The organism is Bradyrhizobium algeriense (assembly GCF_036924595.1).
GTDB classification, from domain to species: Bacteria; Pseudomonadota; Alphaproteobacteria; order Rhizobiales; family Xanthobacteraceae; genus Bradyrhizobium; species Bradyrhizobium algeriense.
This window is the reverse complement of sequence record NZ_JAZHRV010000001.1, coordinates 623,294-680,964: the sequence shown is the minus strand read 5'-3', so window position 1 is coordinate 680,964 and position 57,671 is coordinate 623,294. Positions and strand designations below refer to the sequence as shown.

54 protein-coding genes (2 of these 54 running past the window's edge) are annotated in these 57,671 nt (G+C 64.2%); 40 read left to right on the top strand and 14 right to left on the bottom strand.

Features of this window, described 5'->3' with window-relative positions:
* The 25 genes from V1286_RS03295 to V1286_RS03175 all read left to right on the top strand — a co-directional run.
* On the top strand, positions 1-786 hold the 3' portion of the coding sequence (locus tag V1286_RS03295; RefSeq protein WP_334477549.1) for an ABC transporter substrate-binding protein. The gene continues 465 nt to the left of window position 1, outside the view; the window shows 786 of its 1,251 coding nt (coding positions 466-1,251); its start codon lies beyond the left edge, outside the window; its stop codon occupies positions 784-786.
* Between the two features lie 131 nt (positions 787-917).
* Positions 918-1,745, top strand: a complete 828-nt coding sequence (locus V1286_RS03290; protein ID WP_334477548.1) for a helix-turn-helix domain-containing protein — start codon at positions 918-920, stop codon at positions 1,743-1,745.
* A gap of 130 nt (positions 1,746-1,875) precedes the next feature.
* Complete coding sequence (locus V1286_RS03285) at positions 1,876-2,886, top strand: branched-chain amino acid ABC transporter permease (protein WP_334477546.1); 1,011 nt, start codon at positions 1,876-1,878, stop codon at positions 2,884-2,886.
* A gap of 1 nt (position 2,887) precedes the next feature.
* Positions 2,888-3,970 carry a branched-chain amino acid ABC transporter permease gene (locus V1286_RS03280; RefSeq protein ID WP_334477544.1) on the top strand — a complete coding sequence of 361 codons (1,083 nt, stop codon included), beginning with the start codon at positions 2,888-2,890 and terminating at the stop codon, positions 3,968-3,970.
* Complete coding sequence (locus V1286_RS03275; RefSeq protein ID WP_334477542.1) at positions 3,963-4,745, top strand: ABC transporter ATP-binding protein; 783 nt, start codon at positions 3,963-3,965, stop codon at positions 4,743-4,745. Before V1286_RS03280 ends, V1286_RS03275 begins: the two co-directional genes overlap by 8 nt.
* Positions 4,738-6,975 (top strand): ABC transporter permease, encoded by a 2,238-nt coding sequence (locus tag V1286_RS03270; protein WP_334477540.1) that lies wholly within the window; start codon positions 4,738-4,740, stop codon positions 6,973-6,975. Before V1286_RS03275 ends, V1286_RS03270 begins: the two co-directional genes overlap by 8 nt.
* A 2-nt stretch (positions 6,976-6,977) precedes the next feature.
* Positions 6,978-7,811 carry a phosphoenolpyruvate hydrolase family protein gene (locus V1286_RS03265; protein WP_334477538.1) on the top strand — a complete coding sequence of 278 codons (834 nt, stop codon included), beginning with the start codon at positions 6,978-6,980 and terminating at the stop codon, positions 7,809-7,811.
* A 25-nt stretch (positions 7,812-7,836) separates the two neighbouring features.
* Positions 7,837-10,728, top strand: a complete 2,892-nt coding sequence (locus V1286_RS03260; protein ID WP_334477536.1) for a flotillin family protein — start codon at positions 7,837-7,839, stop codon at positions 10,726-10,728.
* 9 nt (positions 10,729-10,737) lie between these two features.
* The gene (locus V1286_RS03255) at positions 10,738-11,175 is read left to right on the top strand and encodes an SRPBCC family protein (protein ID WP_108517242.1); all 438 of its coding nucleotides are present in this window, start codon (positions 10,738-10,740) and stop codon (positions 11,173-11,175) included.
* A gap of 1 nt (position 11,176) precedes the next feature.
* On the top strand, positions 11,177-11,620 hold the full coding sequence (locus V1286_RS03250) for an SRPBCC family protein (RefSeq protein WP_334477535.1): 444 nt from the start codon (positions 11,177-11,179) through the stop codon (positions 11,618-11,620).
* 16 nt (positions 11,621-11,636) lie between these two features.
* On the top strand, positions 11,637-12,455 hold the full coding sequence (locus V1286_RS03245; protein WP_334477533.1) for an FAD binding domain-containing protein: 819 nt from the start codon (positions 11,637-11,639) through the stop codon (positions 12,453-12,455).
* A gap of 5 nt (positions 12,456-12,460) precedes the next feature.
* Positions 12,461-12,940, top strand: a complete 480-nt coding sequence (locus V1286_RS03240) for a (2Fe-2S)-binding protein (protein WP_334477532.1) — start codon at positions 12,461-12,463, stop codon at positions 12,938-12,940.
* Between the two features lie 11 nt (positions 12,941-12,951).
* A complete protein-coding gene (locus tag V1286_RS03235; protein ID WP_334477531.1) occupies positions 12,952-14,535 on the top strand; it encodes a xanthine dehydrogenase family protein molybdopterin-binding subunit in 1,584 nt (527 codons plus the stop codon).
* Positions 14,536-14,537: 2 nt separating this feature from the next.
* Positions 14,538-15,560, top strand: coding sequence for a xanthine dehydrogenase family protein molybdopterin-binding subunit (locus V1286_RS03230; RefSeq protein ID WP_334477529.1), 1,023 nt, complete (start codon positions 14,538-14,540; stop codon positions 15,558-15,560).
* Between the two features lie 8 nt (positions 15,561-15,568).
* A complete protein-coding gene (locus tag V1286_RS03225; protein WP_334477528.1) occupies positions 15,569-16,450 on the top strand; it encodes an AAA family ATPase in 882 nt (293 codons plus the stop codon).
* Complete coding sequence (locus V1286_RS03220) at positions 16,447-17,565, top strand: vWA domain-containing protein (protein ID WP_334477526.1); 1,119 nt, start codon at positions 16,447-16,449, stop codon at positions 17,563-17,565. The genes V1286_RS03225 and V1286_RS03220 overlap by 4 nt, the downstream gene beginning before the upstream one ends.
* Positions 17,562-18,452, top strand: a complete 891-nt coding sequence (locus V1286_RS03215) for an amidohydrolase family protein (protein ID WP_334477525.1) — start codon at positions 17,562-17,564, stop codon at positions 18,450-18,452. Before V1286_RS03220 ends, V1286_RS03215 begins: the two co-directional genes overlap by 4 nt.
* Before the next feature lie 30 nt (positions 18,453-18,482).
* The gene (locus tag V1286_RS03210) at positions 18,483-19,331 is read left to right on the top strand and encodes an MBL fold metallo-hydrolase (RefSeq protein ID WP_334477524.1); all 849 of its coding nucleotides are present in this window, start codon (positions 18,483-18,485) and stop codon (positions 19,329-19,331) included.
* 19 nt (positions 19,332-19,350) lie between these two features.
* Positions 19,351-20,928, top strand: coding sequence for an isochorismatase family protein (locus V1286_RS03205; RefSeq protein WP_334477522.1), 1,578 nt, complete (start codon positions 19,351-19,353; stop codon positions 20,926-20,928).
* Positions 20,929-20,941: 13 nt separating this feature from the next.
* Positions 20,942-21,568, top strand: coding sequence for an FMN-dependent NADH-azoreductase (locus V1286_RS03200; protein WP_334477520.1), 627 nt, complete (start codon positions 20,942-20,944; stop codon positions 21,566-21,568).
* 73 nt (positions 21,569-21,641) lie between these two features.
* Entirely contained in the window at positions 21,642-22,655 is a 1,014-nt protein-coding gene (locus tag V1286_RS03195) for a zinc-dependent alcohol dehydrogenase family protein (RefSeq protein WP_334477519.1), read from the top strand.
* Between the two features lie 409 nt (positions 22,656-23,064).
* Positions 23,065-24,126, top strand: a complete 1,062-nt coding sequence (locus tag V1286_RS03190; protein ID WP_334477518.1) for an efflux RND transporter periplasmic adaptor subunit — start codon at positions 23,065-23,067, stop codon at positions 24,124-24,126.
* 49 nt (positions 24,127-24,175) lie between these two features.
* Positions 24,176-24,856 carry an ABC transporter ATP-binding protein gene (locus V1286_RS03185; RefSeq protein WP_334489516.1) on the top strand — a complete coding sequence of 227 codons (681 nt, stop codon included), beginning with the start codon at positions 24,176-24,178 and terminating at the stop codon, positions 24,854-24,856.
* The gene (locus V1286_RS03180; protein ID WP_334477517.1) at positions 24,853-26,013 is read left to right on the top strand and encodes an ABC transporter permease; all 1,161 of its coding nucleotides are present in this window, start codon (positions 24,853-24,855) and stop codon (positions 26,011-26,013) included. The genes V1286_RS03185 and V1286_RS03180 overlap by 4 nt, the downstream gene beginning before the upstream one ends.
* 2 nt (positions 26,014-26,015) lie before the next feature.
* Positions 26,016-27,206 (top strand): ABC transporter permease, encoded by a 1,191-nt coding sequence (locus V1286_RS03175; protein ID WP_334477515.1) that lies wholly within the window; start codon positions 26,016-26,018, stop codon positions 27,204-27,206.
* A gap of 3 nt (positions 27,207-27,209) precedes the next feature.
* On the opposite strand, the gene V1286_RS03170 is transcribed toward V1286_RS03175, so the two are convergent.
* A complete protein-coding gene (locus tag V1286_RS03170; protein ID WP_334477514.1) occupies positions 27,210-28,187 on the bottom strand; it encodes a Bug family tripartite tricarboxylate transporter substrate binding protein in 978 nt (325 codons plus the stop codon).
* 217 nt (positions 28,188-28,404) lie between these two features.
* On the opposite strand from V1286_RS03170, the gene V1286_RS03165 reads away from it, so the two are divergent.
* Positions 28,405-29,349 (top strand): LysR family transcriptional regulator, encoded by a 945-nt coding sequence (locus V1286_RS03165; protein WP_334477512.1) that lies wholly within the window; start codon positions 28,405-28,407, stop codon positions 29,347-29,349.
* 291 nt (positions 29,350-29,640) lie between these two features.
* Complete coding sequence (locus V1286_RS03160; protein WP_334477511.1) at positions 29,641-32,319, top strand: flavin-containing monooxygenase; 2,679 nt, start codon at positions 29,641-29,643, stop codon at positions 32,317-32,319.
* A 55-nt stretch (positions 32,320-32,374) separates the two neighbouring features.
* On the opposite strand, the gene V1286_RS03155 is transcribed toward V1286_RS03160, so the two are convergent.
* Positions 32,375-32,761, bottom strand: a complete 387-nt coding sequence (locus V1286_RS03155) for a TfoX/Sxy family protein (protein WP_334477510.1) — start codon at positions 32,759-32,761, stop codon at positions 32,375-32,377.
* A gap of 183 nt (positions 32,762-32,944) precedes the next feature.
* Between V1286_RS03155 and V1286_RS03150 the strand changes: the two genes are divergently transcribed.
* The 3 genes from V1286_RS03150 (at position 32,945) to V1286_RS03140 (ending at position 34,803) form a co-directional block, all read left to right on the top strand.
* Positions 32,945-33,328 carry a nuclear transport factor 2 family protein gene (locus V1286_RS03150; RefSeq protein ID WP_334477509.1) on the top strand — a complete coding sequence of 128 codons (384 nt, stop codon included), beginning with the start codon at positions 32,945-32,947 and terminating at the stop codon, positions 33,326-33,328.
* Between the two features lie 40 nt (positions 33,329-33,368).
* Positions 33,369-33,869, top strand: a complete 501-nt coding sequence (locus V1286_RS03145; RefSeq protein ID WP_334477508.1) for an L-2-amino-thiazoline-4-carboxylic acid hydrolase — start codon at positions 33,369-33,371, stop codon at positions 33,867-33,869.
* An 82-nt stretch (positions 33,870-33,951) separates the two neighbouring features.
* Positions 33,952-34,803, top strand: coding sequence for a phytanoyl-CoA dioxygenase family protein (locus tag V1286_RS03140; protein ID WP_334477507.1), 852 nt, complete (start codon positions 33,952-33,954; stop codon positions 34,801-34,803).
* Between the two features lie 34 nt (positions 34,804-34,837).
* Here the strand turns inward: V1286_RS03140 and V1286_RS03135 are convergent, their stop codons facing one another.
* Positions 34,838-36,502, bottom strand: coding sequence for a flavin-containing monooxygenase (locus V1286_RS03135; RefSeq protein ID WP_334477504.1), 1,665 nt, complete (start codon positions 36,500-36,502; stop codon positions 34,838-34,840).
* A 160-nt stretch (positions 36,503-36,662) separates the two neighbouring features.
* Positions 36,663-37,394 carry a gamma-glutamylcyclotransferase gene (locus V1286_RS03130; protein WP_334477502.1) on the bottom strand — a complete coding sequence of 244 codons (732 nt, stop codon included), beginning with the start codon at positions 37,392-37,394 and terminating at the stop codon, positions 36,663-36,665.
* 199 nt (positions 37,395-37,593) lie between these two features.
* Between V1286_RS03130 and V1286_RS03125 the strand changes: the two genes are divergently transcribed.
* Positions 37,594-39,186: a gamma-glutamyltransferase family protein gene (locus V1286_RS03125; RefSeq protein WP_334489514.1), complete on the top strand. Its 1,593-nt coding sequence runs from the start codon at positions 37,594-37,596 to the stop codon at positions 39,184-39,186.
* Positions 39,187-39,270: 84 nt separating this feature from the next.
* On the opposite strand, the gene V1286_RS03120 is transcribed toward V1286_RS03125, so the two are convergent.
* From V1286_RS03120 to V1286_RS03100, 5 genes are all read right to left on the bottom strand, one after another.
* Entirely contained in the window at positions 39,271-40,467 is a 1,197-nt protein-coding gene (locus V1286_RS03120; RefSeq protein WP_334477500.1) for a DUF1236 domain-containing protein, read from the bottom strand.
* A gap of 116 nt (positions 40,468-40,583) precedes the next feature.
* Positions 40,584-41,876, bottom strand: coding sequence for an NAD(P)/FAD-dependent oxidoreductase (locus V1286_RS03115; protein WP_334477499.1), 1,293 nt, complete (start codon positions 41,874-41,876; stop codon positions 40,584-40,586).
* Positions 41,877-41,893: 17 nt separating this feature from the next.
* Positions 41,894-42,625, bottom strand: coding sequence for an amino acid ABC transporter ATP-binding protein (locus V1286_RS03110; protein ID WP_334477497.1), 732 nt, complete (start codon positions 42,623-42,625; stop codon positions 41,894-41,896).
* Complete coding sequence (locus tag V1286_RS03105; RefSeq protein ID WP_334477496.1) at positions 42,622-43,275, bottom strand: amino acid ABC transporter permease; 654 nt, start codon at positions 43,273-43,275, stop codon at positions 42,622-42,624. The genes V1286_RS03110 and V1286_RS03105 overlap by 4 nt, the downstream gene beginning before the upstream one ends.
* Positions 43,275-44,042: an ABC transporter substrate-binding protein gene (locus V1286_RS03100; RefSeq protein ID WP_334477495.1), complete on the bottom strand. Its 768-nt coding sequence runs from the start codon at positions 44,040-44,042 to the stop codon at positions 43,275-43,277. Before V1286_RS03100 ends, V1286_RS03105 begins: the two co-directional genes overlap by 1 nt.
* 153 nt (positions 44,043-44,195) lie before the next feature.
* Here V1286_RS03100 and V1286_RS03095 point away from each other — a divergent pair, with 153 nt between their 5' ends.
* The 3 genes from V1286_RS03095 (at position 44,196) to V1286_RS03085 (ending at position 47,722) form a co-directional block, all read left to right on the top strand.
* Complete coding sequence (locus tag V1286_RS03095; protein WP_334477493.1) at positions 44,196-44,879, top strand: cupin domain-containing protein; 684 nt, start codon at positions 44,196-44,198, stop codon at positions 44,877-44,879.
* Between the two features lie 20 nt (positions 44,880-44,899).
* Positions 44,900-47,197, top strand: coding sequence for a molybdopterin guanine dinucleotide-containing S/N-oxide reductase (locus V1286_RS03090; RefSeq protein ID WP_334477491.1), 2,298 nt, complete (start codon positions 44,900-44,902; stop codon positions 47,195-47,197).
* 243 nt (positions 47,198-47,440) lie between these two features.
* Positions 47,441-47,722 (top strand): hypothetical protein, encoded by a 282-nt coding sequence (locus V1286_RS03085; protein WP_334477489.1) that lies wholly within the window; start codon positions 47,441-47,443, stop codon positions 47,720-47,722.
* Positions 47,723-47,772: 50 nt separating this feature from the next.
* Here V1286_RS03085 and V1286_RS03080 read toward each other — a convergent pair whose 3' ends face one another.
* On the bottom strand, positions 47,773-49,038 hold the full coding sequence (locus V1286_RS03080) for a D-amino acid dehydrogenase (RefSeq protein ID WP_334477488.1): 1,266 nt from the start codon (positions 49,036-49,038) through the stop codon (positions 47,773-47,775).
* A gap of 164 nt (positions 49,039-49,202) precedes the next feature.
* Positions 49,203-50,531 (bottom strand): omega-aminotransferase AptA, encoded by a 1,329-nt coding sequence (aptA, locus tag V1286_RS03075; protein ID WP_334477486.1) that lies wholly within the window; start codon positions 50,529-50,531, stop codon positions 49,203-49,205.
* A gap of 153 nt (positions 50,532-50,684) precedes the next feature.
* Here aptA and V1286_RS03070 point away from each other — a divergent pair, with 153 nt between their 5' ends.
* Together V1286_RS03070 and V1286_RS03065 are read left to right on the top strand one after the other, a co-directional pair.
* Positions 50,685-51,233: a cupin domain-containing protein gene (locus V1286_RS03070; RefSeq protein ID WP_275186755.1), complete on the top strand. Its 549-nt coding sequence runs from the start codon at positions 50,685-50,687 to the stop codon at positions 51,231-51,233.
* A 163-nt stretch (positions 51,234-51,396) separates the two neighbouring features.
* Positions 51,397-52,992 carry an ATP-binding protein gene (locus tag V1286_RS03065; RefSeq protein WP_334477485.1) on the top strand — a complete coding sequence of 532 codons (1,596 nt, stop codon included), beginning with the start codon at positions 51,397-51,399 and terminating at the stop codon, positions 52,990-52,992.
* A 64-nt stretch (positions 52,993-53,056) separates the two neighbouring features.
* Here V1286_RS03065 and V1286_RS03060 read toward each other — a convergent pair whose 3' ends face one another.
* Positions 53,057-53,668, bottom strand: coding sequence for a TetR/AcrR family transcriptional regulator (locus tag V1286_RS03060; RefSeq protein ID WP_334477483.1), 612 nt, complete (start codon positions 53,666-53,668; stop codon positions 53,057-53,059).
* Positions 53,669-53,773: 105 nt separating this feature from the next.
* Between V1286_RS03060 and V1286_RS03055 the strand changes: the two genes are divergently transcribed.
* The 4 genes from V1286_RS03055 to V1286_RS03040 all read left to right on the top strand — a co-directional run bounded on the left by V1286_RS03055 (position 53,774) and on the right by V1286_RS03040 (position 56,500).
* Positions 53,774-54,262 carry a tautomerase family protein gene (locus V1286_RS03055; protein ID WP_334477482.1) on the top strand — a complete coding sequence of 163 codons (489 nt, stop codon included), beginning with the start codon at positions 53,774-53,776 and terminating at the stop codon, positions 54,260-54,262.
* Positions 54,263-54,307: 45 nt separating this feature from the next.
* Positions 54,308-55,087: a crotonase/enoyl-CoA hydratase family protein gene (locus V1286_RS03050; protein WP_334477481.1), complete on the top strand. Its 780-nt coding sequence runs from the start codon at positions 54,308-54,310 to the stop codon at positions 55,085-55,087.
* 7 nt (positions 55,088-55,094) lie between these two features.
* Positions 55,095-55,880, top strand: coding sequence for a 2-keto-4-pentenoate hydratase (locus tag V1286_RS03045; RefSeq protein ID WP_334477480.1), 786 nt, complete (start codon positions 55,095-55,097; stop codon positions 55,878-55,880).
* A gap of 215 nt (positions 55,881-56,095) precedes the next feature.
* Positions 56,096-56,500 (top strand): DUF4864 domain-containing protein, encoded by a 405-nt coding sequence (locus tag V1286_RS03040; protein ID WP_334477479.1) that lies wholly within the window; start codon positions 56,096-56,098, stop codon positions 56,498-56,500.
* 11 nt (positions 56,501-56,511) lie between these two features.
* Here V1286_RS03040 and V1286_RS03035 read toward each other — a convergent pair whose 3' ends face one another.
* A complete protein-coding gene (locus V1286_RS03035) occupies positions 56,512-56,922 on the bottom strand; it encodes a hypothetical protein (protein ID WP_334477478.1) in 411 nt (136 codons plus the stop codon).
* Positions 56,923-56,952: 30 nt separating this feature from the next.
* Positions 56,953-57,671: the 3' portion of an MFS transporter gene (locus V1286_RS03030; protein WP_334477477.1), read on the bottom strand. 517 nt of this gene lie beyond the right edge of the window; 719 of the gene's 1,236 nt are visible here — the last part of the coding sequence; the start codon falls outside the window, past its right edge; its stop codon occupies positions 56,953-56,955.

The following is a 57,671-nucleotide window of genomic DNA, read 5'->3' as shown; positions in this document are numbered from 1 at the left end:
GCCTACGACACCAAGCGTTACCGAAAGATCGCAACCGTCGGCGAAGACTATTCGTTCATCTACACCCAGGTGTTCGGACTGGTGCTGGAGTTCTGCGGCGCCGGCGGACAGGTCACCAATCGGCAATGGGTGCCGCTCGGTACCAAGGACTTTGCGTCCGTCATTGCCGCGCTGCCCGACGATGTCGATGCGATCTATCTCGGGCTTGGCGGCGCCGATGCCGTCAACTTCCTGAATCAGTATCAACAGGCCGGCGGCAAGGCGCATCTGATGGGCGGCTCGATCATGGTCGACCAGACCATCCTCTCCGCCAAGGGCAACGCCAAGAATGCGCTGCTCGGCACCATCGCGGCGAGCGGCCAGGCCGATACCTGGGAGGATCCAGGCTGGCAGAAGTTCGTGAAGGCCTATCAGGATGCTTTCCCGCCGAACAAGCGGTTCCCGAGCCCCTCGCTGCTCGCCACCAACTACTACAACTCGACGATGGCGCTGATCCTTGGGCTGCGTCAGGTCAATGGCGATCTCAGCAACAACCAGGCAAAACTCAAGGAAGCCCTCGCCAAGATCGAGCTCGACGCGCCCAACGGCAAGATCAAGCTCGACTCCAACCGCCAGGCGATCGGAACCAACTTCGTCACCGAGGTGGTGGACGACGGCAAGGGCGCATTGTTCAGCAAGGTCGTGAAAGTCATTCCCAACGTGAACCAGACCCTGGGCTACGATCCGGCGGTTTTCTCCAAGATCGGCCTGCCGAGCCGAACGGTTCCGGAGTGCAAGAAGTACTGAGTTCTTCGCATTTGCGAACGGGCCCCGGTCGCGCCCCGGGGCCCGGACGGAATGTGATCTACCCTTGCATTCTCGCGGCGGATGTTGAACGCTGATTGAAAAGACAAGAACATCCCCGCGGGAGGGAAGGCATGAGCAAGGCTCTGGCCGTCTTCCACGGCCGGTTCGGTCGCGCGACGGTCTATCAGTTGAACCGCCCCTTCAACATGCACGCGCATCGTGAAGGGCATCTGATTTTTCATGTCGGTGGAACGCCAGCCGGCATCGATGTGTGCGATGAGCGATGGCTTCTCACAGAAGACTCCATTGTTGCGATCAACCCTTGGGAACCACACAATTTTGTCCCGACGGATATGGAGAACGGGGCAATCTTCTTCGTCCTCTACGTCAACGCCGAATGGTTCGCTCCCGATGCGGCGCGGGCCCACAGCCTGCGGTTCGGCCGAACATGCTTCAAGCGGACGGTTCCCCTCGACAGGCATATCAGGCGAACCGCCGCGCTGGTCTGCGGTGCGCCTTCGCTAAGCAGCCTCGATTGCGAACTAAGGCAGTTGATCGACGGTTGCCATGAGGAAAGCTGGCAAAGGCCCGAGCCGGTGCAGGAGACGCGCACCGCCGCCGCCGTTACTGATTTTCGCGTCCGCAAATCCATCAAGCTGATGTCCGAAAGCCCGGGCGCGGAAATCGAACTGGATTCGATCGCGCGGGAGGCCGGCCTGTCGCGTCCGCATTTCTACAGGCTGTTCCGCACCCAGACCGGCGTCACCCCGAACCTCTATCTCAATACACTGATCATGGAACAGGCACTGGACGCCTTGGTCGCGACCGAGGTGCCGATCGCCGATATCGGCTTCGATCTCGGCTTCTCCTCCCAAAGCGGTTTCACACGCTTCTTCGCTGCCAATGTCGGGATGGCACCGACGGAATACCGCCGCGCCGCCAAAGTCTTGCGACCCTGAGCGTATCAGGCGCGAAAAGATACTGACAATCAAGTGCAAGGTTTGCGGCGCCGTTAGGATGCCGTGAAAACGCGAGCCGAAACGGCCGCGGCGTCTGGGAGGACGGTATGGCGACCGCCGGGCTTTTACCGTGACAGGATTCATCGAACGCCATCCGGCATGGGCGCTGATCCTCTTGATCGCGGTCGCGGTGATGCTGTGGTTGATCCTTGCCGTGTGGCCGCCCGGCCTCGAAGAGGCAATCGGCCGAAAGCGCGTCTTTCTCAACGCCGTCTTCAACGGCATCACGCTCGGCAGCCTCTACTTCCTGGTGGCGAGCGGCTTCACCCTGATTTTCGGCCTGATGCGCAACGTCAATCTGGCGCATGGTTCGCTCTATCTGTTCGGCGGCTACATCGGTTACGCCATCAGCACCTGGACCGGCTCCTGGGTGCTCGGTTTCATCATCGCGTTTATCGGTGTGGCGCTGGTCGGCGTCGTCCTGCAAATCGTCGTCTTCCGCCGCATGGAGGGCGAGGATCTGCGCCAGACCATGGTCACGATCGGGCTTTCGATCGTATTTGCGGACCTGATGCTGTGGGTATTCGGCGGCGATTTCTATCAGATCCAGACCCCGAGCTGGCTGGTCGGCCCGATCGAATTGCCGCTGGTTACCGCGGTCAAATCGTCGGGCGAGGCGGTCTATCTGCGGTACCCGATGGTGCGGCTCGTGATCTTCGCAGCCGCGGTGGTGATCGGCATCGCGATGTGGCTGGCGCTCAATCGAACCCGCGTCGGGATGATGGTGCGCGCCGGCGTCGATGACCGCGACATGCTGGCCGCGACCGGCGTGCCGATCCAGCTCGTCTTCGTCGTCGTGTTCGCGCTCGGCGCCGGGCTTGCCGGCATCGCGGGCGTGGTCGGCGGAACCTTCCAGTCGCTTTCGCCCGGCGAAGACACCCGCTTTCTGCTGGCTTCCCTCGTCGTCGTCATCGTCGGCGGCATGGGATCGATCCCGGGCGCGGCGCTCGGCGCCGTTATCATCGGCCTCGCCGAGCAGCTCGGCTCCGTCTACATCCCGACCTACGCGATCGTGGTGACCTTCCTCATCATGGTGCTGGTGCTGGCGCTGCGGCCGCAGGGCCTGTTGGCGAGGCGCTGACATGTCGCTGGTCCAGGGCGCGCATCAAGAAACCAGTCGGGTAGCATCAGCGCGGGCGGCGTTGCTGGCGTGGCCGGAATTCAACAAGCCGGCCGTCTGGTTGGTGGCGGTGATCCTCCTGATCATGCCGTTCATCGCCAGCGGCTTCTTCCTGATCGAGATCTTCGCCACGACGCTGATCCTCGGGACCATCGCCCTCAGCCTGATGTTCCTGGCGGGCTATGGCGGCATGGTCAGCCTGATGCAGCTCACCATCGCCGGCTTTGCCGCCTACATGGTCGCGGTGTTCGGCATGAGCGCCAACACCAATATCAGCCTCGGCTGGCCGTGGTGGCTCGCCACACCGATGGCGCTGGTGCTCGCGACCATCTTCGGCACGCTCGGTGGTGCGCTCGCGGTTCGCACCGAGGGCATCTACACCATCATGATCACGCTCGCGATCGGTGCGGCCTTCTACTATTTCACCAATCAGAACTGGCCGATCTTCGGCGGCCATACCGGCATCAACACCATCGCCACGCCGAAATTCTGGGGCGTCGACTGGCGCGCCGATGTCCCCTACTACTACATCACGCTGGGCGTCGCGGCGTTTTGCTATTTCGCGGTTCAATATGTCTCGCGCGCCCCGTTCGGCCTCGCACTGCAGGGCGTGCGGGACAATCCCCGCCGCATGGCGGCGCTCGGCTTCAATGTCAACGCACACCGCGTGGCAGCCTACGCCTTCGCATCCTTTATCGCCGCGCTCGGCGGCGTGCTGCAGGTCTGGAACTACCGGCAGATCTCGCCCGGCTCGGTCAGCGTCGGGGCCTGCATCGATATCCTGATCATCGCCGTGGTCGGCGGCATCACCCGGCCCGTCGGCCCCTTCATCGGCGCCTTCATCTTCGTCATCCTGCGCACCTTCGCGCTCGATCTCCTGGTCAAGTTCGGGCTCGACGGCAACCGCTTCCGGTTGCTGATCGGTCTCGGATTCCTAGCCATCGTGTTCTGGTCGTCGGACGGCGTGATCGGGCTCTGGGAGCGATGGCGCCGCCGCGCAACCGCGCCCGACAAACGCGCAAGCGGAGGCCACGGTCATGGATAGCGCCGCGCCACGCTTTTCAGCGGTCGGTTCCGGCGCCGCGCTCGAGCTGCGCGGCGTGACGCGGCTGTTCGGCGCGCTCGCGGCGCTGACCGACGTCACCATCACGGTTCGGCCGGGGGAACGCCGCGCCGTGCTCGGCTCCAACGGCGCCGGCAAGACCACGCTGTTCAATTGCGTGACCGGCGACTTTCCGCCCTCCTCCGGCACCATCCGCTTCTTCGGCGAGGACATCACTCACTTTCCGCCCTATGAGCGGATCCGCCGCGGCTTGCGCCGCACCTACCAGATATCGGCGCTGTTCCCCGGCCTCACCGTGCGGGACAATGTCTACCTCGCCTGCCGCGGCGTATCCCGCGGTCGATTCTCGCCGCTGCGTCCGGGCGCGAACGACGCCCTCATGCATGCAGCCGAAGCGCTGATCCAGGCGGTCCATCTGACGCCGGTCAGGGAACAGTTGGTCGCGGAACTCGCGCATGGCCAGCAGCGGCAGCTCGAGATCGCGCTCGCGCTTGCCGGCGCCCCGCGCTTCATCCTGTTCGACGAACCGGCCGCGGGCCTCTCCCCCACCGAGCGACGCGAGCTGATCGACATCCTGACGTCGCTGCCCGCCCATATCGGCTACATCATCATCGAGCACGACATGGACGTCGCGCTGCGCGTCGTCGAAAGCGTCACGATGATGCACAACGGCCGCGTCTTCAAGGAAGGCCTGCCGCACGAGATCGAAGCCGATCCCGAGGTCCAGGAACTCTATCTGGGGGCCGGTCATGAGTGAGGTCCGCCGCGCCGCGCCTGCCCTCGAAGTCAGGGGCCTCGACGTCTATTACGGCCATTCCCATGCCCTGCAGGGCGTCGACCTGACTTTGGACTCAGGCGTGTTCTCGGTGGTCGGCCGCAACGGCATGGGCAAGACCACGCTGTGCAAGACCATCATGGGCCTGTTGCGGGCGAGCGGCGGCTCGATTCGGGTTCGCGGCGAGGACATCACCCGCCTCAGCCCGGCGCGGATCGCGCGGCTCGGCGTCGGCTACGTGCCGCAAGGGCGACGGCTGTGGCGCTCGCTCAGCGTCGCCGAGCATTTGAGCCTCGCCGCCGGGATGCGGCGCGGGCCGTGGACCATCGATCGCATCTACGAGACGTTCCCCCGTCTTGCCGAACGCAAGGATCATGGTGGCGGCCAGCTCTCGGGCGGCGAACAGCAGATGCTGGCGATCTCGCGCGCGCTTCTGACCAACCCGCATCTGCTCATCATGGACGAGCCGACCGAAGGCCTCGCACCGGTCATCGTCGCCCAGGTCGAGGAAATGCTGGTGCGCCTCGGTGAAGACGGCGACATGTCGGTGCTCGTGATCGAGCAGAATATCGGCGTCGCTACCGCGATCTCGAAAAATGTCGCGATCATGGTCAATGGCCGCATCAATCGTATCATCGACTCCGCGCGCCTTGCGGCCGACCGCGAGCTGCAGCAACGGCTGCTTGGTGTTGGCGTCGTTGGAGTCCACGCCGAGCTGGACACGGATATCGAAGCCGCCGATGCGAGCACCGCGGCTGAGGCGCGTCCTGCGCCGCCGCGCGCCGCGGGCGCAGCCCCAATCCGCGTCTATATCTCCAATCCCACCCTGCCGACGCGGTGGTCGCAGCCGGCGCCGATTGCGCGCATCGAGGCCGCAGCGCGCACGCTTTCGACGGGCGTTACGCGTATCGAAGACGTTGCCCGGCAAAGACGCCCGGCCGGCGCTTCTGTACAAAGCGCATCCGGGCCACCTGTCGTCCTCGTCGCCGGCACGCTCGATACCAAGGGCGAGGAACTGCGCTTCATTCGCGACGTGATCGCCGGACAGGGCTTGCGGACGCGCCTGGTCGACGTATCAACCAGCGGCAAGCTTTCCACCTGCGACGTCTCCGCCCAGGAAATCGCGCTGAACCACGGCCGCGGCGGATCTGCTGTGTTCGGGTCCGACCGCGGCGCGTCGGTGACGGCGATGGCGGACGCGTTCGCCAACTGGCTGCGCCGCCAGGGCAATGTCGCAGGCATCATTTCAGCAGGCGGCTCTGGCGGTGCTTCGCTGGTCGCGCCCGCCATGCGCACCCTCCCCGTCGGCGTGCCGAAGCTCATCATCTCCTCGGTCGCCTCGGGAGATGTCGGTCCCTACGTGGGCCCCGCCGATATCACGATGATGTATTCGGTCACGGATGTGCAGGGCCTCAACTCGATCTCGCGCGCCGTGCTCGCCAACGGCGCCAACGCCATCGCCGGCATGGTGAAGGCGCGTCTGGACAATCAGGCCAGGCTGGAGCGCAACGCGCCGGCCGATCTGCCGGCGGTCGGCATCACCATGTTCGGCGTGACGACGCCGGCCGTGCAGAAGATCGCGGCCGACCTGCGCAACGATTTCGAATGCCTCGTCTTCCACGCCACCGGCGTCGGCGGCCGCTCGATGGAAAAGCTGGTCGATTCCGGAATGCTGGCCGCCGTCATCGATCTCACGACGACAGAAGTCTGCGATCTCCTGATGGGCGGCGTGTTTCCGGCGACCGACGACCGCTTTGGCGCGATCATCCGCAGCCGCCTGCCCTTCATCGGCTCTGCCGGCGCGCTGGACATGGTCAATTTCGGCGCGCCCGACACGATCCCTGAGCGCTATCGCCAGCGCAAATTCCACGTTCACAATCCGCAGGTGACCTTGATGCGCACCACGCCGGAGGAGAACGAGCGCATCGGGCGCTGGATCGGCGACAAGCTCAACCGGATGGATGGGCCGGTGCGCTTCTTCCTGCCGGAAGGCGGTGTCTCCGCGCTCGACGCCCCGGGCCAGCCGTTCTGGGATCCGGAAGCGGACGCCGCGTTATTTACCGCACTGGAGCGCAGCGTGCGCCAGACCAGCAATCGCCAGCTTGTCCGCGTCAAGCGCCACATCAACGAACCCGAATTTGCATCCGCCATCGTCAACGCGCTCCGTCCTCTGGTCGGACGCCCGGGGACCCGTCGGAAAGTCGCGAGGTGACCATGGCGAAGTTCGAACGTTCAGCCATCCTAAAAAAGTTTCTCGCCATGGCCGCCAAGGGCGAGCCGATCGTCGGCGGTGGCGCCGGCACGGGTCTGTCAGCCAAATGCGAGGAAGCCGGCGGCGTCGACCTGATCGTCATCTATAATTCCGGCCGCTATCGCATGGCCGGGCGCGGCTCGCTTGCCGGAATGATGCCGTATGGCGATGCCAACGCCATCGTCGTGGAAATGGCCGGCGAAGTGCTGCCCGTCGTCACAAGGACGCCGGTGCTGGCCGGCGTCAACGGCACCGACCCGTTCCGCGATATGGACAGCTTTCTGGACCAGTTGAAGGCGCTGGGCTTTGCCGGCGTGCAGAACTTTCCAACCGTCGGGCTGATCGACGGCGTATTTCGCGCCAATCTCGAGGAAACCGGAATGTCCTACGCGCTGGAGATCGACATGATCGCCAAGGCGCGTGACAAGGACATGCTGACGACGCCTTACGTGTTCAGCGAAAGCCAGGCGACCGCGATGGCCATCGCAGGCGCTGATATCATTGTCTGCCATCTCGGCCTGACCACCGGCGGTGCGATCGGTGCGCAGACCGCGCTAAGGCTCGAAGACTGCCCGGAACAAATCGACACCTGGGCGGCAGCGGCGCTCTGCGTCAATCCGGACATATTGGTGCTGGCCCATGGCGGTCCTATCGCCGAGCCTGATGATGCCGACTTCATCATGAAACACACGCGCAAGTGCCACGGCTTCTACGGCGCCTCCTCGATGGAGCGCCTGCCGGTGGAGCGGGCGCTCACGGAACAGGTTCGTAAATTCAAGGCGATCGGCGCGCGGTAAACGCCGGGAGCAAAGGGAGGAAAAGATGTCGGGGACTCTGGTTGGCGAATTGATTCTCTGGCTGATCGTTGCGATCGTCGTGATCGCCATCGTCGTCTACATCGTGAACTGGCTCTACCACCGTTCGTCGAAGGAAGTCTCCTTCGTCCGAACCGGCCTGCTCGGCGAACGCGTCGTGATCAACGGCGGCGCCTTCGTGCTGCCTTTCATCCACGACTTTACGCCCGTCAACATGAACGTGCTTCCGATGGGCATCGTGCGGGCCAAGCATGACGCGGTGATTACCCGCGACCGCATGCGTATCGACATCGAGGCCGACTTTTACGTGCGGGTGCAGCCGACGCGCGAGGCGGTCGCGATCGCCGCCGCCACGCTCGGGCGGCGCACGCTCGAGCCTGAGCAGTTGCACGCCCTGCTTTCCGGCAAGTTCGTCTCCGCCATACGTTCGGTCGCCGCCGAAATGACCATGGAACAGATGCACGAGCAGCGCGGCGAATACGTCACGCGGCTCAAGGCCGCCGCCGCCGAAGCGCTCGCCCAGAACGGCCTCGAACTCGAATCCGTCGCCATCACCGACCTCGACCAGACCGATCTGGAATACTTTAATCCATCGAACCGATTCGACGCCGAGGGCCTGACCCGCCTGATGGAGGATATCGAGGCCAAGCGCAAGCTGCGCAACGACATCGAACAGGATTCGATGATCAAGATCCGGACCCGCAACCTCGACGCCGAGCGTCAGGCGCTGGAGATCGAGCGCGAAAGCGAGACCGCCCGCCTCGAACAGGAACGCGACATCGAGATGCGCCGGGCGCTGCAGCGCACCGAGGTGGCGCGCGAGCGCGCCTTGCGCGAGACCGAGGCCGAACAGGCGCAGATTTCCGCCCGTGAAGCCATCGAGAAGGCCCGCATCGCCAACGAACAGGCGATCGCCGAAGCCCGCATCTCCTCCGAGCGCGAGACCCGTCACCGTGAGATCGAGCGCACGCGCGCGGTGGAAGAGAAGGAATTGCTCGCGCGCGAGGAAATCGAAAAAGCCAAGATCGCCAACCAGCGCGCGGTCGATACCGCCCGCATCGCCTCCGAACGCGAGGTGCGCCAGCGCGACATCGAGCGCACGCGGTCGGTCGAGGAAGCCGAGATCACAGCCCGCGAGGCGGTCGAGAAGGCGCGCATCCAGCAGGATCGCTCCATCACCGACGCGCGGATCGCCAACGAGGAAGAAACCCGAAGGCGCGAGATCGAGCGTACCCGCGCGGTCGAGGAAGCCGAAATCGCGGCGCGCGAGGCGACCGAAAAGGCCCGCATCGCCCAAACTACCATCGTCAACGTCGAACGCATCGCCTCCGACGAGCGCACCCGCTCGCTGGAGATCGCGCAGGTGCGCACCATTCAGGAAGCGGAGATCGAGGCACAGAAGGCCGTGGAAGCCGCACGGATCGCGCGAGAGCGGACGCTCGCCGCCGAACGGATCGGCGCCGAGCACGCTACGCGCAAGCTGGAAATCGAGCGCAACCAGGCGCTGGAAGTCGCCGGGATCACCGCGCGCGAGGCGACCGAATCCTCCCGCATCGCCCAGGAAGAGCGCGTTCGCTCGCTCGAAATCGCGCGCAACCGTGCCATCGAGGAGGCCGACATCGCCTCGCGCGAAGCGATCGAGGCCGCGCGCATTGCCCAGGAGAAGGTGATCGCCGCCCAGCGTATCCGGGCGGAGAAGGAAACAAGGGGGCTCGAGATCGACCGCACCGAATCGATCGAGGCCGCCGAACTCAAGCGCCGCGATGCGATCGAACGGCGGCGCGTCGAGGTCGAACTGGCGCTGGAAGCCGAACGCATCGCCTCATCCAAAACCCGTGAAGTGCTCAATATCGACCAGAAGAAGGCGGTCGAGATCGCCGACGAGGAGCGCGTAATCGCGCTCGCCGCCAAGCGCTCCGAACGGATCGATGCCGATCGCCAGGTCAAGCAGGCCGAGATCATCGCGCGCAAGGAAGTCGAGACAACAGATGTCTCGCGCGAACAGGCGCTCGAAGCCGCGAGGCTCGCCCGCCGTCGCGCGATCGAGCAGCTCGAGGTCGGCCGCGTCCAGGCGCTGCAGGAAGCCGAGATCGCCTCTCGCGAGGAAGTGGAACGCGCCCGCATCGCCTCCGACCGCGGCCTCGACGAGGCGCGCATCGGCCGCGAGCGCGATCTGCGGAAACTCGAGGTCAATCGCGAGAAGGAAGTCGAAACGGCGCTGATGGAAAAGGCGATCGCCCTCTATCAGAAATCTCTCGAGGAATCGGCCGCCAAGGTGGCGGCCGAGGATGCGCGCGCGGGAGCGACCGAGGCGGCCGAGCGCGTCGTCACCGCCCGCGACAGCGAGATCGCCAAACGCCAGAAGACCATCGAGGTGCTGCTGGCGGAGAAGCGGGCCGAGGAGACGAAGATCGCGGCCGACGCCGAGCGCGTGCGCGCCGCCGTCGAGGCCGAAGCACAGCGGCTGCTCAACGAAGCCGAGAACGTGCTCACCGACCAGGCGCGCTACTCGCTGTTCCGCCGCAAGCTGCTCGACCGCATCGAGGGCATTGTGCGCGAGAGCGTCAAGCCGATGGAGAAGATCGAAGGTATCCGCATCCTTCAGGTGGACGGGCTCAACGGCGGCGGCGGCAATGGCGGCCGCAGCGCCACCGACGAGGTGATCGACTCGGCGCTGCGTTACCGGGTGCAGGCGCCGCTGATCGACTCGATCCTCGCCGACATCGGCGTCGAGGGCGGGAGCCTCGCCAAGATGCCCGGAATCATTCGCGAGGCGCGCGATATGCAGGGCATCCAGGAGGCAACGCGCAAGAGCAGTCAGAGCAAGCCCGACGCGCCCCCTGCCTCCCCCGCCCCCGGCGAGCCCGCCGCCGAACGCGGACCGCGCAAGAAAGGTTAAGAGCACGTCATGGCCCGGGTCTACGTCTCCACCGTCGTCAACGCCCGCAACGACCGCGTCTGGGCGCGCGTGCGCGACTTCAACGGCATGCCGAACTGGCATCCGGCGATTGCGGAAAGCCGCATTGAGGGCGGAGAGCCCGCGGACAAGATCGGATGCGTGCGCGACTTTCGCCTGCGCAACGGCGATCGCATCCGCGAAAAACTACTCGGCCTCTCCGACTACGACATGTTCTGCACCTACTCCATTCTGGAGTCGCCGATGGGGGTGGAGAACTACGTCGCGACGTTGCGGCTGACGCCGGTGACCGACGGCGACCAGACTTTTCTGGAATGGACCGCCGAGTTCGACTGTGCGCCCGAGCGCGAGAACGAGCTTGTCAGCAATATCGGGACCGGCGTGTTTCAGGGCGGATTCGACGCCCTCAAGCGTGCCTTCGGAGGCTAGTGTGCCGCATATCGTCAAAAGCACGATCCTCGACGCGCCGACCGGCGCGGTCTGGAACGTGCTGCGCGATTTCAACGGCCACGACCGCTGGCATCCCGCGGTGGCGACCAGCACCATCGAGCGCGCGCAGGCTTCCGACAAGATCGGCTGCGTGCGCCGCTTCAAGCTGCAGGACGGTTCGGAATTGCGCGAACAATTACTTGCGCTGTCCGACCTCGAACAGACCTTCAGCTATTGCCTGCTCGATACGCCGATCCCGATGTTCAACTATGTCGCCCATGTCCGCCTGCTGCCGGTCACCGACGGCGACCGCACCTTCTGGCATTGGGAATCCAGGTTCACCACGCGGCCCGCGGATGCCGAGCGGCTGACGCAGATGGTCGCGGAACAGATCTATCAAGCCGGCTTCGAAGCCATTCGCCGGCACCTGAAGGAGGCCGCATGAACGCGGAGGCGAAACCATGCCTGTCACGGTGAAGACATTCGCGAGTTTTGGCGAGGCGGCGTCGGCGCTGTCGTCCGACCGCGGCGCGCGCTATCTCGGCGGCGGCACGCTGGTGATGCGCGCCCTCAATGAAGGCGATATCTCGATCTCGACCGTCGTGCGCGTGACCGACGGGGCGCTGTCTCGCATCGATGTGGCGAGCTCACGCATCACACTCGGCGCCGGCGTCACCTTCGCCAAAATTCTGGCCGAGCGCGATCTTGCCTTTCTGCACGCGCCGGCCCGTTCGATCGGCGGACCGGCGGTGCGCAACATGGGCACGGTCGGCGGCAATTTGTTTGCACCCAGCCCCTATGGCGATTTCACCGTCGCGCTGCTGGCGCTCGACGCGACCGTCTCCGTCCAGGGCGGGCTCGGCGCGCGCGACATGGCAATCGAGGAATTTTTGCAATCCCGCGAACGCCAGAGCGGCGCGCTGGTGCTGGCCGTCTCCTGTGCGCGGCCCGCGAGCGCCGACGCCTTCCGCTATCGCAAGATCGCCCGCATCAAGCCGAAGGGCGGTTCGGTGATCACGATTGCCGCGCACCTGCCTGTCAGCGGTGGCCGCATATCGGGGGCCCGCATCGCGCTCGCCTCGATGGCCGCGACGCAGATTCGCGCAAGGGCCGCCGAACGCGCGCTGGAGGGACGCGCACTCGACGATGCGGCAATCAGCGCTGCGGCTGCGGCCGCAACAGAGGGCGTATCGCCCGCGGACAACGCGCTCGGCAGCGCCTGGTATCGCCGCGAGATCGTCGGCGTTCATCTGCGCCGCCTGCTGTCCGGCCTGGAGTAAGTATCATGACCAAGACCCCGCTCCAGTTTCGTCACAATGGCCGCGATGTCGCCGTGTTCGTCGACGGCGGCGTCAATCTGCTGGTCGCGCTCCGCGAATTGATCGGCGACATGACGCCGAAATTCGGCTGCGGCCAGGGCGGCTGCGGCGCCTGCAGCGTGCTGATCGACGGCGAACTCCATCTCTCCTGCCTGACGCTGGCGGAAACCGTGAACGGCCGCTCGATCGAAACGCTCGACGGGCTGAAGGACGGGCCCAACCTGCACCCGCTGCAGCGCGCCTTCATGGAGCAATTCGCGGCGCAGTGCGGCTACTGCACCCCGGGCATGCTGATGGCGGCGAAGGCACTGCTCGATCGCAATCCCTCGCCGACCCGTGCCGAGGTCATTGAGGCGATCTCGGGCAATATCTGCCGCTGTACCGGCTACGAGCCGATCATCAACGCCGTCCTCGCCGCCGCCACGAGCGGACGCGCCCGCGCCTGAGGGGAACGACCATGCTGGAACTGCGCAAGGACATCTTCGCCGACGAGCGCGACGACAACTTAAAGGAAATCGGCAAGGGCACGCAGCGCCAGGACATGCTCGGCCATGTCACGGGCACCTCGACCTATTTCGACGATCACAAGCTGCAGGGCATGCTGCATCTTAAAGTACTACGCAGCCCGCACGCCCACGCTCGCCTGCGCCGGATTGACACGATGGAGGCGGAACGCTCGCCCGGCGTGCGGCGCATCATCCGCGGGGTCGACGTCCCGGTCAATCTCAACACGCTGCTGAGCCTGATCAACTTCGGCAAGGACGACGAGCCGTCGCTCGCCGTCGACAAGGTCCGCTACAAGGGCGAGCCGATCGTCGCCATCGTCGCCGACAGCCCGCGGGAAGCCTTTGAAGCCATCGCGAAAGTGCGGGTCGATTACGAGCCGTTGCCCGCGGTGTTCGACGTCGAGGACGCGCTGAAGCCGGGCGCGCCCGTCGTCAACGAGACCTACCCCAAGAACACCTTCACCTATCATGACGTCTACGATCACCAAAAACTGCGCTTCGGCGACGTCGAGCGCGGCTTCGCCGAGGCGGATCATGTCCTCGAACAGCGTTACCAGATGTCGCCGATCGAGCATGCGCCGACCGAAACCAACGGTTCGATCGCAGCCCCCGACACCAACGGGCGCTACGTCGTCTACACCTCAACGCAGGCCTTGTTCTTCTCGCTCGATACCTGCGCAAAAATCCTCGACGTGCCCTCCAACACCTTTCACTTCATCGGCGGGACCGTCGGCGGCGGTTTCGGCGGCAAGGTGGACACGCTGACCGAACCGCTCGCCATTCTCGGCGCGATGCTGACAGGGCGTCCGGTGCGCTATCAGCTCGGCCGCGAAGAGGAGATGCAATTCGGCTCGCCGCGCGGCGCCGAGCGCATCTACATCAAGGACGGCGTGATGCGCGACGGACGCATCGTCGCGCGCAAGATCCGCGCCTATTTCGACAGCGGCGCCTATACAAGGCTTTCAAGTTACGCCGTCGTCAAATGCGTCGCTCACCTGCCCGGCCCCTACACGATCCCGAACGTCCATGGCGACGTCTACTGCGTGTTCACCAACCGGACGCCTGCGACCGCCATGCGCGGCTTCGGCGTCACCGCGATGGACTTTGCGCTCGAATGCCAGATGGACAAGCTCGCGCATCTCGTCGGCATCGACCCGATGGAGTTCCGGATTCTCAACGCCTATCGCGACGGCGACATGAAGGCGCACCGGCGCGAAGCCAAGAACACGGCCCTGATCGAATGCGTCCAGGTCGCCGCCGAGAAAGCAAAATGGCCGCTTCGCGAAGAGATCAAGCACATGTCCTCGCGCACGGACGGCGGTGGCAGCCGGGCGGCGATATCGCCGACGCCGCTTGAACCTGTTCCGCAACGCGCCGCGGCTTCGCAACAGCGGACCACCTACGATCGTGCGCCTCCTGCATCTATCCAGCCGCCGCCTCCCGCGCCGACACCTCCTCCCCCGAGGCCGCAGGCTCCATCGCCCTCGCATGGCGCTACCCGCTTCTCCTCCGTCTTCGGTACCAGGAGGCGCTGACCATGGCCAAGCATCGCGGACGCGGCATCGCCTCGATCAACTATCCCATCGGCATGAACCTCGGCGGCGACCCCAGCCAGGCGCTGGTTCATTCCAACCCCAGCGGCAAGTTCACGGTGTCCCTGTCGTCGATCGACCTCGGCCAGGGCATGAAGTCGGTGACGCGGCAGATCTGCGCGGAGACGCTCGGCGTGCCGGTCGAAGACGTCTATGTCGACACCGCGGATTCCGACACCGGTCCGCACTGCATGGGTTCGTTCGCCTCGCGCGGCACCCATCGCGTCGGCAATGCTGTCATGGCGGCGGCCAAGGAAGCGCGCGGCGTCATGATGGAAGCCGCCGCCGAGGAACTGGAGGTCAACGCCGCCGATCTCGATACCGACGGGCGCGGCAACATCCACGTCAAGGGCGCGCCGCACCGCTCGATCTCCACCAAGGACGTCGCCATCGCCGCGCAGTTCAAGCAGGGCAAGACGATATCCGGACGCGGCATCTTTCTGGTGCCGTTGTCCGAGGTTAATCCCGAGACCGGCGAGATGTCGCCCGCCACCTGCTACGCGCACGCCTGCCTTGTCGCCGAGGTCGAGGTCGACGACGAAACCGGCGAGGTCGCGATGGTGCGGATGGACAGCGCGTATGAATTGGGCCGCGCTCTCAATCCGCGCCTGGTGGAGCAACAACTCATCGGCGGCGCGTGGATGGGGATCAGCCACGCGCTGTTTGAAACGCCCGAGCCCTATTATCCCGACCCCGCGCATGGCCCGCGCGATTTCGTCGAGTATCTGATGCCCGGCCCCGGCGACATCTGCCCGCACGATATCGCGGTGCTGGAACGCCCCGCGGCCGATGGACCGTTCGGCGCCAAAGGCCCCGGCGAGATGTGCGCCAACCCCGTGCTGCCCGCGGTCGCCAATGCCATCTTCAATGCGGTCGGCGTGCGCATGGATGAACTGCCGATCACGCCGGAAAAAGTCTTGCGGGCGATCAAAGCCCAGGGCGGCGCGCGGCCGCAAGCGCGACGCTGAGGTAGAGTATGACGGTCCGCGGCAACATCGTCGGCATCGATAGCCCCGAGGCGCTCGAACGGGCGTTGCGAACGGCCTATTATCTTGCAGACGATGGCCTCGCGACGGCGGCCTATCTCGGGCTTGCACTCGGAAAGCCGCTGCTGCTGGAAGGCGCGCCGGGCGTCGGCAAGACCGAAGCCGCAAAAGCCATCGCCGCCGTGCTCGGCCGCCGCCTGATCCGCCTGCAATGCTATGAGGGCATCGACGCATCGGCCGCGCTTTACGAGTGGAACTATCCGCGCCAGATGCTCGCGATCCGCCAGGCCGGCGAAGAGAGCATCGACATCTATGGCGAGACTTTTCTGATCGAACGGCCGATGCTCGCGTCCTTGCGCGCGCCTGACTCCACCGTCCTGCTGATCGACGAAATCGACCGCGCTGACCAGGAGTTCGAGGCGTTCCTGCTCGAGTTCCTCTCCGACTTCCAGATTTCCATTCCCGAGCGCGGCACAGTTCGCGCTACCGAACGCCCCGTCGTCGTGCTGACCTCGAACCGCACCCGCGACCTGCACGAGGCGTTGCGCCGCCGCTGCGTCTATCACTGGATCGATTATCCGACGGCCGAGCGCGAGGCGCGCATCGTGATGATGCGGGCGTCAAGCGTCGCCGAAGCAACCGCGCGCGCTGTTGTCGCCGCCGTCGGCCGGCTGCGGCGCGAACCGCTGAGCAAGGCGCCGGGTATCGCCGAAGCGGTGGACTGGGCGGAAGCAGCCACGCTGCTGCACGCACGCGGCGCGCGCTGGCCGGACGCCTTCAAGCGCTCCATCGGTGTCGCGTTGAAGGACGAGGAAGATCTCACCTTCATCTCCGGCCGGCTCGACGCCCTGATTGCGGAGGCGGCTGCGTGAGCGACGAACTTCAGCTACCCCACGCGGCCCGCGTGTTCGTGTCCTTTGTCGCGCTGCTGCGCGTTAACGGTTTCGCCGTGGCGCCGGAACAGACGACGGCGTTCCTTGCGGCGATCGAGCTACTCGGCCCACGCAGCATGGAAGCCATCCGTCTCGCGGGATTGGCGACGCTCGCCCCGCCGCCCGAGCGGCGCGCGACCTACGACCGGCTGTTCGACCTCCATTTCCTCGGCAGTGAAGCGATCGATCATGCGGGCGCGCAAGACGAGGAAGTCGTTCGCCTGCAGGAGGGAGGACGCGGCGAGGACGAAACATTGCTCGCCGACGAAGCCAACGAGTCCGGACTTGCCGCGGCCCGCGCCGAGGCGCTGGTCGAACGCCGCTTCGCGCCTAGCCAAACCGCCGATGCCCTGCGAAAACTGTCACGCGAGGCGCCTGCGCGGCTGCCGCGACGGCGCGGCCATCGGCGCATGCGCGCCCGCCGGGGCCCCTGGGCCGATCTGCGCCGCACCCTGCGCGAGAGCGTGCGCAACGACGGCGAGGTGCTGCGGCTCGGGCGGCTGAAACGGCGTGCCCGGCCGCGCAAGGTTTTGTTGCTGATCGACGTCTCCGGCTCGATGAAGGGGCGCACCGACGACAACATGAAGCTCGCGCATGCGCTGTCGCACGCGGCTCCCAATGTCGAGGTGTTCACCTTCGGCACCCGCCTCACCCGCGTCACCCGCGCGCTCCGCCTCAAGCGCCGCGAGCAGGCGCTGTCGGCGGCTGCGCATCTGGTCAGCGATTGGGACGGCGGCACCCGGATCGGCGATGCGCTGCAGGCGTTCCTGGCGGTGCCAAGATTCGGCAGCTATGCGCGCGGCGCCGCGGTCGTCATCGTCTCCGACGGCCTTGAGCGCGGCGATCCTTCTGCCTTGCGTGACGCCGTCGCAAAATTGTCGCGACGTGCCTGGCGCCTGAGCTGGCTGACACCGCTCGCCACCGGTCCCGGCTTTCAGCCGCAGACCGAAGCGCTGATCGCGATCCGGCGCTTCGTAGATGATCTGGTCGACGGCGGATCGTCAGCCGCGATCGTTTCGCACGTTCTCTCGCTTGGACAAAGGAAGGCCGCGTGACCGAAATCGTCGATGCCCATCATCATATCTGGCGTCAGGCCGACCTGCCCTGGCTGAGCGGCCCGATGCAGCCGCGCATCTTCGGCCCCTACGAGCCGATCCGGCGCGACTATCCGATCCAGGAATATCTCGATGATCTCGCAGGCTCCGGCGTGACGCGGTCGGTCTATGTGCAAACCAACTGGGCCAACGATCGTTTCGAGGACGAAACCGCCTGGGTGCAGCAGACCGCGAAGGATCATGGCTGGCCGCACGCCATTGTCTCCTATGCTGACTTCAACGTCGATGACGTCCGCCCGCAACTCGATCGTCTCGCGCGCTATCCCCTGGTGCGTGGCGTGCGCATGCAATTGCACTGGCACGAAAACCCGCTCTATCGTTTTGCCGCGCGGCCCGACCTCTGCGCCGATCCAAACATCCGGCGCAACGTCGCGCGGCTCGCCGAGTATGGCTTCAGCTTCGACCTGCAAGTGTTCGCGCCGCAGATGGCGGATGCCGCCGGACTCGCCGAAGCCTGTCCCGACGTGACCTTCATCCTGCAGCATGCCGGCATGCTGGAAGACCTTTCTCCGCACGGCCAATCCGCCTGGCGCGGTGGAATGATGCGGCTTGCGGCCTGCCCGAACGTCGTCTCAAAGCTTTCCGGCCTCGGCACCTTCATCCACCGCAACGATCCGGCCCACGTCGCCGGCGTCCTCGCCGACACGGTGACGATCTTCGGCGCCGATCGCTGCCTGTTCGGCTCCAATTTTCCGATCGAAAAACTTTGGACCAGCTATCGCGAACTTGTGAACGCCTATCTCGCCGCGACCGCACATCTTCGCGCGGACCAGCGCGATGCCGTTCTGCGAACAACCGCGATGCGCGTTTATCGGCTGGGAATTTAAGCGAACAAGAGAATTCGGGGAGAGAGACATATGCCGCTTGAAATCAAGATTTTGGACTATGGCGATATCGAACTGGAATCGAGCTTCCTCGTGCTCGGCCGCGATTGCGGCCGGACCCGCCGAGTCCTGACGCTGGGCTTTCTGATCGTGGGCGGCCCCTACCCGGTCGTGATCGATACCGGCTATCGCTCCAACCAGATCATGGAAACGCTGGGCATGCGCGGGCTGCAATTCCATGAGAACATGATCGAGAACCAACTCGCGCGCCACGGCGTGCGCATGGGCGACGTCCGCTATGTCTGCCACACGCATTTGCATATCGACCATGCCGGCAAGGACGATTTGTTTCCGATGAACACGACCGTCGTGCTCAACCGCAAGGAGCTGGAATATTCCGTCTCCGGATTGATGCATCCGCAATATCCGGCACCCGATATCAAGCATCTGATCGACCGCCTGCACACCAGGAGCGCGCTGCGATTCCTCGATCTCGAAGTGACCGGCCCGATCGAACTAATGCCGGGCGTCTATTGCGACGCCGCCAACGCCCACACCGAAGGCTCGATGAACATACACGTTCACACCGCCGACGGCATCGCCACCATCTGCGGCGACGTGATCTACGATTTCAATGACCAGATCGTCACGCCCTTCAACGAGATCCACGACGCCGAGCCGCGCACGACAGGCAATCACGGCACCAGCAAGCGCGCCGAAAAAGCAGCGATCAAAAAACTCCTGAGCAATTCGCGCTACCTGCTCCCCGTTCATGACCGCCCGGCCAAGATCGAAGGCGGCGTGGTGGTGGGCCGTCTGCACGATCAGGTGCCGGGCCCCGTGGTTCAGAGCCTGCCACAGCGCAACTGGTTCCCGGCCTGAGTGCTGAAAGGACGAACCGATGACGCACGTCACGCTGCGCCCGGAATTCGAAATCCTGATCGATCCCTATGCGCCGGTCGGCCAGGTCGGCACGGGCTTCGATTTCACAGAAGGGCCGATCTGGCATCCGGTCCATCACTATCTGCTGTTCTCGGATATGCCCGGCGATGTGCGCCGGCGATGGGATGCCAAGCGCGGCGTCGTCGAGGTCAAGCGGCCTTCGAACAAATGCAACGGCATGACCTATGACGCGGAGTTCAATCTCATTGTCTGCGAGCACGCCACCTCGTCATTGATCCGCGAGCGGCCCGACGGAAGGCGCGAGGTGATTGCCTCGCATTTCGAAAATCAGGAACTCAACAGCCCGAACGACGTCTGCGTGCATTCGAACGGCGCGATCTATTTCAGCGATCCCTGGTATGGCCGCATGCCGGTCTACGGCGTCGAGCGACCGCGCCAGCTCGGCTTCCAGGGCGTCTATCGCGTCCCGCCCGGCGGCGGTCCACCGAGACTCGTGGTCGACCGCCATCTGTTCGACCAACCGAACGGCCTCTGCTTCTCGCCCGACGAGCGCCTGCTTTACGTCAACGACACCACGCAGGCGCTGATCCGCGTCTTTGACGTCGAAGCCGATGGCTCGCTCGCCAATGCGCGCGTTTTCGCCAGCGGCATTCGCTCGGAGCTCGAACCCGGCCTGCCCGACGGCATGAAGTGCGACCAGCGCGGCAATGTCTGGGTCACGGCGCCCGGCGGCGTCTGGGTCTATTCTCCCGCCGGCGAGTTGCTCGGCAAGGTTCGCGTTCCCGAACTCGTTGCCAATCTCGCCTGGGGCGGCGCTGACTTTCGCACGCTCTATCTGACCGCCACCCACTCGGTTTATGCGATCCCGGTCAAGGCCGGACCGCGCCACGAACCCTATATGAGCGGCCGCGCTTCGACCGGCCCCGAGACCGGATCCGCGCCACCCGCTGCACCTCAATTGGCCGGCGGCGACATGCAGCTCGACCCGCGGCGCTGCGCAATGATCATTCAGGATCTGCAGAACGACGTCATCATGGAGGGTGGCGCGTTCGCCGATTCCGGCTCGCCTGCGCACGCGCGCCAGCAACGCGTGGTCGACAATGTCCGCCGCCTCGCTGAGGCGGCGCGGGCGCGCGGCGTCATCATCATCCATGTCTGGTTCATCGTCGAGCCGGGCGCGCCCGGCGTCACGCTCAACGCGCCGCTGTTCGAAGGGCTGGTCGATAGTAATGCGATGGTGCGCGGAAGCTGGGGCGCAGCGCCGGTTTCAGGGCTGGAGCCGCGCGCCGGCGACTTCATCGTCGAGAAGATGCGGATGAGCGCCTGGGAAGGCACGCGGCTGGAGACCATCCTCAAGGCGACCGGCCGCGACATGATCATCAATACCGGCGCCTGGACCAACATGTCGATCGAGCACACCGCGCGCACCGGCGCGGACAAGGGCTACTTCATGATCGTCCCTGAAGACTGCTGCTCGACCATGAACGCCGACTGGCACAACGCCTCCATCAATTTTGCGATGCAGAACGTTGCCGTCGTCACCAACGCCGATGCGGTCATCAGGGGATTGGGATGAACAGAGCGCGGCCATGCCAAAACTCTTTCACCTGAGCTGCTCGCCGCGCGCAGACTCGGAATCCTCCGCCGGCGCGCGCGTCTTCATCGATCGTTTCCGCGAGGCACGGCCGGACTGGGACATCGACGTGATGAACCTGTGGCGGGATCACATGCCGGAATTCGAGGGTTATGTACTGGAGGCTAAATATGCCCGTATCGGCGGGCGGGCGTTCACGGATTCGCAGCGCGATGCGTTTGCGGTCACCGAGCGCATCGCGCTCCGGTTCGCGCTCGCCGACCGCGTGCTGATTTCGACGCCGATGTGGAATTTTGGTATTCCCTACAAGCTGAAACAATGGATCGACGTCATCACACAGCCCGGGCTGGCGTTCCGCTACGATCCGGCGCAAGGGTACCTGCCGCTGTTCAAGAACAGGCCGACAATCGTGATCCTGGCGAGCGGCAGCGATTTCATCACCGGCATGAATCGCGGCCGCATCGATATGGCGACCCCTTATCTGCGCGAGGCGCTGCGCTTCATCGGTGTCAGCGACGTGCGTTTCGTGCCGATCGGACCGACCACCGGGCCGCTCGAACCGATCCGCACCGCACGCGAAGGCGCACATCGGCGGCTGGCCGAGCTGGCCGCGCGATTCTGATTCATAGGCTTGGCGCAACCGGAACATTTCCGGCTATATTGCGCTTACCCGGCTGCGCCGAAGGAGAACCCCGTTGAAGTGCTACGAGCTACAGGGACCGAGCGGAATCGATGGACTTGCCCTCGTCGACAAGCCCGTGCCGGAGCCCGGTGAGGGCGAGGTGCTGGTTCGGCTCAAGGCGGCAACGCTGAACTATCGCGATCTTCTCACCGTCAAGGGCGGTTACGGTTCGCGTCAGAAATTTCCACTCGTGCCGGTTTCGGACGGCGCGGGCGTAATCGAGCGGGTCGGCCCGGGCGTGCGGGAATTCGCAGCCGGCGACCGCGTCATCGGCAGTTTCTTCGAAAGCTGGATCGGCGGCGAACCGAGCGAAGCAAAGATGCGCGCAGCCCTCGGCGGCTCGGTGGACGGCGTCCTCACCGAATATCGGATATTTCCGAAGCACGCGCTGGTCCGAACGCCGGAGCACCTCAGCGACATCGAAGCCGCAGCACTTCCCTGCGCCGGGGTCACGGCATGGAGCGCGGTCGTCAAGCTCGGCGGCTTGAAACCCGGCCAGACCGTTCTGACACAAGGCACCGGCGGGGTATCCCTGTTTGCCATTCAGTTTGCGAAGATGTGCGGTGCGCGCGTCATCGCAACCTCGTCCAGCGATGCCAAGATCGAACGTCTCAAGCAGCTCGGCGCAGACTTTACATTGAACTACAAGGCGACACCCGACTGGGGAAAGAAAGCCCGCGAATGGAGCGGCCACGGCGTCGACCTGGTCGTCGAGGTGGGCGGGGTCGGGACGCTGAACGAATCGATCAGGGCGACCAGGATCGGCGGCACGATCGCCTTCATCGGCGTGCTCGCCGGCCCGCCGCCGTCAGACTCGCGGCTGCCATTGATGGTCATGCAACAGCAACGGCTACAGGGCGTCACCGTCGGATCGGTCGAGGACCTCAAGGCGATGGCGGATGCCATCGCGGCAAGCCGCATGAAGCCCGTGATCGACAGGACCTTTTCGTTCGATCAGGTGAAACAGGCGTTTTCCTACATGGAGAGTGGCGCGCATTTCGGGAAGGTGGCGATCGAGATCGGCTGAACGCGACATTTCGCCGGCGACTGCCAATTGCAACGACTGGTTCCCGCCGCAAGATTTTGCCGAGTTTTGAGCGCATTTGGGGATCGACGGGCGTTTACGAAGGATACTCCATGCTCATGGCCACAACTGGCAACACGGAGCATACAACTCTTGCTGGTTCCGGGAATTGCCTCCGTCACCATTAGGCTTTAAATACGTGTCATTCGCCTCGTCGAAAAACGGGCGCCGCCTGGCGCTCGCGAGAGCTCAACGGGAATTTTGACCGAGCTGGGGTCGCTGCCTTACGGGAAGCCTGAGGCCTGCCCCCTTCTATGGCGAGACATGTGAACCGGCTGTAAGCGAGACCACCAGCGCGAGAAATGATGCCGCCCGCGCGGAAGTTGCAGCGAGCAGCCGGATGGAAATGAAGATGACCGACGACAAGAGCAAATTGCTGAGATCGCTGACCATCGATCGAAGCGCCAGCAAGGTGGAGCGGCCGAAAAGCCGCTGGCTGCCGATCTCGGCTACGATTGTCGCCTGCGTCGTCGCATTCGCGGCCTTTGGCGCTTACGAGTTCCGCAGGCAGGACCCGCCAAAGGAGACCGCACCACAGATCGCACAGCAGTCCGCCGCGCAGCCACAGACACCTCAGCCGCCTGCACCGAATAGCAAGGCGGCCGGCAATCTGGCGGCTTCCGGCTATGTGGTGGCGCGCCGCAAGGCGACCGTTGCGGCCGAGATCACCGGCAAGGTGGTCGAGGTCTTCATCGACGAAGGCATGACCGTGACCGACGGTCAGGTGGTCGCCCGGCTCGATAGCGTGCTTGCCGAAAGGGATTATGAGCTGGCCCGCTCCCGCGTCGAGACGGCCGACGCCGCGGTCGCCGCGATCACCGCCGATCTGGAGGATGCGACCCGGATTATGTCGCGCGTGCAAACCCTGTCGCAAAAGAATTTCGCGACCGAGGCCGACCTGACCAAGGCACAGGCCCGGGTCGGCGTGCTCAGCGCGCAATTGCGCCAGGCGCAGTCGCAATTCGAGACCGCCAGGATCGACGCCAAGCGCAGCGCCTCGATGCTCGACAAGCATCAAATCCGCGCGCCGTTCGCCGGCGTCGTCATCGACCGCAGCGCACAGCCCGGCGAGATGATTTCACCGATGTCGGTCGGCGGCTACACCCGCACCGGCATCTGCACCATCGTCGACATGGATTCGATCGAAATCGAAGTCGACGTCAACGAGGCCTTCATCGGCCGCGTCGCTCCCGGCGGCGCCGTGAACGCGATGCTGGATGCCTATCCGGACTGGACAATTCCCGCCTCTGTCATCGCAATCGTGCCGACCGCGAACCGCGAGAAGGCCACGGTGAAGGTTCGCATCCGCTTCGAAAAGAAAGACCCGCGCATCCTGCCCGACATGGCGGTGAAGGTGAACTTCCTAGGCGACGCCAAGACAAAGGGCGCCACTGAGACCACCGCCGCGAACTAGCATCCAGCCGGAATCCCTGGAGGAGACAAGCGTGACAGCCGAGCATCCGATGGTTCGCCTTACCGGCGTAGCTAAGCGTTTCACCAAGGGCAAGGAAACGATCTCGATCTTCGATCATCTTGATCTTGCGATCCCCCGAGGGGATTTCATTGCCGTCATGGGGCCGTCCGGTTCGGGCAAGACGACGCTGCTCAATTTGCTGGGCGGTATCGATCGCGCCGACGCCGGCGAGATTGCGGTTGCGGACCACCGTATCGATGGTCTCTCCGAGGGTGAACTCGCCGCCTGGCGGGCCGCCAATATCGGCTTCATCTTCCAGTTTTACAATCTGATGCCGATGCTGACCGCGGCGCAGAACGTCGAACTGCCGCTGCTGCTCACCAGATTGCGCAGCAAGGAACGCGCGGAGCGCGTTCACACCGCGCTTTCCGTGGTCGGGCTTGCCGATCGCATCAAGCACCGACCGCGCGAAATGTCGGGCGGCCAGCAGCAGCGCGTGGCGATTGCGCGCGCCATCGTCTCGGATCCGAACCTGCTGCTGTGCGACGAACCGACCGGCGATCTCGACCGGCAATCCGCCGACGAGATCCTTTCGATCCTGCAACTGCTCAACGGCGAGCTCGGCAAGACCATCGTGATGGTCACGCATGACCCCGCGGCGGCAAACTACGCCAAGCGCGTGCTTCATCTCGACAAGGGCCGCTTCGTCGAACGGGAGCTTGCCGCGTGAACGACTTCGACCTCATCCGGAAAAACCTGTTCCGCCGCAAATTGCGCGCCAGCCTGATGATCGTGTCGATCCTGATCGCCTTCATGATCTTCGGCGTGCTCGCCGGATTCTATCGCGCCTTCACGGCCGGCGAGGATGCCGCCGCCGCGGATCGGATGATCACCGTCAACAAGATCAACTTCACCCAGCCGATGCCGATCGCCTACTACAATCGCGTGCGTGCGATCGAAGGGGTCCGGCAGGTGACCTTCGCCAACTGGTTCGGCGGATATTATCAGGACCCGAAAAACTTCATCATGGCGCTCACGATCGAGCCGAACACCTATTTCGACGTTTACCGCAGCGAGTTCGAAGTTCCGCCCGAGCAGCTTCAAGCCTTCATGCGTGACCGTGGCAGCGCGGTGGTCGGTGAAAGCCTGGCGCAGAAGTGGGGCTGGAAGATCGGCGATCGCATCCCTCTCAATAGTAACATCTTCAGCCAGAAGAGCGGCGGACATACCTGGGACCTCACCATTGCCGGCATCGTCAAGGGCAAGGTCGAGCACGTCGACACCAACTTCCTCCTGTTCCAGTACGCCTATTTCGACGAGACCCGCAGTTTCGGCAAGGACACCATCGGCTGGATGATCCTCCAGACCACCTCGCCCGAAAACAACGATCGCGTGGCAAAGGCGATCGACGCGATGTTTGCCAATTCCACCGCCGAGACCTCGACCGACACCGAAAAGGCGTTCGGCAAGGCGTTCGCCGCTCAATTCGGCAACATCGCGCTGATCGTATTGCTGGTGGTGGGCGCGGCCTTCGTTACCATCCTGATGATCGTCGGCAATACCATGGCGCTGTCGATCCGGGAGCGCACCCGCGAAATCGGCGTGCTGAAGACGCTCGGCTTTTCGGGCCCGCGAATTCTTAAAATGGTGCTTGGCGAATCCGTGCTGCTGGCGCTGCTCGGCGGCATTCCCGGGCTGGCGATCGCGGCGCTGATCGCCATGGCGCTTCGCAACAGCCTCGCCAGCATCGCGCCCGCTTTTGCGGTATCGCCGACCATCATCCTGCAAGGGCTGGCGCTGATGATCGCGCTGGGGCTGATCACGGGGATCATCCCGGCGCTCAACGCCATGCGGCTTAGAATTGCAACCGCGCTCGGACGGGGATAGGCATGCGTTCGCTCTGGCTTCAAGTCGCGGCGGTCACCGCCATCAATCTCAGGAGCATCGCGCAGCGGCGCTGGCTCTCGCTCTCGACGGTGATCGCGATTGCACTGGTGGTGATCGTGCTGCTCGCATTCCTGGCGATGGCCAACGGTTTTCAGCGCACCATCGCGGGATCGGGCGCCGATGATATCGCAATCGTGCTGCGGGCCGGCTCACAGGCCGAAATCAACAGCACGGTGAGCCGCGATCAGGTGCGGCTGATCGAGGACGGTCCCGGCATCGCGCGCGGCAGCGACGGCAAGCCGCTGATCTCGCCAGAGCTATATCTGGTGGTCGACGGCATCAAGCGTTCGACCAAGACCAAGGCCAACCTGCCGCTGCGCGGGATCGGCGAACAGGGCAGCACGCTGCGCAAGGACATTACCATCACCTCGGGCCGCATGTTCAACCGCGGCAGCAACGAAGTGGTGGTCGGCAAGGCATTGCAGCGCCAATTTGAAGGATTCGACCTCGGCAGTACCGTGGCGTTCGGCGCCACGCGCTGGACCGTTGTCGGCGTGTTCGAGGCTGGTGGCAGCGTGTTCGAATCCGAGATCTGGGCCGATCTCAACGTGGTGCAGAGCCTGTTCAACCGCAACAACATCGTTCAGACTGTGCGTGCGCGCCTCACCGGGCCGGCCGCACTCAATGAGCTCAAAAGCTATAGCGACAACGATCCGCGGCTGAAGCTCGATGTCAAATCCGAAGCGGCCTACTTCGCCGAGCAGGCCTCGCAGACCTCGGACCTGATCCAGAAACTCGGCTGGCCCTTGGCGATCGCGATGGCGCTGGGCGCGGTCGCCGGCGCGCTCAACACGATGTATTCGTCGGTCGCAGCACGTGCGACGGAAATCGCAACGCTGCGCGCCATCGGCTTCGGCGGTTTCCCCGCCTTTGTCGGAACGCTCGCCGAATCGCTGTTGCTCGCTGTCATCGGCGGCGTGTTAGGTGCCGCCGCCACCTATCTGATATTCGATGGCGTCACGGCCTCGACCCTTGGCGGCAACTTCACCCAGGTGGTGTTCGACTTCAAGCTCAGTCCCTGGCTGATCGCCGAGGGCGTTGCGCTTGCGCTGATCGTGGGCTTGATCGGCGGGCTGTTTCCGGCCCTGCGGGCTGCGCGATTGCCGATCGTCGAAGGCCTGTACGCGAACTGAATCTTATTCTCCCTTGAGGCCAGCGGCGCGGATTACCTCGCCCCATTTGCGGGTCTCGTCGTCGATGAACTTGCCGAACTCGCCCGCCGTGCCGGGGCGCGCTTCCAGTCCCTGTGCGAGCAGTTTCTGCTTCACCTCGGGATCGGCGAGCACGCGAATGACCTCCCCCTGCAAGCGATCGACGATCGGCTGCGGCGTTGCCGCCGGCGCCAAGAAGCCGTACCAGCCGGAGGCGATCACCTTGGAAAGGCCCTGCTCAACCAGGGTGAAAGCCTCGGGGTATATCGGGCTGCGCTCGGCCGACGCCACACCCAGGACACGCAACGCGCCGCTCTGGATGTGCGGCAGGGCCGTGCTGATCGCGGTCAACGTGGCGTCAAGACGGCTCGCGAGCAGCTCCGTGTAGGCCATGTTGTCGCCGCGGAAGGGAACGATGAGACCCTTGACGCCGGCATCCCTGAACAGCAATTCGGCGGCCAGGTGAGGCTGCGAGCCTGCGCCCGGCGAACCGAAGGTCAGGCCCTCGGGCTTCGACCTGCCGTAGTCGATCATTTCCTGAAGGGTCTTGAAGGGGGCCTGCGCGTTCACTACCAGGAACAACGGCGCCATCATGGCCATCGCCACCGGCTGCAGATCCTTGCGGTTGTAGTTCAGTTTCTCGAACAGGGCTTCAGCCGTCGCAAACGGCGCGGCGGCATAGAGGAAGGTGTATCCGTCCGGCGTTGCGCGCGAGACCAGCTCGTTGGCGACGCGGGTGCCCGCGCCCGGCTTGTTCTCGACGATGAACTGCTGGTTGAGGCTGCGCCCGAACTGCTCGGCCAGGATACGCAACGAGATGTCGCTCGCCCCGCCCGCCCCGTAGGGCGACACCAGCCGAACGACCCGCGACGGCCAATCGCCCTCGGCGGACGCAGGAAAGTGCGGACCAGCGGCGAAGCCGGCGGCGATGGTCCCCAGCAGGGTTCGGCGCGTGACTTTCATGAATGCCTCCTGGAAAGAAGAGCCACCTGGAGCGGCGGCTAGTCCGTCCCGTTTTCATCGGGCCGCGTTTGGCGCGATCGCATTGCTGCGATCGCCGGGCCTTCGTCTTGTCGAGGCCAACGATAGAGAGGCGACTTCTATCGAACAATGTGTATTTTTTGACCGATTGATAAGCCTGGCCTATGAATACCGAACGGCGACGCTCGGGAGGCGCGACATGGCGATGGATGTAACGCTGCGGCAGTTGCGCGCCTACGTGGCCGTGCTGGAGAGCGCGAGCTTCTCGGAAGCCGCCAAGGCCATGCACCTGTCGCAGGCGGCGCTCTCGGGCCTGATCAAGGAACTGGAGAACCGCGTCGGCGTCCGCCTGCTGGACCGCACGACGCGAAAAGTTTCGGCGTCTGCGGTGGGCGAGACCTTCGCGCCGATGGCGCGGCGCGTGCTTTCAAACCTGGACGAGGCGCTCGACAATTTGACCAATCTCAAGGAGCTGCGCCGCGGGCTGGTGCGTGTAGCTGCCCCCGAAACGTTGTCCTGCACGCTGCTGCCGGAACTGATCGCCGGATACAACAACAGCCATCAGGGCGTGGACGTCCGCTTCGACGACGTGCCGATCCAGGAGGTGCTGGCCGGCCTGCAGAACGGCTCTACCGATATCGGCTTCGGTCCGGCCGGCGTCGTTCCGGACCAATCGGTCGAAGTGCACATGATCTGCGCCGACCCGCTCTTTGTGGCGTTGCGCAGCGATGACCCGCTGACAAAGGCCAAGTCGGTCAGCTGGAAGGATTTGCGCGAGCGGCCGCTGCTCAACTACATGCCCAACATCGCCATCAACGTGTTGAGCAACGTCCCGTCCCGGCATCATCCAAAAGAATTGGTGCCGGTGCACCGGGTAAACACCGCACTGTCGATGCTGCGGGTCAGACAAGGCGCCGTGATCTGCCCCTCGATGGCGGAGCCGCTGGTACGCGGCTTCGGGCTGACGTTCCTGCCGCTGCTGCAGCCAGCCGTCAAATGGAAGATCGCGATGTTCGTGCGAAACAGCGCATCGCTCTCGCCGGCAGTGGAGAGCTTTCGCGACTTCACGCTGGATTTCAGCCCGATGCAGGCGGCCGCAGGAAGCGAGCGCCGCCGCACCAGCGAACGGCGCAAGCGCGTGTAGCGAACGAGCGGTCCAGTAGGATGGGTAGAGCGAAGCGAAACCCATCACGCGAGCCCGCCTCACGAATGATGGGTATCGCTTCGCTCCACCCATCCTACAATTTGTCATGCCCCGCGCAGGAGCGTCACGGGTAACTCGCTGCATCACACGACGAAATTCGCGAAATCGCGAATCGGACGCCTCCGCAGATCGTATCTCGAAGGAACATCCAGCGATTGCATTTGTCCTGATGACAAACCGGACACCCGGCAGTAGCCTACCCCAAAATATAAAACACACGGGAGGAGTGGCATGCCAGACGCAGCGGTCGCAGCACGTTCTTCTGAATCGGCAAACAGCGGCACGACGCAACAGGTCGATGTTGCCGTCGTCGGCGCCGGATTTGCCGGCCTCTATCTCCTGCATCGCCTGCGCAAGGCCGGCTTCTCGGCCGTCGTGATCGAGGAGGCCGGCGACGTCGGCGGCACCTGGTACTGGAACCGCTATCCCGGCGCACGCTGTGACATCCAGACCATCGACTACAGCTACACGTTCGATCCGGAGCTGGAGAGCGCGTGGCAATGGTCGGAGAAATACGCAACGCAACCCGAAATCCTGCGCTATCTCGGCTTCGTCGCCGACAGATACGAGCTGCGGCGCGACATCCGCTTCGGCACCAAGGTCACGGCGGCGAATTGGGACCAGACCGCCGAGCGCTGGCGTCTCACCACCGACAATGGCGCTGATATTTCCTGCCGCCACTACATCATGGCGACCGGCTGCCTCTCCGCGCCAAAACCGCCGGAGATCGATGGCGTCAAGGATTTCAAGGGCGAGATCTATTTCACCGGCCGCTGGCCGCATGAAGAGGTCAAGCTCGCCGGCAAGCGCATCGCCGTCATCGGCACGGGATCATCGGGCATCCAGTCGATCCCGCTGCTCGCCGAGCAGGCCGAGCATCTCACCGTGTTCCAGCGCACGCCGAATTTCGCGCTGCCCGCGCATAACGGTCCGCAGCCTGACGATCGCAAGACCTACTTCGAAACTGACCGCGCCGCCTATCACGAGCAGGCGCGCTGGTCACTCGCAGGCGTCCCCTATCCGCAACAGATGGCGGTGAGCTGGCAGTTGAGCGATGCCGAGCGCCGCGAGCGGTTCGAGCAGGCTTGGGCCACCGGCGATCTCGTCTACATCCTGACCCAGCTTTGGGCCGACCAAGGCGTCGACGTCGACGGCAATGCGCTGCTCGCCGACCTGATCCGCGAGAAAATCCGGACCATCGTCAAGGACCCGGAGATAGCTGAAGCGTTGACCCCGCACGACCATCCGTTCGGCGCCAAGCGTCCCTGCCTTGATACCAACTACTACGCCACCTACAACCGCCCCAACGTCACGCTGGTGAACCTGCGGCAGGAGCCGATCACTGAGATCACGGCCACGGGCATCACGACCGACAAGCGCAATTTCGACGTCGACGTGATCGTGTTCGCCACCGGCTTCGACGCCATGACCGGCGCCATCAAGGCGGTGCATCCGATCACGGGCCGCGACGGCAAATCGCTGTCGGATGTATGGGCCAACGGCCCGCAGACCTATCTCGGGCTCACGGTTTCAGGCTTCCCCAACCTGTTCCTGATCACGGGCCCGGGCAGCCCGTCGGTGCTGTCGAACATGGCGGTCTCGATCGAGCAGCACGTCGACTGGGTGGTCGAGCGGCTGGCCGCGATGCGCGAGGCCGGCTTCACGACAATCGACGCAACCGAGACGGCGCAGGCGGGCTGGGCGCGGCACATGGCCGACTGCTCGATGATCACGCTGCATCGGCTCGCCAACACCTGGTACACGGGCGCCAACGTTCCCGGCAAGGCGCAGGGCGTGATGCCCTATACCGGCGGCGTCGGCCCCTACCGCAGCATCTGCAACGAAGTCGTCGGCCGCGGCATGCTGGGCTTCAAGCTCACCGGTCCCAATGTTGCCGAGCAATGCAACGACGGCGAAGTGGTTCGCCTGCAGCCGGACGTGCGGCTGGTGCTGGGCATGCTGGCGGAGATGAACCTGCCGCAGATCGAATCACTTGGCGCGCAAGGCGCGCGCGATTTCGTTACCGAATTCAACAAGGGTCGTCCCGCCGGCCGCCCGGTCGGCGAGGTCGGCGACGGCGTGCTGCACGGCGCCGATGGTCTATTGTCCTACCGTCTCTATCGGCCGGCAACGCCGGGGCCGCACCCGATCGTGGTCTATTTCCATGGCGGCGGCTGGGTATTCGGCGACGAGCAATCCGACGATCCGTTCTGCCGCGACATCTGCCGCCGCAGCGGCATGATCGTCGTCAGCGTCGGTTACCGCCACGCGCCCGAGCATCGCTTCCCGGCGGCGGCCGAGGATGGCTATGCGGCGACGCGCTGGGTCGCCGAGCATGCGGCCGAACTCGGCGGTAAGCCGGGACCGTTGCTGGTCGCGGGCTGGAGCGCCGGCGCCAACATCGCCGCCGTCACCTGTCAGTTGGCGCGCGACCGCGGCGGCCCGCCAATCGCCGGCCAGTTGCTGGTGTGCCCGGTCACCGATTGCAGGTTCGACCGTCCGTCCTACACCGACAATGCGATCGGTTATTTCCTGACGCGATCGCTGATGTTCTGGTTCTGGGACATCTATTGCTCTCCCGCCGACCGCACCGATCCCCGCGTGTCGCCGCTGCGCGGCAATCTGGCGAACTTGCCTCCGGCGTTCGTGGCCACCTGCGAGTTCGATCCGCTGCGTGACGAGGGCATCGAATATGCCGAGGCGCTCGCTGCCGCCGGTGTCCCGGTCGAGCAATTGCAGGCGCGCGGCCACATCCACACGTCCCTGATGATGGTGGACGTGGTGATCACCGGCGTCAGCGGACGTACGAAAATGGCCGAAGCCCTGCGCGGTTTTGCGGGGTTGCCCCGGAAGTTTGAAGCGAGTGGCGAGGATACCTCGCCGATCGCGGTGAACGCTGCCGCAGGGTAGCGCGCAAGGCAGGCAATGCCGGGCGACCTGACTTGAGTCTCTCAGGTCCGGTTGCTCACGAGCGTTGGCGTTGCTTTGATGCTTTGTGCTGCTTTGGCGCCGGCCTCTTCGCCGCAACCCGGTGTGCCGCCGCCAGCGCGGCGCGCGCCCACGCGATGAGTTCGTCGGGCTCGTCGAACAGCCGCTCCGGCACGCGCCAGAACGCGAGGTCAATGATCTGGCCCTTCTTGGCGTAGTTGAGCGGCGGAAACGCCTCCGCTTCCCTGAACGCCTCCCGGTTCTCATCATCCACCCGGAAATAGAGCGTGTTCTCCGTCACCACCCCGAGCATCACCCCGTCGCAGAACATGCCGGTCTTGCCGAACATGGGCCGCAGCGTGACACGGCCGAGCGGTGCGAGTTGCTCGCGCAAAAACTCGGCATAGGTTTCGCTGGCAACCATGCTCAATCCTGCTTGAGTTTCATTCTCCGCCACCGATGACAGGGACCCGGCAGACTGTCTTGCAATAGATTTTCTAGGTCAATCGCTCAAGGTATTTCGCTTATTATCGCCGAGACGTCAGCATATCCTGCCAGATCGCTCAATATCTCTCAGTAAAACGAAAACATCGGAAATTCAGATCTCATGACCAGTACAGACGATACAAAAGCCATCGAAAGCGTGATCAAGTCCTACCTCGACGGTCTCCACGAGGGTGACGCTGGCAAGATTGCCAGCGCCTTTCATCCGACCAGCGCGCTGACCAGCATCTCGGAGGCGGGCGAACTGGCGATCACGCCCCGCGACGTCTGGCTGAACAACGTCCGAAACAGGCCGTCGCCGAAGCAGCGCGGGCTGCCGCGCCACGATCAGGTGCTGTCGATCGATCTCGTTGGTCCGACGATGGCCTACGTCAAGCTCAAATGCGCGATCCCGCCGCGCTTCTTCACTGATCAACTGTCGCTGTTGAAGATCGACGGCCGCTGGCAGATCGCGCAAAAAGTCTTCATGACCGAGCTGCGCGACTGATCGCCCCGCAGGTTCGTTGCAACATGGAAGGACGCCAGCGATGAATGTACTCGACGATTACATGGTCGATATCAGGCTGTCGCTCCTGGACAAGACGCGGATCCAGGCCCAGGTCCTGGTGCCCGTGCTGCGGGCGTTGCGCGCTGAACTGGGCAAGGAAAGGGCCGATGCGATTGTAAAGGACGCGCTGCGCGACTGGTCGAAGCAATTGTTCGCCGCCGTGGGCGAGCGTGTTGAGGGTAGCGCACGGCGCAAATGGGCGGCCATGCACACCGCACTCGCCGACGTCACCGAACGGGAAGTGACGGTCGAGATGCGCCGTCACGATGAGGAGGCGCTGGAATTCGACATCACGCATTGCCGGTTCGCGGAATTCTTTCGCGCGCTCGGCGAGCCGGAACTCGGCGCGCTGCTGGTATGCGCCACCGATTTCGATATCGTCGCGGCCGGCGGCAGCGACGTCGGCCTCACGCGCGACCAGACCCTGATGCAGGGCGCGCCGAGCTGCACGTTCCGCTACAGGTTCGCGCCGCGAACGTAATTGCCTCGTGAAAAACGCTCTCAATCGAGTATGATGTCCCCCAAGAAGCCTGGCTTGACCGGGCTCGCAAGGGAGAGCGCCGATGGCAGCGACAGCGGAGCAAGCGTCACCCTGGCTCAAGGGAAGATCATTCACCTCCTTGAGGGAAGAGTTCGACCGCAGCGGTTACCTGATCTTCGAACGCGTTCTTGCGCCCGATCGCGTCGCTGAAATCCGCGAGGCGCTGGCGCCGCACCTGGCGCGCGATCTGCTCGGCCGCAACGATTTCGAAGGCACCAGGACCAATCGGGTCTATGCCCTGCTGGCGAAATCGCCGGTCTTTGCAGAACTCGCGATCCATCCGCTCGCCATGGCCTTTGTGGAAGCCGAACTCGGCGAGAGCTGCCTGCTGTCCGCCATGCTCGCGATCAATCTGCATCCCGGCGAGACGGTGCAGCCCTGGCATTTTGACGACGGCGCCGCGAAGATTCCGCGGCCCCGTCCCGCGCTCGGCATCAGCACGTTCTGGGCGATCGACGACACGACCGAGCAGAACGGCGCCACCGAAATCATTCCGGGAAGCCATCTGTGGGACGGGCAATATATCGAGGGCGCGCTGCAGCCTGCTCATTTCACCAACACAGCCGATCACGATGAGGGCAACAGGGCCGATGCCATCAAGCTAATCATGCCATCGGGATCGCTGGCGATCACCAAGGGAACGCTGTGGCACCGCGGCGGCGCCAACCGGTCAGACCGGCCGCGCCTGATTGTCACGCCGCAATATTGCGTGGGCTGGGTGCGGCAACTCGAGAACATGGCACTCGCCGTCCCCGCTGAAGTGGCGAGCCAATTGCCGGAGCGCGCCCGCGAGCTGATCGGCTACTCGATCCATCCGCCGTTCATGGGATATGTCGACGGCGTTCACCCAAGGCGCCTGCTGCGGCCGCACTGAGTGGTGCAAGGGCGCCGGGGCCTCCACGCGCGCCTTACTCTGCGGCGGTCGCCGACCTCGCCGATACCTGCGCACCCGCATCGAACGCGATGCCCTCATAGCCCCTCTCGGCAACGTCGGTGATGGCCGCGACATATTTTGGCGTACCGCCATTATAAACGAGGTATCGCGTCTTGCCGTGTTCATGGCCGGGGATGTTGGAATTGTAGCCGGTGAACCATGACTTGGCTTTGCGCATCAGCATGATCGCGTACATCTTCGTCACATGCGCGGTCCAGCGCGCCTGCGCTTCGGCCGTTGGCTCCGCCCGCGTATAGCCGCGGCGCCAGATGTGCTCAAGCAGGCCCATGCACCAGCCGACACCGTTCTCGATGCCGCGCGGAAAATTCGTCGAGGCCGAGCCGCTCTGCGGGCCGGTCGGCATCAACAGGTTCGGAAAACCATGGGCTATCATGCCGAGAAAGGTCGAGGGCCCGTCGCGCCACTGGTCGGCCAGTTTCACGCCACCGACACCGGTGATGTCGATCGCATCGAATGAGCCGGTGATGGCATCGAAGCCGGTGGAATAGACGAGAATATCGAGCTCGTAGTCGCGTGCGCTGGAGCGCAGGCCGGTCTCGGTCACCCGCTCGATCGGGGTCTCGCTGATGTCGACGAGGTGCACATTGTCGCGGTTATAGGCCTCGAAGTAATTGGTCTCCAGCGGCACCCGCTGCACGCCAAAGCCGTGATCCTTCGGAATCAGTTTCTCCGCCGTCGCCGGATCCTTGACGCGTCGGCGGATGCGGCCGGCGATGTAGGCGGAAAACTCGGCGTTGGCCGCTTCGTCGGTAAAAATCTCGCGGAAATTACTCAGCCAAATGCCGAAGCCGGGCTCGTCATAGAGCTTGTCCCACAGCGCGATCCGCTCCTCAGCCGTGACCTCATAGAAGCCGCGCCGATCCGGCTCATGCTCGAACCCGCCGGGAGTGCGGGTGCAGGCGGCAAAGATGTCGTCGTAGCGCGCGCGAATGTCGGCCATCTCAGCTTCGGAGATCGGGCTGTTGTTGAGCGGCGCGCTCCAGTTCGGACGGCGCTGAAACACAGTGAGTTCGCCGACCTTGTCCGCAATCTCGCCGATCACCTGGATCGCAGTAGCGCCGGTGCCGATGATGCCGACCTTCTTGCCGGCCAGTTCGACCGGCTCATGCGGCCAATAAAAAGTGTGGAACGAGCGCCCCTTGAACGTCTCCATGCCTTCCAGCCGCGGCAGCGTCGGTATCGACAGCAACCCGACCGCAAGAATGACGAACCGGCAGGTCAGCTCGCAGCCGTCGTCGAGCCTGAGCCGCCACAGATGATTTGCCTCGTCGAAGAGCGCCGCCGCCACCTTGCGATTGAAGCGCATATATTTGCGCAGATCGAACTTGTCGGTGACGTAGTTGAGGTAGCGCAGGTTCTCCGGCTGCGCCGAAAATCGCTCCTTCCAGTGCCACTCGTTGAGCAGCTCTTTCGAAAAGGAATAGCCGTAGGTGTAGCTCTCGGAATCAAAGCGCGCGCCCGGGTAGCGGTTCCAGTACCAGGTTCCACCGAGATCGGGAGCGGCATCCAGCACCAGAGCATCCACCCCGAGATCGGCCAGCCGCTTGATCTGGTAAATGCCCGACACGCCCGCGCCAACGACGACGACCTCGTAATGCGGCTTGATGTCCCCGGTCATGCGCGGCTTCCCCGTTGTTGTTTCTTGGACGATTTTGGCGCGGGGTCGACTATACCGAATTATTCGTGCCGTGCACTTGCGTCAGGCTGCCGGGTTGGGTTGGGTTGCGGAAACGGCGCTCAGATTGTTTGAAAGTGGGCGCGTTCGCGTTTTGACCGTATCAGGTACCCGGCGTGGCGCCGATCTCGGCGTGGAGTTGCTCGACATAAGGATCCTGTATCCCCAACGCATCGAGCTGCAGCGCCAGTTGCACGAGGTATTCCCTGTTGGTGCCGAGGATGCCCTTCCCGCTTGCGATCAGGCGCGCGGTCTCCGCCAGCGGCAGCTCGCCGACATAGCTCGGGTGCGAAGGGTTCGAGACAAAGGCAAGCGCCTCGATCGGCCCCTGCGGAGTGAGCATCGGCACCATCGCCGGCGCGTAGCCGCCGCGCAGCATCTCGCGGCGCCACAGGATCGCGGTCTCTGTATGGACGGAGGCGGCGGCGATGCGGAACGCCAGTCCGTGGCAACGTCCTTGCTGCGGCTCCAGCGAAAGCATCAGCGCCGGATAGTCATGCGATCCCCGGCCGAGATTGATCTTCAGCGTGAAGCGGCGCTGATAGCCCTCAACGTCGGCAAGCCGGACTTCGGCGAAATGAAATCCTGGATCCCACATCAGCGAGCCGTAGCAATAGATCCAGAGGTCGCAGCCCGCGCTGTGATCGCCGAGCACCGCAAGCCGCGACGCCTCGATCACCTCGTCCGACAGCCGCCAGTCAGCGGGCCATCCCGCTTCCCGCACACGCTGCTCCCACATCGCAAACATCTCGGGCGTCAGCCGCAGCCGCGATTTTTCCGGATGCGTCACCCGGGTTCGAAGCTCGGGCAAATGAATGAATGCGTCCGCGGTCAAGCCGGCATGCCCCTTTGGTGATGCGACAATCCTCCGCAATGTGCCATTGTCGGCCGTCCGGCGCCAACCGTGAAGACGAACGAATGTGGTCCCCCTGCATGTTATTCTGTCATGGCTCGCCCAGGATTTTTAGGGTGTAATGAAGCTCATCCCCACCCCGCCCCCCGCAAAACTTCCCCCCGATATCGAAGGCCATCCGATGCGCGACCAGTTTTCCAACACGCAAGCGATCCGCAAGCCCGCCGTCTCCTCCAAAGGCGGCATAGTCGCCGCGCAATCCGGCAGGGCGGCGCGAGTCGGCGCCGAGGTGCTGGCCGCGGGCGGCGACTGCGTCGACGCTGTCATCGCGACCACCTTTGCGCTGGGCGTGCTGGAGCCCTGGATGAGCGGGCTCGGTGGCGGCGGCGCGATGGTGCTCTACCGGGCGCGGGAAGACCGCTATGAAGTGATCGACTACGGCATGCGCGCGCCGGCGAGCCTCAACCTTGCGGATTATCCGCTGACCGGCGACGGCGCGGCATCCGATATTTTTCCCTGGTCGCGCGTAAAAGGCGACCGCAATATCCATGGTCCCGGCTCGATCGCCGTGCCCGGCGTGGTGGCCGGCATGGAGGAAGCGCACCGCCGCCACGCCAAACTGCCGTGGAAGGAATTGCTGGCGCCGAGCGTCAAGCTCGCCGATGCGGGCCTTGCAGTCGACTGGTGGACAACGCTGATGATTTCTAGCGCGGCTGCGGACCTGCGGCGTTATCCCGCCAGCGCCGCCACCTATCTGCAGGATGGCCTGCCGCCGAATCCGCAATGGGCCATCAAGGCCAAAGTTCGCATGCCGCAGGACCGGCTCAAGGCCACGATGGCGCAACTCGCCAGCGCCGGCCCGCGCGACTTCTACGAGGGTGATTTGGCGAACAGCCTTGCTGCCGACATCCAGGCCGCCGGCGGCGCGCTGTCGGTCGATGACCTCAAGCCGTTCCGCGCCCATCTGCGTGAGCCGCTAACGATTTCCTATCGCGGCGGCAAGGTGTTCGCGACGCCCGAACTCACGGCGGGACCCACGCTGTCGCGCACGCTCGGTCTGTTGCAGAACGATCTCAAGCCCGCGCGCGGCGGACCGGATGCGGCGGCCTACGTCGCCTACGCCTCGGCGCTGCAGGCGGCTTATCGCGAACGGCTGAAGGACATGGGCGATGAAGACGGCAGGCGTTCGCTCGGCGCGGAAGCGCTGGCGCCGGCCTGCACCACGCATTTCTCGGCAGTCGATCGCGACGGCAACATGGCCGCGGTGACACAGACGCTGCTGTCGTCCTTCGGCTCCAGATTCGTATCCGGCCAGACCGGTATCACCATGAACAATGGCATCATGTGGTTCGACCCGAGCCCGGGCGCGCCGAACTCGCTGGCGCCGGGCAAGCGCTGCCTGACCAATTACACACCGGTGCTGGCGCAGGCCAGTGATGGCCGCCGCGCCGCCATCGGCGCGTCCGGCGGCCGGCGCATCCTGCCGGCGGTGAGCCAGCTTTTGTCTTTTGTGATGGATTACGGCATGGACCTCGACGCGGTGATCCACCAGCCCCGCATCGACGCCAGCGAAGGCGCCGTGGTGATCGGCGATGTTCGCCTGCCGCAGGCCGCGCGCGAAGCGTTACGCGAGCGCTTCGACTACGAGGAAGCCCGCATCCAGACCCTGCCAATGAAATTCGCCTGCCCCAGCATCGTACTGCGCGACGGCGACACCAACAGCGGTGCGACCGAGGTGTTCCAGCCGTGGAGCGAGGCGGTGGCGGAGGGGTGAAGCTGCATCTGAAGAAAATGCGGCACGCGTGCCGCACTTTCTCTTGCTCGACGATGATCGGCGTGATGATGCCGTTTCGCTTCACTATCGCGTCTGCGGCTCAATCGTTACGGTGCAATCACCGCCTTGCATTGCGACCACGATTTGTCCATCGGATGCACCCAATGCAATCGGGTTTGTCGACCCGCCGCCGCCCGGCGCACGAACGGTGACGCTGATCGAATCCTGCGGTGCGGTCGAACCAACTGTCGTGGGCGAGACTTCGGTGATATTGCCCGCGGTATCCCGGCGCATGATACGGCAAGGCGCACCGCCGGCCTGGGCCATAGCGTCGGCCGCACGTCCACTTCCGGTCTCACCGCCCGCGGCGCGAATGCGCGACGCGTCTCGCGGGACATGGCTTACGATCCGCTGCGTGCCGGGTTCGATGATCACGATTTCCTCTTCGGTCGTGAAGTAATCATAACCGCGATACGCCGGCTCAATCGCGACGATGGCAGCCGGCAGCCGTTGGACGCGCACGTTCCGCGGAATCCGTTCGCCGACCCGGATCGCGACATTGAGATTGCGCTGCGGCGGCGCGAGCCGCTCGCGGGTCAACGTCTCGGAAATGCGAACCTGCTTGTCGGTCGAGATCCCCGACTGCTGGCTCTGCGTCTGGCTGGTCTGGGTCTGTGTGCGCGTGGTTTCGCTCGCGGCGGCCGGCCGGTCCTTGCTCTGCTGAGCGGCATCCTTTGAGGTTTCGCCTCGCTGATCGCGGCTTGGCTCTTTCTGCGTGGTGGCCGTGCCCTCGCGCTCCTTCTGCGACGCCGCAGTTCCGCCCTTGGTCTTCTCGGATTCGACGCTGGACTTGCCGCCGGCACCGTCGCGCTTCATCTCGGCGCTGCCCTTGGCGTCCTTACCTTCTCGACCTCCTTGACGTGAGTCCTGCGCGCGCGCTGCTGGCCTTGCGTCTTCACCGCGTCCACGCTTGCTGTCATCGCTCGCAGCCGTCGGACGATCCGCCCCGGGCGTCGCAGCCTTGCCCTTTTCCCCGGCTTGCCGGGAACCGGTTCCCCTTTCTTCGCGACCCATCGCGCCTTGAGCCTTCTGTTCCCCACCCTTCGCGCGTTCTTGCGCGCGCTCGGCGCCGCGTTCTTGCGATGCAGCACCTTTGCCGGCGCCGCTCGGCTGCATCTGCTTCGGCTCCTCGCTTCTTCCCGTTGGGGCCTGCCCATACGACAGACCCGGTGCCAGCATCAGGCAAACAATTCCAGTCGACAACAATAGCTGCTTGCGCATCCTGACCTCCTCAAACTTGGCCCTGCGCAAGCGAACGCTGGCCGGGGATGGAAGGTTCCGTCCAAGGCGAGTGGTATGACTCATTAGTCGATCGAGGGTCAGCGGCCGCCGCGCCGCTACATGCCCAGCCGGTCCCGCACCCGCCCTGCCACGACAGCGGCAGTGACGCCGATCGGCCAGAACGCGTGCAGCGCCATCGGCTTGATGCTGGTAATCGGCATGTCGAGTGCTGCGCTTCCGCCGCCGATCAGCCGACGTGCGAGCTGCGCGCCCATCGCGGTCGAGAGCGCGACGCCGCGGCCGTTGCAGCCGAGCGAGATCAGGAGGTTCTTCGCGGGCTCGTGCACATGGGGATAGTGATCGGGCGTGATCGCGAGCCGGCTGTTCCAGCCGTGCGTCCAGGTCGCGCCCTTCACGCCCGGCCACAGCCGTTCCGCATAGCGGATGAGATAGGCGACGTCGGCTGGCTTGCTGATCCAGCGCATCGGCCCGCGGCCGCCCATCAACAAGCGATTATGCGCATCGATGCGGTAATAGACCGTGATGTGGCCGCTCTCGTACAGCACCGGGCGCGCCGGCATGATCTCGCGCGCGACCGCATCGGACAGCGGCGCGGTGGCGGCGATCGAGGAGAATACCGGCACGATGGTGCGGCGCAAGCCCGGCCACAGATCGTCCGTAAAGCCATTGGTCGCCAGCAGCACCTTTTCGGCGCGCACGATTCCGCGTGGCGTCTCGATGCGCCAGCCGGCGCCTTCACGCGACAGAGAGAGCGCCGGGGTTTCGCCATGGACGGCAGCGCTCGCCGCGATCGCCGCGCGCGCCAGACCGCGCGCGTAGCTCAGCGGATGCAGATCGCCGCCGCGATTATCCAGCATGGCGCAGAGATAGCGGTCGGTCCCGGTCATCTCCCGCATCTGTTCGCGGTTCAGCAGCGTCACCGGCATGCCGCGGCGGATGCATTGCTTTGCGGTGTTTTCGATTCCCGCCGCGCTTGCTTCATTGTAAGCCGCGCGCAGCGTGCCGTTCTGCCGCGCCTCGCAGGGGATCTGGTAGCGGCGGATCAGGTCGAACGTGTAGTTGGTGGTGCCGTAGGAAAACGCGATCATGCGGCCGCCGAGCTCAGTGCCGAAATCCGCCTCGATCCGGTCAGGGTCGTGCTTCAGCCCCGGATTGACCTGGCCGCCATTGTTGCCCGATGCGCCCCAGCCAGGCTGCTGCGCTTCCAACACGATTGCGTTCACGCCCTGCTCGGCCAGATGCAGCGCCGTCGACAGCCCGGTAAAACCGCCGCCGATAATCGCGACCGAGACATTCCTGTCCGCATCGAGCGGCGGCGCAGGCGGCGGCGCCACGGCCGTATCGGCATAGAGACTTGGCGGCAGCGGCAGCGAGACAGGTGAACTCATGGACAAACGACCGAAGTTTAGAGCGGATGCAGCACGCGCCGCAGAAAGTCCTGCGTGCGCGCATGCTGCGGCTGGTTGAGGACTGACTTCGCCGGCCCCTGCTCGACGATCACGCCGCCGTCGATGAACAGCACGCGGTCGGCGACGTCCTTGGCAAATGCCATTTCATGGGTGACGACGACCATGGTCATGCCGTCATCGGCGAGCTTGCGCATCACGCCCAACACATCGCCGACCAGTTCGGGATCGAGCGCCGAGGTCGGCTCGTCAAATAATATCGCCTTCGGCTGCATGGCGAGCGCACGTGCAATCGCGACGCGCTGCTGCTGTCCGCCCGACAGTTGCGGCGGGTGGACATCGGCTTTCTCAGCCAGCCCAACCCGCGCCAGCAGCGCGCGGCCGCGCTCCAGCGCCTCGGCGCGCAGCTCCTTCTTCACATAGATCGGCCCCTCGATGACGTTCTCCAGCGCAGTCCGGTGCGGAAACAGGTTGAAGCGCTGGAACACCATCGAGACTTGCGTCCGGATCGAAACGATCGAGGGTGCGTTGCGATCGACCTTTGCCCCTTCAACAAGGATATCGCCGCTGTCATAGCTTTCCAGTCCGTTGATACAGCGCAGGATGGTGGACTTGCCCGAACCGGAGGGGCCGATGATGCAGACCACCTCGCCTTTCTCGACCGACGCCGTGATGCCCTTCAGCACCTCGACCTTGCCAAAACTCTTGTGGACGTTGGAGAGCTCGATCATTTCTGGCCTGCCCGCTTTTCGAAGTGACGGACCAGAAGGATGAGCGGGATGCTCATGGTGAGATACATCAGCGCAACAAGCGTGAACACGCTGGTGTTCTTGAAGGTGGATGACGCGATCAGCTTGCCTTGCAAGGCGAGTTCGGCGACCGTGATGGTCGAGGCCTGGGACGAATCCTTCAGCATCATGATCATCACGTTGCCATAGGGCGGCAGCACGATTCTAACCGCCTGCGGCAACACCACGCGGCGCATGGTCAGCCACCAGCTCATGCCGATCGCCTGCGCCGCCTCGATCTGGCCCTTGTCGACGGCTTCGATGCCGGCGCGAAAATTCTCGGCCTGGTAGGCCGAGTAAGCGATGCCGAGACCTAGAATCGCCGCCTGCAGCGCCGTCAGTGTCAGGCCGAATTCCGGCATCACGAAGTAGAGATAGAACAGCAGCACGATGATCGGGATGCCGCGGATCACATTGATCACGCCGGCGCTTAGTCCCGTGAGAAAGCCGATACCCGATACGCGCATCAGCGCCCAGACCAGGCCGAGCATGGTCGACAAGACCAGCGATCCCAGCGTGACGATAATCGTCAGCGCCACACCGCTCATCAGGATCGGCAGGAACTCGACAGTATCGCGCCAGAAGGCCTGCATCAGGTCCCCTGCGCCTTCAGGCCCCATTTCTCGAGGATCTTTTCCACCGTGCCGTTCGCCTTCAGCTTCGCCAGCGAGGTATTGATCTTGGCCAGCAGCTCCGTATCGCCCTTGCGCACGCCGATGCCGACCGAGCCGATCGTCGCAGGCTTGTAGCTCTCGACGATGCGCGCCTCGGGAAAACCGCCCTGCTTCAGATTATAGGCGAGGATCGGGTAATCGGCGAAGCCTGCTTTCAATCGTCCGGCGTTCACATCGCGCAGAATATCCGGGATCGTGTCGTAGGCCTTCACCTCGCTGAACAGTCCGGACTTCTTCAGCGCATCGACGAACGCCGTTCCGACCTGCGCACCGACCACCTCGCCCTTCAGATCGTCCTGCTTGGCATAGGTCCTGGTGTCGCTCTTCGGCACCAGAAGTCCCTCGCCATAGCTGTAGAACGGTTCGGAGAAATCGATCACTTCCTTGCGTGCTGGCGTAACGAACATCGCCGCCGAGATGATGTCGATCTTGTTCGAGGTGAGCGAGGCGATCAGCGTCGAGAACTGCATCGGCTCTATCTGGACCTGGAAGCCGGCGTCCTTGCCGATCTCGGTGATGAGATCGACCATGATGCCCTGAATGCTGTTGGTCTTGGTGTCGAGGAAGGTGAAGGGCACGCCGGTCGGCGTCGAGCCCACTTTCAGCACCTTTTGCGCGGATGCCGGCATCGCGGCGGTCAGAACAACAGCCGCCATCGCGGCCTGGACGAGACGTTTGAGAGCCATGGCACCACCTCCTGGATCGAACACCGCCGCCCGCGTCAGACCAAAGAGTTGCGGGAAACGCCGTTCCGGCCTATTTTCACCATTATGAAATTGTGGTCACACTTGCCGCGGCATTGCAAGCAATTTTCATGCACATGAAGGAAGCAGACTGACGTGAGCGGTGGCAAGAGAATTAAAAAGCCGGCGCCCAAGGCCAAGGCAAGGGCCACGGCAAAGGCGGCGCGCAAGCCGAAGGCGAAGGCTGCCGCAAGGCCGGCCGAACCGGCGATGGACCTCGCCGTCGGCCGGCGCATTCGCGACCTGCGCCGTGAACACAAACTGTCGCTGGAGACGATCGCCGCGCGCACCGATCTGTCGATCGGCTTCCTCAGCCAGATCGAGCGCGGCCTGTCGTCGCCTTCGCTGCGCGTGCTCGCAACGCTGGCCGACGTGCTCGGCGTCGGCATCGCCGCGCTGTTCGGCTCGCGGCCCAGCGACGATGCGGCTTCAGGCGGCGTGGTGACGCGCCAGTTGCAGCGCGCCGAACTGAAATTGTGGCGCACCGGCATTTCCAAACAATTGCTGAGCCCGGCGGGAACGGAGAACCGCCTGAATCTGTTTCTCGTGCACCTGGAACCCGGCGGCAACACCGGCGACGAACTCTACACCCATGACGGCGAAGAGGCTGGTCTGGTACTGGAAGGCGAGATGACGCTGACCGTGGATGCCGAGACCTGGTCGCTCAAGACGGGCGACAGTTTTCGCTTCGCCAGCCGCCGCCCTCACCGCTTTTCAAATCCGGCGGAAGATGCGAAAGCGGTCGTGCTGTGGGTGAACTGCATAACGGCGGCGTCATGAGCGACGGTCTGGAACAACGAATGGATCAAGCCCGTGAGGATTGGAGCCCGCACAGCGCACATTGGGGCGCATTTTCCGCGCGATGGAACGGCGCGACGCTGGATATCAGGCCTTACGAGGAGGATCCTGCGCCCTCCTCGATTTTACAGAACTTCACCACCGCGATGCGCCACAAGGCCCGCATTCTGCGGCCGATGGTCCGCAAGGCATGGCTGGACCGGAGCGCACGCAGCGAGCGCACCTTCGACCAGAAATTCGTCGCGTGCCCCTGGGATGAAGTTCTCGATTTGCTTGCGAATGAATTATCGCGGATCCGAACCGAATATGGCGCCGCCGCGGTCTACGGCGGCTCCTATGGCTGGTCCAGCGCCGGACGTTTCCATCACGCGCAGAGCCAGGTTCATCGCTTTCTGAACATGGCATTCGGCGGCTATGTGCGTTCGGTGAACAGCTACAGCGCCGGCGCCTCGGCCGTGATCCTGCCTCATGTCCTCGGCGGCTACGAAGACGTCTCGCGCCGAAACGTAACGTGGGATCAGGTCGCCGAGCATACCGATACGGTGCTGGCCTTCGGCGGCATGGCGCTGAAGAACTCGGACGTCGCCAGCGGCGGCATCAGCCGCCACATCGAGCGCGACGCGATGCAAAAGGCCGCGCGCCGCGGCGCGGTCTTCTATGGCATCGCGCCGTTGCGCGATGACCTGCCGGAAGAAGCCGGCGCCCGGTGGCTTCCGATCAGGGTCGGCACCGACGTGGCGCTGATGCTGGCGCTCGCGCATACGCTGCTCGTCGAAAACCTGTGGGACAGCGCCTTTGTCGCGCGCTATTGCACCGGCTTCGACATCTTCGAACGCTATCTGCTCGGCCGCGACGACAATACGCCAAAGGACGCGGCATGGGCGGCCGGCATCACCGGCATTCCTGCCGCCACCATCGTCGACCTCGCCCGCCGGCTGCCGCGCGGGCGCACTCTGATCACGGTCTCGCATTCGCTGCAGCGGGCGCAATATGGCGAGCAGCCGGTGTGGATGGGCGCGGTGCTCGCGGCCATGCTCGGCCAGATCGGCCTGCCCGGCGGCGGATATAATTACGCGCTCGGTGCGCTCGGCCACACCGGCCGCCGCTTCAACGCGGTTCCGATTCCGACGCTGTCGCAAGGCAAGAACGGCACCAGCGAATTCATCCCGGTCGCGCGCGTTGCCGACATGCTCCTCAATCCGGGCGAGAGCTTCGAATACAACGGCCGGTCGATGCGGTATCCCGACATCAAGCTGGTCTATTGGGCGGGCGGCAACCCTTTCCATCATCACCAGGACATCAACCGGCTGCGGCGCGCCTTCAATGTTCCGCAAACCATCGTCGTGCACGAGAGCGCCTGGACGCCGATGGCGAAGTTTGCCGACATCGTGCTGCCGGCGACGATGACGCTGGAGCGCGACGACATCGGCGCCGCGGGCACCGATCCAAGGCTGATCGCAATGCGCAGGGCCATGGACCCGGTCGGCGAAGCGCGCGACGATTTCGATATTTTTGCCGCGCTGTCGCGGCGATTAGGCGTTGAACAGGCCTTTACGGAAGGACGCGACACCAGGCAATGGCTGGCGCATCTTTACGAGCCGACGCGGAAGGCGCTTGCCGAGGCCGGCTGCGATGCGCCTGATTTCGAAGAGTTCTGGGAGCGCGGCGAACTCGCGCTGCCGTCGGCCCCCGATGACGGCGGCTTTCTGCGCGCCTTCCGCAACGATCCCCTCAACAACAAGCTGCCGACGCCAAGCGGCAAGATCGAGATCTATTCGAAAGCCATCGCGGGCTTCGGTTACGACGATTGCCCTCCCCACCCGGCCTGGCTGCCCTCGACCGAACCGCCGGATGCACGCCGCCCGTTGATGCTGATCGCCAATCAACCGGCGACGAGGCTGCACAGCCAGCTCGACTTCGGCGCCTACAGCCAGTCGAAGAAAATTGCCGGCCGCGAACCCGTCCGTCTCAACCCCGTTGATGCGGCGCGCCGCGGTATCGCCGACGGCGACATCGTCCGCCTGTTCAATGATCGGGGCGCCTGCCTCGCTGCCGCCGCTATTACAGACGACGTCATGCCCGGCGTGGTGCAATTGTCCACCGGCGCCTGGTACGATCCGGAGCCAGGTGCGGCCGAACATCCGCTCTGCGTCCACGGCAATCCGAACGTGCTCACCCGCGACATCGGCACATCGCGGATCGCGCAAGGCTGCTGCGGTCAGGTGACGGTGGTCGAGTGCGAGAAATATACGGGAGCGCTGCCTGCCATCCACGCCTTTGATCCTCCCGAACAGGATTGATGCAGAGGCAACGACGACACCCGCATACCGACTGTCCCGCCCACCAGGGAACATCGTGAAAGAATTTAGACATACCCGAATGAAATCGAAAATCCGAACTTAGGACTGTCGATTCAGACGCCGTCAACACCCGAGGTCTACGCTTCCCAGGAGTTCGTATGGATACGTCAGGAGCTGAGCATGCCGAACCGAGGGAAACACGGGAAAGCACGAGCCGCAGCCGCCGAGACCAGAGAAGATATCATGAGCTCGGCGGCCTTAAGCACCATGAGCGCGGGCGCCGTAAATGCCATGGCGGCAGTAGGCGCCGCCGTCATCAAGCTGCACAAGGAGCCAATGGACAAAGAGCCGGAATGGTTCTGGCACCTGTTCGCGAAGTGCGAAGCCAAGGCTGCACGTATCGCCGCGCAGGCCGCGCGCGCCCCTCGCTCCAATGGCGACGCCACATTCATTGAGGTCTACGCCAGGACCTTGCCGAAGCTGATGAAGACGGCGCTAAGCGCCCGCGAACCGGCACTGCACTGAGTGAAACTCGGCGCGTCCCGCGCCTCTTGCCAACTGTGCTCGTCCGCCCCTCACCCAAACCGGTGATCGTAGCGGCTCACCGTGAGTTCGCTCACGTCGATCTCAGGCTTCCGCCCCGACATCAGGTCCGCCAGCACCCTCCCCGAGCCACAGGCCATGGTCCAGCCAAGCGTGCCGTGGCCGGTGTTGAGATGCAAATTGCTGTAGCGCGTGGCGCCGATGACCGGCGGCCCGTCCGGCGTCATCGGGCGCAGGCCGCTCCAGAACGTCGCCTTGCCGAGGTCACCGCCGCGCGGAAACATGTCGGTGAGGGAATGATCGAGCGTCGCGCGCCGCGCCGCATCGAGCCGGTTCGAATAGCCTGAGATTTCCGCGGTGCCGCCGACGCGGATGCGGTCGCCGAGCCGCGTGATCGCGACCTTGTAGCTTTCGTCCATCACGGTGGATACAGGCGCGCCGTCGTCATCGATGACCGGGACCGTGATCGAATAGCCCTTCACAGGATAGACAGGAACCGGAATACCGATGGGCTTGAGCAACCGCGGCGTCCAGCTACCGAGCGCAGCGACGTAGGCATCGGCCTGCAACAGCCCGGCGCTGGTGACGACGCCCGTGATCCTGTCGCCGTCCGCGACCACGCGATCGATGCTGGTATTGAACCTGAACTGCACGCCGAGCTTTGCTGCTTCCTTGGCGAGCGCCTGCGTAAACATATGGCAATCGCCGGTCTCGTCCTGCGGCAGCCGCAGTCCGCCGACGAATCTTTCCTTCACCGCCGCCAGCGCCGGCTCCGCACCGATGCAGCCTTCGCGATCGAGCACCTCGTAAGGAACACCATATTGCTTGAGCACCGCGATATCGCCGCCGGTACCGTCGAGCTGCTTCTGCTTGCGGAAAAGCTGCAGCGTGCCGCGGCTGCGCTCGTCATATTTGATACCGATCTCGGCGCGCAGCGCGCGCAAGGAATCGCGGCTGTATTCGGCGATCGGGATCATCCGACGCTTGTTGACGGCGTAGCGCTCTGCCGTGCAGTTGCGCAGCATCTTCATGCCCCAGATCCACATCACGGGATCGAGCTTGGGCCAGATCACCAGCGGCCCGTGCCGCATCAACAGCCATTTGATGGCTTTCACCGGCACGCCGGGGCCGGCCCAGGGCGAGGAATAGCCGGGCGAGACTTCGCCGGCATTGGCGAAAGAGGTTTCCTGCGCGGGCTCGGACTGGCGGTCGACGACCGTTACCTCATGGCCGGCGCGTGCCAGATAATAGGCTGTCGTGACGCCGATGACGCCACTGCCGAGAACGATGACTTTCACGATCCCTCACGCAATTCGCCGCGGCGTTCGCGCCGCGGCCGCTCTGAAGCCCGGCTCCGATAGAATCGGAACCGTGCTCCAGGTTTTTTTCTTGACGCGTTTTCTTCACGCGAACCGGGGGTCCACTTCGCTTGAAAACGCTATGGCTTCCTTGCGAGCAAGGATCAGGCCACGCGCTTGATGGCGTCGCCGAGGATCGAGACCATGTCGTCGATATGGCTTTTCTCGACAATCAAGGGCGGCGACATCGCGAAGGAGTCGCCGCTCATGCGGAAATAAAGCCCGCGATTGAAGCAATCCACCATCACGTCATAACCGCGGGCGCCGACGCCGTCGCTGCGCGGCGACAGCTCGATTGCGCCCATCAGGCCGACATTGCGGATGTCGATGACGTTCGGCAGGCCCTTGAGCGAATGCAGCGCATCGCGCCAATATTCAGCCAGTGACGCTCCACGCGTGAGCAGCCCCTCATCCTTGTAGATGTCAAGCGTCGCAAGGCCCGCCGCGCAGGCGACCGGATGCGCGGAATAAGTGTAGCCGTGGAACAGCTCGATCGTGCCCTCGGGGCCGTTCATCAGCGCGTCATGGATCTTGCGGCTGGCGAACACCGCGCCGCAGGGCACGGTGCCGTTGGTGATGCCCTTGGCCGTCGTCATCATATCAGGCGTAACGCCGAAATAGTCAGCCGCGAACGGCGCGCCGAGGCGGCCGAAGCCGGTGATGACCTCGTCGAAGATCAAGAGGATGCCGTGCTTGGTGCAGAGCTCGCGCAGCCGCTGCAGATAGCCCTTCGGCGGCGGCAGCACCGCGGTCGAACCCGGCACCGGTTCGACAATGACGGCGGCGATGGTGTCAGCGCCATGCAGCGCCACCATCCGCTCAACATCGTCGGCGAGTTCGGCGCCATGCTCCGGCTGATCCTTTGCAAAGGCGTTGCGGGCGAGATCATGGGTGTGACGGATGTGGTCGACGCCGGGCAGATGGGTCGCGAAGGCGCGGCGGTTCGCCACCATGCCGCCGACCGACATGCCGCCGAAGCCGACGCCGTGATAGCCGCGCTCGCGACCGATCAGGCGCGTCCGCGTCCCCTGTCCGATGGCGCGCTGATAGGCGAGCGCGATCTTCAGCGCAGTGTCGACCGATTCCGAGCCCGAATTGGTGAAGAAGATGCGATCGAGACCTTTGGGCGCGATCTCGGCCAGCCGCTCGGCGAAATCGAACGCCAGCGGATGGCCCATGTTGAACGAGGGCGCGAAGTCGAGGTTCATCAACTGCCGCTCGACGGCGGCGGCGATCTGGCGGCGGCCATGGCCGGCATTGACGCACCAGAGGCCGGCCGAGCCGTCGATCACCTTGCGGCCGTCGACCGTCGTGTAGTGCATGCCCTCGGCGGAAGCGAACAGCCGCGGCGCTTTCTTGAACTGCCGGTTGGCCGTGAACGGCATCCAGAACGAATCGGTTTGCAGGGTGTTCGGCTTCTGATGAAGGGTCACGGCGTAGCTCCTGTGCTGGCAGCTCAAGGTACCACCGGGCCACGCTCGGGAAGGCACAACAAGTCCTTTTCTTCACTCCTGCAACCCATTGATTTTACTGGCCCGGCTAGGGCATATTTGTTCGATCCGAAACACTTGCAACAGGGATTTTCGATGAGCGTCGATATCGGTGGGCGACTCCGCTTCGTTCGCGCCCGTCACAAGCTGTCGCAGCGTGAGCTCGCAAAACGCTCCGGCGTGACCAATTCGACGATCTCGCTGATCGAATCCAACCAGATGAACCCCTCCGTCGGTGCGCTCAAGCGCATCCTCGACGGGCTGCCGATGGGGCTCGCCGAATTCTTCGCGATCGAGCCGGAGCGGCCGCGCAAGGCGTTCTACCGCTCCGACGAACTAACCGAGATCGGCAAGCAACCGATTTCGTATCGCCAGGTCGGCGACACCATGTTCGGCCGGAGCCTACAGATCCTGAAAGAACGCTACGAGCCGGGCAGCGACACCGGCCGGGTGCCGCTGACCCATGACGGCGAGGAAGGCGGCATCGTGGTGAGCGGCCGGCTCGAGGTGACCGTCGACGACGAACGCCGTATCCTCGATCCCGGCGATGCCTATTATTTCGAAAGTCGCCGTCCGCACCGCTTTCGCTGCGTCGGCGCAAAAGCCTGCGAGGTGATCTCGGCCTGCACGCCGCCGACGTTCTGAGCAGCGAGGGCATTTTCAATAAATCCGCTGTAGCGCGGTGATGGTCACGATCCAGCGCTGCGCTTGCGTGGGGGGCAAAAAAGCTGAATAGTTTCCGTCATCCGACGGAGAGATCGGAAGCGTGCGGCTGCACGCATGCAGCCGCTTGTTGGAGCTTTTTCGCATGTCGAAGCTCACCGAGCATGGCGCGTGCCTGCTGTGGAAGCCGGAATTGATCTGGCTGAATGTCGTTTCCGACGCGATGGTCGCCGTCGCCTTCTTTACGACGGCGTTCGTTCTCGCGTTCTTCGTGTGGCGACGCCACCGTGAGCTGATGTTCTGGGGCGTATTCCTGATATTCGCGATCTTCGTCGCGGTCTGCGGAGTGACCAGCCTGCTGTCGATCTACACCGTATGGGTGCCGGCCTATGAAATCGAGGCCGTGGCGAAAGCTTTCCTGACCCTGATCTCGGTCCCGATCACGGCAGCACTCCTGCTGCTGCTGCCGCGGATCCTGGTGCTGCCGACGCGCATTCAGCTTGCCAATGCCAATGCCGCGCTTGAGGAGGAGGTCAGGCAGCGCCGCGAGGCCGAGGCCATGGTCAAACGTTTTGAGGAGAAAGAGGCCACCGAATCCAAGGTCCGGCAGGCGCAGAAGATGGAAGCCATCGGCCAGCTCACCGGCGGCGTCGCGCACGACTTCAACAACATTCTGACTGTTATCACCGGAACCATCGAAATCCTGAGCGATGCCGTCAAGGATCGTCCGCATCTTGCCCAGATCACCGATCTGATCAACGGAGCCGCGACAAGGGGCGCTGAGCTGACGAAGCACTTGTTGGCCTTCTCCCGTCGACAGCCGCTGCAGCCGCGCAATACCGATGTCAACGCGTTGATCATCGATTCAGCGCAGCTGCTGCGGCCGACCCTCGGCGAGCACATCGAAATTGAATCGATGCTGGCGCACGATTCCGCGCCGGCTCTGATCGATCCCAGTCAGCTTTCGACCGCAATCCTGAACCTCGCCCTGAATGCGCGGGACGCCATGCCTAACGGCGGCAAGCTAACGTTGGAAACCAAGAACGTGGCGCTCGATGAGAACTACGCTCGCCTGAACAGCGAAGTCAGACCTGGCGACTACGTCATGATTGCCGTGAGCGACACCGGGGAAGGGATTCCGGGCAACCTGCTCGAAAAGGTGTTTGAGCCGTTCTTTACCACCAAGGAAGCCGGCAAGGGCTCGGGGCTCGGCCTCAGCATGGTGTACGGCTTCGCCAGACAGTCGAATGGACATATCAAGATCTACAGCGAAGAGGATCACGGCACGACCGTGAAGCTTTACCTGCCGCAGGCCACGGGCGGCGGCCCGGAGGAGCCCGCCGGCGAGACCGGCGGATATGCCGGAGAACATGGCGACCAGACGATCCTGATCGTCGAGGACGACCCGCTGGTCCGCGAATACGTCCTGGCGCAAATCACCCGCTTCGGATTCCACACGCTCGCCGCAGGCAATGCGGCCGAGGCGCTGGCCATCATCGATGGACCGGAACGCATCGACCTGCTGTTCACCGACGTCATGCTCCCCGGGGGAGTGAATGGCCGCCAGCTCGCGACCGAGGTCGTCAAAAGGCGGCCGGAGCTTAAAGTGCTTTATACCTCCGGTTATGCCGAGAATGCCCTCATCCATCATGGCCGTCTCGAGGCCGGTGTGCTGCTGCTGCCGAAGCCTTACGTCAGTGCCGATCTCGCGCGGATGCTTCTGACCGCGCTGGCATCGTGAGTTCTCCTGGATAGAGTCACGAAGCAGCCATGACCTGACCCGGCAGCAAGCGCTGCCTTCGCGATCACTTGTCCAGCGCGCTTGAAAGCACCAGTTCGAGCTCCTGCCTGACGTCATCGAGTGGCTGGGCGCTGCGCGCGGCGCGGCACATCGCGACCGTTCCTTCCGTCGATGCAATGACGAGCGCGGCCAGCCGCCGCGCGCGCGCGGGAGCTACGCCCTCGCGCCCCAGCGCTGCGAACATGATGCGCTGCCAGTCGGCGAATACGCCGTTCGCCAGATCGAGCAGGCGCTGTTGCGCAGCCTCGTCCGGCTCGCCGTCCTTCTCCGTCGCATCGTTGACATACTGTTCGACCGACACCGCAAGCACTGGACAACCGGCCTGGTATTTCGTCCTCTCCAGCGTCTGCCGCCACAAGGCAATGAAGGCGCGCAGGCCTGCAACGGCGCCGCGCGACTGCGTCAGGTGCTCCAGCGGTCCGCTGACCTGCTTGCCCGCAAACACCAGCGCGTCCTCGATCAGCTGCTGCTTGCCGCGCGGAAAGTGATGGCCGATCGAGCCCCGCGGCGTGCCGGTATGGCGGACCACCTCGCGCATGCTGGTGGCGTTCACGCCACGCCGGCTCATCAGGTCGGCGGCGCCTGCCACCATTTTTGCGCGGGTATTGGACGACATCGGAACTCCCCCTTGAGTCGCCCCATCATAGAATATGACGCTTGACATAGCCAGCCCCCCGCTCGCACTATGCCACTCGTCATAGGCGGCGGGAGGTAACGATCGATGACGTTTATCCACGTGATGACGCCGCAGGGGCGGCTGACTTCCGATCAACGGCGCGTATTGGCGAAGACGCTGACGGATGCCGTGCTGGTGCCGGAGGTCGGCAAGCTCACGCCGGAAGCCCGCCGCGGCTATCAGGTGCATTTTGCCGAGCGGCCGCTCGACATGATCGCGCACGGCGGAGAACTGCTTTCGGACAAGCCGAGCGACGTCATGGTGATCGATGTCGTCGCGATGGACTGCTGCTGGACGCGCGAGGATCGCGCCACGGTGATCCGCAATATCCATGCGGCGCTGGCGGACGCCTGCGGGATGAAGGCGCCCTCGCCGGGCTGGTGGATCAATTTCCGCATCATCGAGGAAGGCAGCTGGGGCTCGCGCGGCGGCGTGCTGTCGTTCCTCGACCTGCTTGAGCTCGGCGCATCGCACTTTTCGCCGGAACGCACTGCTGCGATCCGCACCGCGCTTGCCGTCAAATACGAGCGATAACCGCGCGGCAGCATTTTGAGACATCCAGGAGAGGAAACGAACATCATGAGTGCCGAAGGAACAATCCGCACCGAGACGCATGATCGCATTTTCAAGATCATCATCGACAACCCCGCGAAGAAGAACGCGTTCTCGCCCGCCATGATGGAGCAATTGTCGGATGCGCTGACCGAACTGCACAACAACGACAGCCTTTGGGTCGGCGTCATCTGCGCCGAGGGCAAGGATTTCACCGCCGGCCTCGACATGCCGAAATTCTTCGGCCCCAATGCCGAGAAGCGAAACTTCAAAGAAGGCAATGTCGACGTATTCGGCCTGCAAAAGCGCTGCAAAAAGCCGATCGTCACCGCCGTGCAGGGCATCGTCTTCACCATCGGCATCGAACTGATGCTGGCGGGCGACATCGTCGTCGCCGCTGATGACGCGCGCTTCTGCCAGATGGAATCCAAACGCGGCATTGCGCCGTTCGGCGGCGCGCATTTCCGCTTCCTGTCGCGCACCGGCTGGGGCAACGCGATGTATCATCTGTTCCTGTGCGATGAATTCACGGCGGCCCGCGCCCACGAGATCGGGCTGGTCCAGGAAGTGATGCCGGCGGGCCAGCAGGTCGAGCGCGCGATGGCGCTCGCCGCGATCATTGCTAACAATGCGCCGCTTGGCATTCAGGTCACCAAGGAGGCTGCCGCGAAATATGTCGAGCATGGCGAGAAGGCCGCCATCGCCTACATTCCGACCGTGCGCGAACGCGTATTGAACAGCGCCGACGCCCGCGAGGGCATTCAATCCTTCATCGAGCGCCGCGCCGCGGTATTTCAGGGACGGTGAGACGAACGTGAAATCAATCTCCGGAAAACAGGAAGAACTGGCGAACCTGCTCGTGCGGGCGCGGCGCAACGTCAGCCAATTCTCCTTGCCCGATGATCTCGTGCCGGACACGGCCCTTGAAGCCTATGCCGTCAACCAGACCGTGGCGGAACGTCTCGGCTGGGAGCCGCTGGGCTGGAAGATCGCCGGCACGACGGATGCGGTGCGCGGCAAGTTGCAACTGGACGGACCGATCTACGGCAGGACGTTCCGCCGCTTTGCCTGCGCTTCGCCTGCGCATTTCAAGGCCGCCGAGTTGCTCGACCCGCTGATCGAATGCGAGTTCTTCGTCACGCTCGCGCACGACCTGCCGCCGAGAGACGCGCCCTGGACGTTTCCCGAAACCATCGAGGCGATCGCCGAGGTTCATGCGGGCATCGAAGTGGCGGAATGCCGTTATCCGCGAAAGGCCCTGCCGCCGCTGCCCGGCATTCTCGCTGATGGCAGCGCATCGGGACGTTATGTCTTTGGTGATCGCATCGAGACCTGGCGCGAGGGACTTGCCTCCGTACCCGTGCGGCTTGAGGTCGACGGCGCGCTGCGCCGCGAGGGCGTCGGCGCCGACGTCATGGGCGATCCGCTGCGGCCGCTATGGTGGCTGGCCGAGCAGCGCCGCCAATGGGGCGACGGACTTCGCGCAGGCGAGACGATCTCCACCGGCTCGATGACTGGCATGCTGCCGATCCGCGCCGGCCAGCATGTTCGCGCCCGCTTCGGCGACGTCGCAACCATCGAGATCACGATCGATCTCTGACGGTCCCGGCGGGCCGCTGAACTGAACCGATGCAGCGCAAAACTGTTTCCCGCCCGCCCCGCGCCCGATATCGACAATTTTGGCGGATCGATCCGGTAGGCCGGTGGACGCCCGGGTGATATGGCATGCCCGGGATTCGTAGCGAGAATGGCGCGGACAGGAAACCAGTTGCGATGTAAAACGTAGCTCATGGGCATCGCCAACGGAGCAACCCCATGCGCGCCATCGTCCTGCTTCTCGTGTTTCTGTTCGGCCTCGCCGCGCCCGCCACCGCCGACGACGTTTCCGCCGCGCAGAGCGTGATCCGCGCACAGGAGCAGGCATTCAGCCGCGATGACGCCGCAGCAGCCTATTCGCACGCCGCGCCCGAGATCAAACAGCTATTCCCGCAGGCCGACATCTTCATGCAAATGGTCCAGCAAGCCTATCCGCCGGTCTATCGCCACAAGAGTTTCGAATTCGGCGAGGCGCGCGCGGCCCAGGGGCGGATCGCCCAGCACGTCCACATCGTCGACGACAATGGCGAAGCGTGGGAGGCGATGTACACGCTGGAGCAGCAGCCGGATGGCAGTTTGAAGATCACAGGATGTTCGCTGCTGAAGGCCGGGCAGTCGGCCTGATCTCCATCGCGCTAGAAGAATTCGCCCAGGAACTCCGCGGCCTCGTCCGAGACGCCGACGATCTTGTTCGTTGCCTGACGATAGAATTTGAAGCTGAGTTCGGTCTGGGGTCGACCGTCATCCCACTCGCTGAATCGTTTGAGTTCGCTCCGCCCGAGCGGCCGCTTCGCGAGTGCAGTGCGTCTGATGGCGATGCTCACACGCGGAGTTTGCCTGACGATGCCGCGCCTCTTTGCAATCGCCTGGGCTGAGGTGACAATGCCGCGCGCGATGAGGCCTTGCCCGCCCTCGTTCTCGCTTGCGAACACAAAGACCGTGTCGCCTTCGGCGATATGTTTGCCGCCATACATCGTCTTTTGCGCGATGAACGAGAACGACTTGGCGCGCGGATCGTGGATTTCGGCTTTGATCGCGAACGGCATGATTGCCCTGCCAGGTTCCGGGGTCGGCCCTCACGCCATCGCCAGCCGCTGCCGCGCGCGCATCAACAGCAGCAGCATGATGCCGATGTTGAGCGCGTTCCACGCCAGCCCGTTGGCGAAGGCCGCGCCGTAGGAGCCGTAGGCGTCGAAGATCGCGCCCGAGACCCAGCCACCGAACGACATGCCGAACACGGAGGCGAAGATCACGATGCCCACGCGTGTCGCGGCTTCCGACGCCGGCATCGCCTCGCGCACGATGATCGCGTAGCTCGGCACGATGCCGCCCTGGAACAGACCGAACATCGCGGAGATGATGTAGAGCGAGGTCAGGCCGTCGAAGAACAAATAGAACAGCAGCGCGGTGCCCTGCGCCACCGAGCCGATCAGCAGCGTGCGGATGCCGCCGATCTTGTCGGCGAGGAAGCCCGAGCCGATCCGGCTGATGATACCAAAGCCCAGCATCAGCGACAGCATTTCGGCGCCGCGCGCCACGCCATAGCCGAGATCGCCGCAATAGGCCACGATATGAACCTGCGGCATCGCCATTGCCACGCAGCAAGCAATGCTGGCGAGCCCCAGGATCGCGGTCAGCGCATTGGTGGAAAGGCGCAGGTCGACGCGCGGCGGCGGCGCATTCTCGTGGTCGCGCTGGGTCGCCGCCCCCATCAGCATCCGCAAGGCGATCAGCGCCAGGGCCATCGCCACCGCCGTGAAGATGCCGATCGCGATGTGGGTGGCGCGCCACTGAT

What these genes read in the sequence shown, in the direction of transcription:
- V1286_RS03290 (WP_334477548.1), top strand. Translation starts at nt 918, where the DNA reads ATGAGCAAGGCTCTGGCCGTCTTCCACGGCCGGTTCGGTCGCGCGACG.
- V1286_RS03280 (WP_334477544.1), top strand. Translation starts at nt 2,888, where the DNA reads ATGTCGCTGGTCCAGGGCGCGCATCAAGAAACCAGTCGGGTAGCATCA.
- V1286_RS03275 (WP_334477542.1), top strand. Translation starts at nt 3,963, where the DNA reads ATGGATAGCGCCGCGCCACGCTTTTCAGCGGTCGGTTCCGGCGCCGCG.
- V1286_RS03270 (WP_334477540.1), top strand. Translation starts at nt 4,738, where the DNA reads ATGAGTGAGGTCCGCCGCGCCGCGCCTGCCCTCGAAGTCAGGGGCCTC.
- V1286_RS03265 (WP_334477538.1), top strand. Translation starts at nt 6,978, where the DNA reads ATGGCGAAGTTCGAACGTTCAGCCATCCTAAAAAAGTTTCTCGCCATG.
- V1286_RS03260 (WP_334477536.1), top strand. Translation starts at nt 7,837, where the DNA reads ATGTCGGGGACTCTGGTTGGCGAATTGATTCTCTGGCTGATCGTTGCG.
- V1286_RS03255 (WP_108517242.1), top strand. Translation starts at nt 10,738, where the DNA reads ATGGCCCGGGTCTACGTCTCCACCGTCGTCAACGCCCGCAACGACCGC.
- V1286_RS03245 (WP_334477533.1), top strand. Translation starts at nt 11,637, where the DNA reads ATGCCTGTCACGGTGAAGACATTCGCGAGTTTTGGCGAGGCGGCGTCG.
- V1286_RS03240 (WP_334477532.1), top strand. Translation starts at nt 12,461, where the DNA reads ATGACCAAGACCCCGCTCCAGTTTCGTCACAATGGCCGCGATGTCGCC.
- V1286_RS03235 (WP_334477531.1), top strand. Translation starts at nt 12,952, where the DNA reads ATGCTGGAACTGCGCAAGGACATCTTCGCCGACGAGCGCGACGACAAC.
- V1286_RS03230 (WP_334477529.1), top strand. Translation starts at nt 14,538, where the DNA reads ATGGCCAAGCATCGCGGACGCGGCATCGCCTCGATCAACTATCCCATC.
- V1286_RS03225 (WP_334477528.1), top strand. Translation starts at nt 15,569, where the DNA reads ATGACGGTCCGCGGCAACATCGTCGGCATCGATAGCCCCGAGGCGCTC.
- V1286_RS03210 (WP_334477524.1), top strand. Translation starts at nt 18,483, where the DNA reads ATGCCGCTTGAAATCAAGATTTTGGACTATGGCGATATCGAACTGGAA.
- V1286_RS03205 (WP_334477522.1), top strand. Translation starts at nt 19,351, where the DNA reads ATGACGCACGTCACGCTGCGCCCGGAATTCGAAATCCTGATCGATCCC.
- V1286_RS03200 (WP_334477520.1), top strand. Translation starts at nt 20,942, where the DNA reads ATGCCAAAACTCTTTCACCTGAGCTGCTCGCCGCGCGCAGACTCGGAA.
- V1286_RS03190 (WP_334477518.1), top strand. Translation starts at nt 23,065, where the DNA reads ATGACCGACGACAAGAGCAAATTGCTGAGATCGCTGACCATCGATCGA.
- V1286_RS03185 (WP_334489516.1), top strand. Translation starts at nt 24,176, where the DNA reads ATGGTTCGCCTTACCGGCGTAGCTAAGCGTTTCACCAAGGGCAAGGAA.
- V1286_RS03175 (WP_334477515.1), top strand. Translation starts at nt 26,016, where the DNA reads ATGCGTTCGCTCTGGCTTCAAGTCGCGGCGGTCACCGCCATCAATCTC.
- V1286_RS03170 (WP_334477514.1), bottom strand. Translation starts at nt 28,187, where the DNA reads ATGAAAGTCACGCGCCGAACCCTGCTGGGGACCATCGCCGCCGGCTTC.
- V1286_RS03165 (WP_334477512.1), top strand. Translation starts at nt 28,405, where the DNA reads ATGGCGATGGATGTAACGCTGCGGCAGTTGCGCGCCTACGTGGCCGTG.
- V1286_RS03160 (WP_334477511.1), top strand. Translation starts at nt 29,641, where the DNA reads ATGCCAGACGCAGCGGTCGCAGCACGTTCTTCTGAATCGGCAAACAGC.
- V1286_RS03155 (WP_334477510.1), bottom strand. Translation starts at nt 32,761, where the DNA reads ATGGTTGCCAGCGAAACCTATGCCGAGTTTTTGCGCGAGCAACTCGCA.
- V1286_RS03150 (WP_334477509.1), top strand. Translation starts at nt 32,945, where the DNA reads ATGACCAGTACAGACGATACAAAAGCCATCGAAAGCGTGATCAAGTCC.
- V1286_RS03145 (WP_334477508.1), top strand. Translation starts at nt 33,369, where the DNA reads ATGAATGTACTCGACGATTACATGGTCGATATCAGGCTGTCGCTCCTG.
- V1286_RS03140 (WP_334477507.1), top strand. Translation starts at nt 33,952, where the DNA reads ATGGCAGCGACAGCGGAGCAAGCGTCACCCTGGCTCAAGGGAAGATCA.
- V1286_RS03135 (WP_334477504.1), bottom strand. Translation starts at nt 36,502, where the DNA reads ATGACCGGGGACATCAAGCCGCATTACGAGGTCGTCGTCGTTGGCGCG.
- V1286_RS03125 (WP_334489514.1), top strand. Translation starts at nt 37,594, where the DNA reads ATGCGCGACCAGTTTTCCAACACGCAAGCGATCCGCAAGCCCGCCGTC.
- V1286_RS03120 (WP_334477500.1), bottom strand. Translation starts at nt 40,467, where the DNA reads ATGCGCAAGCAGCTATTGTTGTCGACTGGAATTGTTTGCCTGATGCTG.
- V1286_RS03115 (WP_334477499.1), bottom strand. Translation starts at nt 41,876, where the DNA reads ATGAGTTCACCTGTCTCGCTGCCGCTGCCGCCAAGTCTCTATGCCGAT.
- V1286_RS03110 (WP_334477497.1), bottom strand. Translation starts at nt 42,625, where the DNA reads ATGATCGAGCTCTCCAACGTCCACAAGAGTTTTGGCAAGGTCGAGGTG.
- V1286_RS03105 (WP_334477496.1), bottom strand. Translation starts at nt 43,275, where the DNA reads ATGCAGGCCTTCTGGCGCGATACTGTCGAGTTCCTGCCGATCCTGATG.
- V1286_RS03100 (WP_334477495.1), bottom strand. Translation starts at nt 44,042, where the DNA reads ATGGCTCTCAAACGTCTCGTCCAGGCCGCGATGGCGGCTGTTGTTCTG.
- V1286_RS03090 (WP_334477491.1), top strand. Translation starts at nt 44,900, where the DNA reads ATGGATCAAGCCCGTGAGGATTGGAGCCCGCACAGCGCACATTGGGGC.
- V1286_RS03085 (WP_334477489.1), top strand. Translation starts at nt 47,441, where the DNA reads ATGAGCTCGGCGGCCTTAAGCACCATGAGCGCGGGCGCCGTAAATGCC.
- V1286_RS03070 (WP_275186755.1), top strand. Translation starts at nt 50,685, where the DNA reads ATGAGCGTCGATATCGGTGGGCGACTCCGCTTCGTTCGCGCCCGTCAC.
- V1286_RS03065 (WP_334477485.1), top strand. Translation starts at nt 51,397, where the DNA reads ATGTCGAAGCTCACCGAGCATGGCGCGTGCCTGCTGTGGAAGCCGGAA.
- V1286_RS03060 (WP_334477483.1), bottom strand. Translation starts at nt 53,668, where the DNA reads ATGTCGTCCAATACCCGCGCAAAAATGGTGGCAGGCGCCGCCGACCTG.
- V1286_RS03055 (WP_334477482.1), top strand. Translation starts at nt 53,774, where the DNA reads ATGACGTTTATCCACGTGATGACGCCGCAGGGGCGGCTGACTTCCGAT.
- V1286_RS03050 (WP_334477481.1), top strand. Translation starts at nt 54,308, where the DNA reads ATGAGTGCCGAAGGAACAATCCGCACCGAGACGCATGATCGCATTTTC.
- V1286_RS03040 (WP_334477479.1), top strand. Translation starts at nt 56,096, where the DNA reads ATGCGCGCCATCGTCCTGCTTCTCGTGTTTCTGTTCGGCCTCGCCGCG.
- V1286_RS03035 (WP_334477478.1), bottom strand. Translation starts at nt 56,922, where the DNA reads ATGCCGTTCGCGATCAAAGCCGAAATCCACGATCCGCGCGCCAAGTCG.